Raw genomic sequence first — 57671 nt, 5'->3', positions numbered from 1 at the left:
AGTGAAGCTGTAGTTGAGCTTAAGCGCCATCCGTCTGTTCTTCAGGTGACAGAGCAGGGAACATCCTTGGAATTAGTGCTGCCACATAGGGAAGAGAGCTTACAGGATATTTTGTTTATTTTAAGCAAACATTCTGTTTCTGTTCGCTCCATTGTACGCGAGCAGCCAAGCTTGGAGACGTTGTTCCTTACTCTGACAGGGAGACAGCTACGTGACTAGGGGGAGATACAGATGCGTTGGTTAACGATTGCTCTTCATGAAATTCGAATGAACTTTTCTCAAAAAAGCATTATATTCGTTATTTTCATTATGCCGCTAATCTTAATATTTGTACTTGGTTCCTCCTTGTCGGGGATGAATATGTTCAAACAATCGGATGTTGAAGTAGAGCAAGTAAGCGCTGGTGTTGTAGTGGGGGGGAACAGTCCGTTGCAGCAAGCATTTGATGAGTGGACAGAGCATGAAAAAGTGAAAGAGTATGCAGCTTTTAAGCGATATGAGACGGAAGAGGAACTGCGTCGCGATGTGAAAAATCAGATCATTGAGTATGGCGTTATCGTGCCATCCCCCTCGCAGGGGTCTGAGCAAATCTCGATTACAGGTATTCAAGGCACGCTTACGATCACCAACCTAACGATGGAAACGCTGATCGGTTCCTTTAACGCTGAGGTAGGAAAAACAATAGCAGCCATGAAACGCGGGGTTGATCCCGCCAAACTGGAAGAGCTTAGCGCAGTAGAAGCGGCTGCTTCTCCAGTTGCGGAGGCAGTGATCGTCAAGGTGAATTCATCTAATACAAAAATGGTATCTGCCATTCAATATTATGCTGTAGCGATGCTAGTCATGTTCTCATTGTATACAGGGCGAGGACTTGCAGAGTCCTTGTATCATGATCGTCTTAATCAAACCCTGCACCGCACATTGGCATCACCTATACGTATGGTTGATTTCGTAGGCGGTAGAATGTTGGGGCATTTCCTTTTTGGCATGCTTCAATCTGCATTTATTATTGGATTTTCATCATTTGTATATAGTGTGGATTGGGGTTATTCCACACTAGTGACGCTCGTAGTATGCGCGCTCGTGTTAACTTGTTCCTTGAGCTTAGGATTGATCGCGGCAACTTGGTTCAAATCCCAGCAGGCAATGAAAACGTTTCTTGAAACGGTCATCGTATTTATGACGGCAGTTAGTGGAGGTTTTTTCGTCATAACGGCTATACATGAAAGTGTAGGCCGATTCACGCTATCGTATTGGGCGATGGAGTTATTGACTAGCGTAATGAAAGGCGAGAGTTGGAGTGAAATGTTGTTCGGATTAAGTGTACTAGCAGGAATTGCCTGTGTGCTGCTTACATTTTCTCTTATTTTCGTACGAAAGGCGGTAGTACGATGAACGCGCTCAAAATTGCACAGTTTTATATCCATCGGATATTATTGAACAAACGCGCATGGTGGCTCACCTTCGTTCTGCCGACGGTGGTCGTGGTCTTTATGATGATTACAACGATAAGGAGTATTATCCCTGTCGTTGTCTGGTACGACGAAGATCAATCCGCATGGTCTAAACAATTAAAAATCCAATTGGATGAGCGCTTTGACGTTATTCAAGCAGTTGATCATAGCGAGATGCAGCAAAGTGCCGAAGAATCAGGCTTTGGAATATTTATTCCTGCTTCCTACAGTGAATCTTTGATGGGTGGAGGAACTCCACAAGTCGATATGTACCAAAAAAGTTTGAGTGAGCAGTCCGCACTTGTAAAGCTGGCTGTAGAACAGTTTGTGCAAGAGCAGCAGCTTTTCCTGTCGGATATGGAACGGTTTGAACATGGTAAGAAGCCTTCTTCAGAACATATGGAGAAGCTATATGAACAATACTTGCAGGAAAGGCCTGTATTAGAAATTGAATCGGGCAAATCAGCTTCTTCCGTCTCGATGCGAATGGCTATGGGCATCTTCCTTATGTTTATTTTTATGAATGCACTACAGGCGGTTAGCGTCATGATCGAAGATCGGCACAATCGCACCATGCTTCGTACCTATGCAGCACCTGTAAGAAATACAGAAATATCTTTTGGTTATTTCATGGGGGCATTTGTAAACGGAACGATACAAATATCAATTGTATTGGGGATCGTCCATCTTGTTCTAGGATCTCGTATCTCTACTTCGATTGGAGCACAATTTCTATTATTGGAATTGTATTTGTTAGCGATACTAGGAGCGCTTTGTATGGTTAGCGCCTTCTTAACGGATATGAAGCGATTCACACAGGTTGGGTATGGAATTATTGTTCCTACATGTATGATTGGAGGATGCTTCTGGCCTGTCTATATTATGGAGCCGTATATGCAGCGCATATCCTATTACGTTCCTCAACGTTGGGTGTTGGATGCCATTGATAAGCTGGAGGCGGGAGCTGCATTTGAGGCGGTTCTGCTGCCTATAGGTATTTTACTTTTATTCACGATTATTTTCCTCGGGGTGGGAGTATCTACGTTCCGTCCAGCTGTAAGAGAGGGCTAGCTGTGCAACCAGCAAGCGAAGGAAGAAATCAACTGCAAAGTGTTATATATTGTAAATTTGATGGAAAGGTCTTCTATACATTTTTGTCGAATTACCGATATATATAGTATGGGCATCTATGGAAACTACTAATCGGAGACAAAGGGGTAAGGGCCTTGAAACTCAATCTACGCACATGGACAATTGGCAACTCACTTAAGAAGAAAGTTTCAGTAGTTATTTTCACACTTATTTTACTACCTACTATTGGCCTTATCTGGATGCTTACGAACAGCGCCACAAATGAATTGTCTAAATCTCAGAAGTCGCAAGTTACAAAAATGTCTCGAACGATGACAGAATCCATTAACGCGATGTTCGATGACTACGTATTTGCTTTTCAAGCCTTGGAGAAATCATTGCCGGATATCCGAACGAATGATGCTCAATTGCAATTTAGATTGACCACGATGGATAAAGACACTGATAAAATTCTTGCCTCCTATGTAGTGCTCGATGGCAGACTGCATCATAGTGATGGTGTGCAAGGAGCAGAAGACTATAATAAACAGCCGTGGTATACCGAAGCGTTAGCCCAGCCGGGCAAGATTATTACTTCCAAAGTCCGTAAGGATAGTGAAGGTAGGATGGTCATTACGTTCTCACGCACATTGAGCGATGGCAGCGGTGTAATGGGGCTGGATGTAAATACACTACGATTGGCAGAGATGGCTTCGAGCTTTAAGATTGGCGAAAATGGATATATTGCACTTTTGGATGAATTTAATCAAGTTATTGTACATCCAGATCATCCACCAGGTTCAATCCTGGAAGGAGAAGCGTATGCTGCTCTAATGGCGTCCCCGCAAGGAGAGCTGATGGTGGACGATGAGCAGACTGAAATGTTTGTCTCCTTTAACCGCGAAAATAAGTTGAAGCTTAATGTCGTTGGTGTTATGGATGAAGGGGAGATTAAACAAGTACAGAATCAACTGTATCGAGAAGCGCTTCTCTATTTGGGACTTATTTTACTGTTTATATCTATCGGCGTAATTGCCTTTATTCAATCGATTCTACTGCCTGTTATTCGTCTTCAGCAAATGTCGAAGCGAATTGCGGATGGTGAGTTGGATGTGAAGGTAAACACGAGCCAGCGTAATGATGAGATTGGGATGTTGGAGAGCCAATTCAATACAATGGCATTGTCACTAGCAAATGTAATGCGAGAGCTTCGGGATACAGCGAATACATTAGCCGCTTCCTCGGAACAGTTGTCAGCTAATTCAGAGGAGAACGTAGCATCGCTTCAACAAGTAGCTGCTTCTTATGAAGAGATTAACAACCGTTCGGATAGTATGAAAAGGGAGCTGTCAGGTGTAAATGAGATGGCCGCTCAAGCCGACGGTAAACTGCGGAGTGTCGTCCAACTTGTACAAAATTCTGCTGTGAATGCGAATCAGATTCGATCTTGGGCAGTGGAAGGGGAGCATTCCTTACGTGGCGTGAATGAACAGATGTCAACGATTATGGATAACACACATCAGGTTCAGACGGAAACGGATGCTTTACAGGAGAAATCCAAGGATATACAAACGATCGTCGGATTTATACAGAACTTGTCTCAGCAAATTCACCTGCTTGCGTTGAATGCAGCCATTGAAGCTGCACATGCCGGTGAGCAAGGTAGAGGCTTTGCAGTTGTAGCGAACGAAGTTCGCAAATTAGCGGGACAAGCCCAGCAGGCGACGGAACAAATTACGGCAATAATCGAAGAGATTGGCATTCGGACAGATGCAGTTGCACAAGCGATGGTCGAAGGATCAGAGTCGGTTAACAGTGGCAAACAGCTCACGAATTCACTTACAGAGCGTTTGACAGAAATGTTTGAAGTGATTCAGGCGGTTAGCGAGCAGTTGACTAATGCAGCTGCGGTGAGTGAGGATCTGGCACACACGAATCGTGAAATGATACATTCATTCGACGAGTCGCTTGAAGTGACGGAAAAAGTAGCCGCAGAGATTGAGACGTTGGCTGCGGTAAGTGAGCAGCAAAATGCGGCGATGCAGGATATTGCTGCTTCTGCTAATCATTTGGCTTCTATTGCGGATGACTTGCAGCAGGTGACAAGTCGCTATAAGTTGGAGTCATAAGGATATTTAGTAGGTGTTTTAAAAGAACAGGTGGTAACCTGTCGAAGAGCTTATTAAGTAAGTGGTGTGCACCCTTAGGTATGGATATAGGGTTATCCTATGTTAATCCATGACACAAATTAAGGGTGCTTTTTTGATTTTATGCTGTAGTAAATGGAAATGATATGGGTGCTCGACAGAATGATGTTTATGATGGTCAGTGTGACGGAGCCATCGTTGTTAATGGCACGAATGAGTTGATATATACCTAGAATAAGTCCTGAAAATCCACATATAAATACAAGCCAAACATTGAATCTAGGCATTTTTTCACCTCATTTTTATTAGGTTGTAACGACTGAAAAGATAGTTGGCATTGAAAAAAAGCTGACGTCGGTTGAGTATCGTCGTCAGCTTCGTTCTTTCATGATTGGGTATGTTATTTACGTTTTCTACTTACGTAGAAACTTGAAAAGTCAGATTAATCGCGAGCGCGCGTCATTTGCTGCCAAACGGTACCCGCTGCTTCTTCGCCAGATTGGATTCGTTCCAACGCCATCCGTGATTGCAAGGCAACCTCGAACTCAGCATCTTCCTGAGCGTCCGTTAACGCTTGTACAGCACGCTCATCCCCGAGATCATACAGGTAACGGGCAGCACGCCAACGTACAAGCTTGTTCTTATCTTTCAACGCGATAATCATCGGTTCCATCGCTTGAATATCACCGATATCAGATAGTGTATCTCCGGCTGTTCGTCTTACACTCACAGAAGCATCCTTTAAAGCGTGGATCAACAGTGGCATAACCTCGTCTGTCTTAATCTCCCCAAGATATACGACAACTTGGCGGCGAACTTGGCTGTGCTCATCTTCGATCAGCTTCTCCAACAGCGGCAAATTAGCTTCCTCTGGCTCCAACTGTTCCAATGCAGCATAGCGTTTGCGCCAATCGCTATCTTGAAGTCCAGCTTCGATTGCAGCTTGATCCCAAGCGATGCGCTCCTCAACGAATGGTTCGTTGGATTGCTTCGACTCGATTGCTTGCTTGATGACAGACTGAAGTCTCTCATCCGTGTATGTTGCCTCGAGTTCTTGCTCAACTTCACGTGCAATCGTCGGAAGATCACCGTAGCGAGTGCCATATTCGCTAAGCTTGCGCTCTTTGATCAAGGTCGCACTGGCAACTTCTTGCACAGCCTTCACAAACCGTTCGCTAAGGCCAATACGCTCTTCTTGCCCGCCTGCTTGGACACGAATTTGCATCGGGATTCCACGGAAATATTGCACATATACATGTGCCTCTCCGAAGCTATAGTTTCCAGGCTCTTCTTCAGATGCAGAACCTTGTTCATGAGACCAGCCAAATATATCTTGAACTTGACGTAAGATGACAGCCCAATCGTGACTTGGCTTGCGATCGAGCGCAATAAAGTCAGCAGTATGGAACAGGCTCTTTACGCCGTCAATTTCTAATAATTGTTGAATCAAACGAGGCGCATTTTGTTTGTGCTCGGGCGTATACGTACGTCTAACGCCTTCTTCCAGTCGCTCGTCCAAGTCAAGCTTCATACTATTTGGACTTGGTGTAGGTTCGATACGAATGAGTTTCATCTATGATCCTCCTTACTTGATGCGAGTACATTTATTGTACATGAATGAGCGTGAGGCTACAATGAATCAAGTAAACGAAGTAGGGGTATAACGTACTTAACAAGCATATTGGGATGTCGTTGGAAATGACGTTCCTCACATGATACGATAGTACAACGATGAGTGTCAGTGATAATGCCTATTGTGTATCGAATTCGCGAGCTGTTTGTACTCGTATAAATTTGATTGATTAATCGGTTCGTTATTTTATAATGAGTTTACTCATTTTTAGATGAAAATATAGAACGTTAGTGCGTGTAAGGAAAATATGGTTAACATAAAGAACGGAGAGGTGAAGGCATGTTACGCTCTAGAACAACTCGGAAGTATCACAATATGGATAACGTTATGACCGAGAAGACGTGGAAGCAGTTCAAGCGTTGGCGTTCGGAGCGACGTTTGCGTCTCCGCAAGAAGGACTATTCCTACGTCATTCCTCATGTGGAGCCTAATTTGGCTGCATTGAACGACAATCGGTCGAATACGACGATTACTTGGATTGGTCATTCTACTTTTTTATTGCAAATCGGTGGACTGAATATCGTTACTGATCCGGTATGGGCGATGAAAATGGCATTAGAGAAAAGGCTAAGCCCTCCAGGTATTCCGATACAGGACATGCCGAAACTGGATGTTGTACTGATTTCTCATTCCCATTATGACCATTTGCATGTTGCGTCTCTTCGTCAGGTCGTTACAGAGCAAACGATTATTATTGTTCCTGCTGGACTAAAAGGGAAATTGGCCCGTAAAGGATTCCGTAACATTGTGGAGCTGAAGTGGTGGGAATCGATCCAAGTTGATCAAGTTTCCATAACATTCGTGCCTGCTCAACACTGGACTAGGCGCTCTTTGACCGATATGAATCGCTCGCACTGGGGTGGATATGTGCTGGAACGCGGGGGGCATGTGAATGAGAACGAACCGCTCGCAAATCTAGAAGGATCCCAGGAAACAGAGGAGAAGCGAAATAACTATAAAACAGATGCTGTGAAGCATGTAGATGATGTAAGCACGCTCTACTTTGCTGGGGACAGTGGATACTTCCGCGGGTTCAAAGAAATTGGAGAGCGGTTCGATATTGATGTAGCCTTGATACCGATTGGCGCTTATGAGCCAGAATGGTTTATGAATGCGCAGCATGTTAATCCAGAAGAAGCGGTGCAAGCATTTCTAGATGTACGTGCTAAGCTGATGATACCGATGCATTACGGCGCTTTCAAATTGGCGGATGATACGCCAAAAGAAGCGATCGACCGCTTAATGGCAGAGCGAGAGCGTCTAGGTATCGAGCCTGAACGTGTACGCTTACTTATGTTAGGTGATCTGTGGGAGGGAACGCAGCTGCCTATAATATCGGAATCGGATAGTGAAGCGTAATACAGTTGCCTGTGGAATCGGGTAATGAACCATTTTGCCGAAGTATTGGCAGTATATAAAAGCAACAAGTTAGAAGTTGGGCTTGAAGGGTTAGCAGGCCATAAACTGTATGCTGAGAGCAACATGGACGGACCTGTGGGCAACGTACTGAAAGTTAAGTGTTGAGTACAATCTAAAAGCTTCTAGTTGTATACTGAACTTTAAATAATAGGGCTATCCTACAGCAGCTTGATCGATCCAGTTGCTTAGGATAGCCCTATTTGTTAGTGTTTGAAGCTAGTGATTGTGTACAATTGTTATAGCATCACTTACATAGTGAGCTACGAATTACATAAGAACACTAACGGGTTCTTAGCAATAGCAATATTTGAATTACCGCTTCGTTTTATGGCGCTGCGCAGCTTTCACATGTTTAGAGAGCTTTTTAGCCCCTTCATTCATAACCCGTCTAGCCTGTGAGTTTTCGCGGCGCTCTGCATAAGCCAGTTCACGTTGGAGCTTGCGATAAGCCTGCAAGCGACTTGGCTCCAATTCACCTGTTTCGATAGCAGTGTTTACTGCACAGCCGGGCTCCTGTTCATGACAGCAGTCGCGATAGCGGCAATGTTCAGCGAACGATTCAACATCTTGAAACGTTTGCGTAATGCCAAGACCTGAATCCTCATCGGTTCCTGTGGTGAGTCCAACCTCGCGCATACCAGGCGTATCAATGAGCCACGACCCGTTAGGAAGTGCCATTAGTTCGCGATGTGTCGTCGTATGGCGGCCTCGATTGTCGTCTTCACGTACAGCTTGCGTTGCCATCCTCGTGGAGCCTGTTAGGGCGTTCGCGAGTGTGGATTTGCCCACTCCGGAAGAACCGACGAGTACGACGGTGGAGCCGGGGGCGATATAGGCAAGCAGGCGATCCATGCCTATGCCGTTCTGTGCCGACACGGTGAACACTTCGGCACCTGGCACTGCCTGCATCGCCTGCGCGACGAACGCGGATTCTTCCGCAGCGTCAGCGACTGTGTCTGCTTTGGTGAGCACGACAGCTGGCATAGCCCCACTGTCGTATGCAAGCGCGGCATAGCGCTCCAGCCTCCGCGGCTCGAAGTCGCTCGTCATCGATGTGACGAGCAATGCCGTATCGGCATTAGCCGCGACGACCAGTGCGTCGGACCGCGATCCCGCGACTTTGCGCGCGAAGCGCGTGCGCCGCGGCAGCACGCCTGCGAGCACTGCGCGGCCATCGGCCGGCCGTGGGACGACAGCAACCCAGTCGCCCACAGCCGGCCAATCCGCGGGCGTCAGCATGCTCGCCCGCGCTTGGCCTGACGGCTCGGCGAGCCATTCGCCGCCGGCGCCGAACACGCGGTACCGGCGCTTGTGCGATAGCGCCACGCGCGCCGGTACCCATGCGTGCCCGTAGCGGCGATGCACCGCTTCGGGCACGGACTCCTCCCAAGCACGCCATGCTGCGTCCCAGGACTCGTCCCAGCCAAGCGCCGCTAGCGTGTAATTCACTGCTCCTATATCTTCAAATTTTAAAATATTCGTATGGTTATTCTCGTCTGTACGATTTGTTGTCTGTTCATGTGATTCATTCGCATTAAAATTAAATTGGCTCAATGTGATTCTCCCTTTGTGTGTTGGATTAGACATAAGTGACAGAACGACACAAGTAAATGGGAGAATCCCGCTTGGATACACCTTAGCGGTAATGTTGCTTTTCCTTTACGTGCAGCACGTATTCAAACAATTGGGTTTGGTATGACGACGATCCCTGTCTTTCATAGTCAGGCAAGCATCATGATCATACATTCGGTTGCACGAAGTGCTAAGGGGCCAACGGAATCTCCCTCATATTAAAAACGCTTCTCATATAACATCACTCACTTTCTTGTTAGATACTTTATTATAGCTTCTGTAAAATAACATGGAAAGATGTGTATTCCCAAATAGGTTTACAGTAGAGCTACTTAAGTGGGGCATCGTACTATTTGAATATATGAATCGTTCTGATCGAGTTGATGGACCGAACTGACAAAAATGCAGTTATTTTAACTGGAAATGTCCGTATTTGAGGTCTTTTGGACAAAAGTGCATTTATTTTAGCGACTTTTCCCGTTGATAGCGCCTAATCGATAAAAATAACTGCATATTTGTCTTCATTTATGGGTAAATGACGTTTTCTGCATCATATAACTGCACTTTTGTCCATACCATCCTAAATTTGTACTTAAAAGTGAAACTACTCGCCCATCTGACGTAGTTCCACGCTGAATTAGCTATTTGATAATGATTGACTTGCATCATGATAAGCTCCCTTGCATTTATTTTTTCTCCAAAATGCTAACAATAATAATCAATATTTGGCATTCATTTTGTTTCTATTTGGTTTCATGCTTTTTTCAATGAAATGTGTTATAATGTTCGCTTAAGACTATTAAGAATAGGGGACGGTTTAACGATGATTAATACGACAGGCGTTACGCTTCGTTACGGCAAGCGCGCATTGTTCGAAGATGTGAATATTAAGTTCACGCCGGGCAACTGCTACGGGCTTATCGGTGCTAACGGTGCTGGAAAATCGACCTTTTTAAAAATATTATCTGGTGAAATCGAGCCAAACAGCGGCGATGTACACATTGCGTCAAGCGACCGCTTATCTGTATTGAAACAGGACCATTATGCATATGACGAGTTCAAAGTACTTGATACAGTCATGATGGGACACGAGCGCCTCTACTCGATCATGAAAGAGAAAGACGCTTTGTATGCAAAGACAGACTTTACTGAAGAAGACGGTATGCGTGCGGGTGAGTTGGAAGGCGAATTCGCAGAGCTTAACGGTTGGGAAGCTGAGTCTGATGCAGCAGAGATGTTGATCGGTCTAGGCATTCATAGAGATTGGCACGACAAGCTTATGTCCGAAATCGATGGCAGCGAGAAAGTTCGCGTTCTCTTGGCGCAAGCTTTGTTCGGACGTCCGAACATCTTGCTTCTCGATGAGCCGACGAACCACTTGGATCTAGAATCCATTAAGTGGTTGGAGAGCTTCTTGATGGATTATGAAGGAACCGTTGTTGTGGTATCTCATGACCGTCACTTCTTGAACAAAGTATGTACGCATATTGCTGATATTGACTTCGGTAAGATCCAACTTTATTCGGGTAACTATGACTTCTGGTACGAGTCCAGCCAATTGGCACAAACGATGATGCGTGACCAGAACAAGAAGAAGGAAGAGAAGATTAAGGAATTGCAGGCGTTCATCCAGCGCTTTAGCGCGAATGCATCCAAGTCCAAGCAAGCAACTTCTCGTAAGAAAATGCTCGACAAGATTACACTTGACGACATTCGTCCTTCGAACCGTAAATATCCGTTCATCAACTTCAAGTCTGACCGTGAAGCTGGTAAACAGCTATTGACGATCGAAGGCTTGTCCAAGACAGTTGAGGGCGAGAAGCTGTTCGAGAACTTGCACCTTATTGTTAATAAAGGCGACAAGATCGCACTTGTTGGACCAAATGGTCTAATCAAAACAACATTGATGCAAATTTTGATGGGTGAAGTAGAACCTGATGCTGGTACATTCAGCTGGGGAATTACAACATCGCAAGCTTATTTCCCTAAAGACAACTCGGTATACTTCGATGGCGTCAACGATTCCTTGGTAGACTGGCTTCGTCAGTATTCCAAAGACCAAGACGAAACATTCTTGCGTGGATTCCTAGGACGCATGCTATTCTCAGGCGAAGAAGCGTTGAAGAAAGCAAGCGTATTGTCCGGGGGAGAGAAAGTTCGTTGTATGTTGTCCAAAATGATGATGACAGGTGCAAACGTGCTTCTGTTGGATGAGCCAACGAACCACTTGGATTTGGAATCCATTACAGCGCTCAACAATGGACTTATCGACTTTGATGGTACGATGTTGTTCACGTCTCATGACCATCAGTTCATGCAAACGATCGCGAACCGTATCATTGAGATTACGCCGAACGGTGTTATCGACCGTGTAATGTCTTATGACGAATACCTTGAGAGCGATGAGATCAAAGAACTTCGCAAGAAGTTGTACGCAGAATAGAAGTACGTAGCAGTTCATAAATTTCTACTCTGTATCTCGAAGCTAACTAATATATAGCTTAACGGTAACGGTAATGGTATTGCAGCAGTAAGCGGCAATACATGCAGTGCAGTGACTCAAGCAAGTGTAGCAGATTAATTTCTTAGGGAAGACGCTCCGCTTCAAGGCAAGTCGAAGCAGGGGCGTCTTTTTTTTGTTGCTTCATTTCAAATGAGTTACCGGTAACTCAAAGAATTGGCACCGACGATTAACATGTTGCTGCATAAAGTCCGCTACATAAACAATAAGGCAGCCCTTCTCAATATGTTAACTCGATGCTCATGTTTTGTTTCATGATTTTCGGCAGGATCAACTGTGTCGGATGATTATAAATGCTGGGCGATGTTTACACTATCCTTAAGGATGATGTGGCTGTTATTTTGTGTATTTGCTTTATTTATAGCTGAGAAATGATGTTTGCTTTCTTTTTTTGCTTTATACAAATAAATAATGATCAGTTCGTGTTAGCGATAGAAGGGAATATAAGATATGGATATTTTATTGGCTCTTGTCCCCGCGTTATTCTGGGGAACGTTATTGCTTGTCAGCTCCAAACTTGGAGGTAAAGCACATCATCAACTCGTCGGTATGACATTTGGTGCTCTATTGTTTGCGATTGGAATTTATCTATTTAAGCAGCCTGAATTATCTACAACGATATGGATTGCTGGTATTATTTCTGGTGTATGCTGGGCACTTGGTCAGTACAATCAGTTCTCTGCGGTTCAATATTTAGGGGTATCTCGTACTGTCCCTATCTCGACAGGTATGCAATTGGTCGTAACGACATTGTTCGGAGTTATCGTGTTCGGTGAATGGTCTACGACAACTTCCGTCATACTAGGAATTATTGCGATTGTCCTTCTTATTATCGGAGTTGTATTTACCGTTGTGGAAGACAAGCAAGCGAATGCACAAGGAACGCAGATTAGTGGCGGCAGTCAGATGAAAAAAGGAATTGTGCATCTGGTTATCTCCACAGTCGGTTTTGTTGGATATGTTATTATACTTCGCTGGTTTGAAGTGGACGGCTGGGCAGCTATTCTGCCGCAAGCAATCGGTATGGTGCTCGGTGGACTGTTATTAACGTTGAAACATAAGCCATTTAACAAATACACATTCCGCAACATCCTGACAGGTGCTTGGTGGGGAGCTGGTAACCTTGCCTTGCTTCTATCGATCCCGCTTATCGGCGTAGCAACAAGCTTCTCCTTGTCACAAACGGGTACGATTATTTCTACGCTGGGTGGTATCTTCCTACTAAATGAGAGGAAGTCCAAGCGTCAAATGGTATTCGTTATTATTGGCTGTTTGCTTATCGTAGTAGGCGGCGTAATGATCGGATTTACAAAGGAATAGCAACATCAATATAGAACAGAGAGGTTCTCTTTCGTCTTACCGGACAAAGGGGAACCTCTTTTTTTGCTTTCTACTATTAAAATAACAGATTAGGAGCAATAGAAACGTCATTTGGCATGGCGTCTACGACAATTGTGGCTAGGAATGTATTTGTCTTCAGATCGAAAACGTGCACGATATTTTCTGAAAACGTAGTGATATAGGCTTTTGTACCATCTGGTGTGATGGCAATCGAGCGTGGGCCGTTGCCAAGGGGGATCGTTGCATTGTTCATAAGCGCATTTGTGATTGTGTTAATGACTCGAATTTCGTTTGTTGTAGATGCAGATACATACGCCTTCGTACCATCTGGTGTAATCGCAATATCAAATACCCCCGTACTAGGGGACAAATTTATTGTAGTAATGATAGAGTCAGTAGCTGTGTCAATGACGACGACATTATTGGTATTCAGGCAGACGAATACTTTGCTGCCATCTGGCGTGGCAGCGATGTTGAATGGACTAGCGACAAGCGGTATTGTCGTGATGACAGACAGCGTATTGGTATTGATGACGGTAATGCTGGGACCGCTGAAGTCAGTCACGTAAGCCTTGCTGACAGGTAAGGAAAAAGCTACTGCAAATGGGTTGAGTCCAGTAGGTATAGGAGCGCCTATCGTCATATTCGTATCGACATCAATCACGACCACATTGTTTGTCATCGCATTCGTTGCATAGACTTGGAGACCATCAGGTCTCATTACTACACTTTGTGGGAGGCCTCCGGTTGGGATCGATATGATCAACGCGCTGGTCGTCGTATCAAATACATCGATCACATTTGAACCTTGAACAGCTACATACAGACGTGTTCCATCTGGTGTTGAGGTAGAGACAGAAGCTATAGCTGGATCAGTCGTTAAGGATTCTACTACTTGATTCGTAGAGGTATCAATAACCGTGACCCTAGTTGAACTAGTGGAAACGTAAGCAAACAAGGGAGTAGGAGCGATAGTAGGGACGCTAAGTGTACGAATGATGTTGTTATCTGCATCATATAGCGTGACATGCACAGCGATATCATCTTCACCAGGTCCGCTGCTAATGACCCTTACCCCAAAGGCACTGCCTAACTCAACGAGCCCAGAAGATAAAGTGTTATTTGGGTTTCCTCTAGGCTGGAGTTGATATAAGTTTGTAAAAAATAGATTGTTATTCTGCGTGCCGAACACGAGTGGAGGTAGTTCATACAGCTGCATACTTACATTTGTTGTAAATAGACCTGTGTTCGCGGCACTGACTTCTGCGAATGCGGCGCGCCCCGTCTGGTTATTGTTGAGCGGTCCTGAATCATATATTGGCATTATTCCACCTTCCTTATGATGAGCAGAAATTAGAATAATAAATTTGGTGAGATGGCGATATCATTTGGTCCGTCATCGACAGGAATGACACCTATAATGGCATTCGTTTTCAAATCGATAGTTTTAACGGTGCTTGTAACGGTAGTCGTAATGTATGCCCTTGTACCATCTGGTGTAATAGCAATCGAACGAGGGCCATCACCCAGCACGATAGTTGCGTTCGGAATGGTGTTATTTGTAACGGTGTTTATGACCCTAATGTCTCCTGTTACGGTTGTCGTCACATACGCTTTTGTACCATCAGGGGTTATTGCGATATCAAATACGCCTACGCTCGGCGATAAACTGATCGTTGTGATAACGGCATCCGTCAACGTGCTAATAACGACGACATCGTCTGATTGCAGACAAGCGTATACTCGACTTCCATCTGGCGTAGCGGCTATACCAAATGGGTTATCGGTGAGCAAGATCGTTGTAATGACAGCGAGCGTATTTGTGTCAATAACGGTAATGCTCGCATTGCTAGAGTTCGTGACATAAGCTTTGCCTGCACTTAAAGCAAACGCTACTGCCAACGGAGCAGCTCCTGTTGGTGGGGCGCCTATCAGAGTGTTTGTAGCAACATCTATTACGTCGACGTTATTCGTAACGCTATAAGTAATATACATGTGGAGACCGTCGGGTCTCATGAACACACCGGTAGGAGTTCCAGCTGCCAAAATCGAATCAATGACCGTATTGGTGGTCGTGTCATATACATTTACAACATTTGATCCCGCAACAGACACGTAGAAGTGGGTGCCATCTGGTGTAGAGGTTGAACCAGTAGCTATGTCTGGAACCGTTGGTATCGTTGTCACTACTTGATCGGTGGAGATGTCTATAATCGAAACACTAGGTCTACTCGTGGCAACATAGGCGAGCAAAGGGGTAGGTGCTGTAGCTGGAACGTTTATGTTGCGTATAATACGGCTGTCTGCATCGTAGAACGTTACATGAACCGCGACATCATCTTCACCTGTTCCACTGCTAAGGACGCGAACACCAAAGGCACTGCCCAAGGCAACAAGTCCGGAGGATACCGTATCATTCGGGTTGCCTCGTGGTTGGAGGTAGAACAAACTTGTAAACAGAGGGTTGTTCGTCTGTGTGCCAAAGGCGAGCGGAGGCAGTTCGTATAGCTGAATGCTCACGTTGGTAGGAAGGCGGCCAGCATTAGCCGCACTGACTTCTGCGAACGCAGCTCTTCCTGTTTGACTATTATCGATTGGCCCTGAATCGTAAATAGGCATACGCTCATCCTTTCATTTTGTTATAGGACTAGGGAGATCGGTGAAACAAGTGCTCAGTACAGCAGATTAGGCGTCAACGCTATTGATGTAGGGAGTACACCTGCTGCGATGAGCTGTTGACGTGTGTTTGTACGCAGATCAACAACTGCAACATAATCTTCGAGCGTAGCCGTAACAAAGGCTTTGTTGCCGTCAGGGGTAATAGCTATACTTCTCGCACCCATTCCAATAATGACTGATTCTGAGGGAACTTCCGTATCCGTTTTGGTGTTGACCATAAATAGCTGCCCTGCAACACTGCCTGTTACATAAGCTCGTGATCCATCAGGAGTGATGGCGACATGAGATACGCCAGATCCAACAGGAAGCGCAACGGAGGGGAGTAACGTATCTGTAGAAGTATCGATAACGCCAAGGGTATCCAATTGTACGCATACGTAGGCTTTCGTATTATCCGGTGTTGTGGCAATCCCAACTGGATTGGCAGGTAAAAGGATTGTATCGATTACTGCTAACGTATTGGTATCTATAACGGTGACACTAGAGCCGTTCGAATTCGTGACGTATGCTTTAGATAAGGAAAGAGCGAAAGCGACAGCGAAAGGTTGCGAGCCCGTGAGAATGGGTGCGCCAACAACGGTATTTGTTGCTACATCAATGACCGTTACGGAGTCACCACCAATATTGGTGACGTAGGCTTGCAGACTGTCTGGTCGGACAAATACACCAACTGGATTAAGCCCAACTAGTATGGAAGTAATAAGCGTATTAGTAGCCGTATCATATATATTGACAGAATCGGTGCCTTGGACAGTTACGTAGCATTTAGTGCCGTCTGGCGTTAAGGCAACGCCGGTAGGATCAGAAGACGTAGCAGGAATGAATTGAACAACTTGTTCGGTATCGGCTTCAATGACTCCGATATGATCCGAGCCGTTGTTGACCTCATACACGAGCAAAGGGGTGGGAGCAGTAGCTGGCACGTTTATGGTACGGATAATACGATTGTCCGCATCGTACAGCGTAACATGTACTGCGATGTCATCTTCGCCGGTCCCGCTGCTTGCAACTCGAACGCCGAAGGCACTTCCTAAGGCTACAAGTCCGCTTGATAAAGTATCGTCGGGATTCCCTCTCGGTTGGAGGTAGAACAAGCTCGTAAACATAGGATTATTCGTTTGTGTGCCGAATGCGAGTGGAGGCAATTCGTACAATTGAATGCTTACATTTGTCGGAAGACGGCCAGCATTAGCGGCACTTACTTCCGCAAAGGCTGCTCTTCCTGTTTGGCTATTATCGATCGGTCCTGAATCGTAAATAGGCATGCGCTCACCTGCTTATTTTTGTTATTGCTAGCATATGCAAACGAAAATGATTCGGACGTGCAGGTACCTATACTTCGTTTATATGGGCAACTTTTACATGGAATTGTTGAAAATAATTTCCTGTTATGATACGTTTGTAACGTATATGAATGAGAAGGGGAAATGTTGATGTTGGTTCAAGTTCTTAACTAATCAAATTGTATAGTTGATTGAAAAGGGTCAAGAGTGGCTCTAGCGTTCATTTTCATGTTTAGCCGTATCCTATTTTTTGTGGAGCATGAATTTGAAGTTTATTTGCTGTACCTCTATTCAATCATCTGATTTGTTAAGAACGATTACGGACATCTAATTTGCACCTTCGTGCTGTTATTAGGGATGCAACCGTGCTGGTTCAGCACGGTTTTTTTGATGCCTATTAGCAGCTAACTGTTATAAAAGAAGGGGGAAGTGCGCGTATGTAAGTACGTGTACGTTCTTTATCTTTTACGCGGGGCAAAGAATGACGACGTTCATTCTTTGCCTCTTTTTTATGCCAAATTTAAGAGGAGGATGTTACAAATGACTTCTATTCAGGAACGATCTTACACACGTTTAGGCTATGATAAAGTGAAGGAAAATGTAATGGAACATACCTTGTCCTACATCGGTAGACGGTATGTTGAACAACTATCCCCATCTACGAAGCTGCTTGAAGTGGAACAAGCACTGGATGAGAGTGCAGAAGCAAAAACACTATTGGAAACAAGATTGAGTATTCCATTGGCTACGATGGACGGAATGGAGAGCATATTGGATCTCGTTGGGACAGGGTATATGTTTTCGGCACAGGACTTTAGTTGTCTCGGTACTTTTTTGCACAGCTGTGAGCAGCTAAGAAGCTATATGTCTAGCAAAGCGGCTACCGCACCTCGCATTCATGCTTATGTCACCTCGATGAAAGATACGGGTAACTTGAAAAAAGAGATCGAACGCTGTATTCATCATGGACATGTAGTAGACGCTGCGAGTAAGGAGCTGGAGAGAGTACGCAGAAAAATAGCGGTTACGAAACAAAAAATTCAAACGAAGCTGGATAGCTTGGTTGCACGCAACCGCTCCATTATGCAAGCAGGCATCGTCAGCATGCGGAATGGGCGCTATGTAATCCCGATTAAGCGATCTCATCGCAATCATATGGCGGGTGTTGTGCACGATGAGTCTGGCAGTGGTCAAACCATCTTTATCGAGCCGAAGGAAGTAGCGGCTTTGCAGTCCGAGCTGAACATGCTGTACGCAGATGAAGCATGCGAGGAAGGAAAAGTACTCAGTTATTTGACAGGCCTAGTTGATGAGGTAGAGGAGCAGTTAAAAAAGAATGCAGAGATGATCGGTAAATGTGACTTTATTTTCGCAAAGGGCAAGTATGCAAGAACATTTGATGGCAACCGGGTGCAAATTAATGAGCAAGGGATTATAGATTTACGTGAGGCGAAGCACCCGCTCATTTATGAGAAGATGGTGGCGTTAAATATTGCTGCTGGCAGCACCTATCGTTCCCTGATCGTTACAGGGCCGAATACAGGCGGTAAGACTGTTACGTTGAGAACGTTGGGACTATTGACACTAATGGTACAGTCTGGACTCCTTATTCCGGCTCATCCAAGCAGCAGATGTGCACTGTTCTCTCATGTCATGATCGTCGTAGGCGATGATCAAAGTATGGAGCAATCATTAAGTACGTTTTCCGCCCATATGAATGGCATCATTGATATTTTGCGAGTAGCCGATGAATCTACCCTTGTGTTAATCGATGAAATGGCTGCTGGAACCGATCCAGGAGAAGGAATTGCGCTGTCGATAGCGATTATGGAAGAACTACATCGTCGAGGAGCCGTATCGCTTGTTACGACGCATTTCAATGAGTTGAAGACATTTGCTTCACAGACAGAAGGATTTGAAAACGCAAGGATGGAATTTGATGCAGAAACGCTGCACCCTTTATATAAATTGACTATTGGTGAAGCGGGCAGTAGTTACGCGCTCGCGATAGCCAAACGATTAGGTATTGAAGAGCATCTAATAGAACGCTCTGAGCAGCTTATCCACAATCGTTATAAAACGCGTTAACGCTTAAAAGCCTTTACATGTTGGTGCAATGGTGTTATATTGGCCCTTGTCTAGATACACAATTATATGTCTTTATTGATATATTGGATGTTTATAGGAGGAGCCTATACGTGGTTGAACTGAATCAAATAGTATCTTTTTTAGCCGTTGCCATTGCACTAACGTTAATGCCTGGTCCAGATATTTTATTTGTTACGGCACAGAGTATGAGCCGTTCTTGGCGCAGCGGCATTACCGTTGCACTTGGTTTATGTACAGGACTAATCGTTCATGTTGCATTGGCTGCGGCAGGTGTATCTGCGCTTATTCTGTCTTCACCAGCGGCATTTTTCATCATTAAGCTCCTAGGTGCGATATATTTGTTATATTTAGCATGGAAAGTATGGATGGGTATTCGTAAAATGAAAGCGGAAGGCGAGTTTGCTGCAACTGCAGAAATATCATCAGCAGCGGAAGCGCACCCTGTGGGTAATGTGAATGCATTATCGGACAATGCGAATGCAGGCATAGGCTTGTATCGTCAAGGGATAGTGATGAGTATGCTCAATCCGAAGTTATCTTTGTTTTTCCTAGCCCTCTTCCCGCAGTTTGTACGCCAAGAAAATGGTATGGTACCACTCCAGATGTTACAGCTGGGATTGTTGTTTATGATGCAGGCGTTCGTAATATTTTCGGTTGTTTCAGTACTTGCCAGCAGCTTGGGCGGACGACTTATGAACCAATCTGGTAGTTGGAAAATACGATTGGCTGTTATTGAGATGTTGATCTATATCTTGCTAAGCTTCAACTTGTTTTTCTTATAATTGAGCTTTGAGCTAGCTAATTAGTAAGCCCGTTCTACCGAATCTCCTATCACTCGTGTTCTCGTAGTTGTTATTACGAGATAAGAGAGAAGGAGTTGGGAACGGGCTTTTTTTGTTGGGCGATATGCTATTACTTATATTGTGGGTTAGCCAACACAATTTTCACAATATGAGTCAAATCGACGTCTTGAACTGGGCCTCGGTCTCCCAAAATGCTCTTCACATTGTTAGACAAGTTGGCTTTATCCTCGTTATAGAAGAAAGCAACCTCGCCAAGATGCTTCAAGCTGTATTCCGTACTTGGAAGCACCTGAAACGTGCGCTCGCCGATGTTTTCTGGTGCAAGTGTAAGTTCTGTTTTTCCATTGTCAGCAATTTTAGCTTTAACAGCATCTACTGTACCGGCGCCTACACCGATAGCTTTAAACTTCAAGTTAACAAGTACACTGCTGCCGTTAATTCCATTGTAGCGGCCTTTGCTTGCTGTAATAAAACGTAATGTATCTGTATTTTCTTGATGTACGATCGTTAGCTTGCTGTCTGCCGTAGCACTTACGAATTGGAAGCGTGATTTGTCATAGTTAATGCTGAAATCTTCAGCATAAATATTGTTCACGTTGTCCAGTCGAAGCTGAACGTCAAACGTTTCGTTTAGATAAACCGAATATGTAACAGACGTTACGGATAGTTTCGGCGTGGAAATGTTAGGATTGTACGGCTTCAAAGAGCTTTGTTGAGGTACATCGATAGCCGAAAACGCTAAAACACTACCATATGGATTACCACTATTATTATTGTTAATAAGCTCAACAGAATGTTCTCCCTGCGACAATCCTGTTACTTCGTAAGCTAAACGCGATGGGACAGGTTGAGTATAGGGGCCCTCACCGTCGATTACTTGTAAATTCATTTTACCGTAGTATTTTCCATCAATGATAACGGAAACATTGTCAGATAAGTAGCTAAAAACGTCCTTACTCAATACTCGGAAAGAAGTGCCTACGACATTAAATTTTACAGATGAACCTGCATTGTAGTTGTAATGCATAGAATAAGTATCGTAGTAATTCCAACTGTGTCCGCCATAAGAAAGTTCATGTGAGTTGCTGAAATATCGCTTCCAGCCCTGCTCGGGATACCACATATCAGTCCCTAATTTGGATGCACCAAAAGCAGGCATGATCGAAAACACTAAACTAAATACGAGTGCTAGTATAAAGCTAGGCATAAATTTTTTACGCATATGTACCTCCATAATATGTATGTTGTTGTGCGCACAAGAGCCATTGTAATGAATATAATCAAGAGATGCTAAACATAATTATCTATTTAAGCATTTTATGGAAGGAAATCGTAAATATTTTATAGAGGGTCAGCCAATCTCGAAATAGGGTCATAGAAAATCTCAATTAATTGTATTTCAGAATTAATAGTCAAGGACTAGCATGTTATCTATTTTCAGAGCCAATAAAATTGCTAGGGTAGGTGTAGTAAAGAGTAGGTAACTGGTAACTTATATGAACGTAACGGTTGTCACAGAGGATATATAGCCAACAGCAGCGTATTTTGAAATGTAACGGGTGTCAGTGAGCTTATTTTGCAACTGAGACGCTTTCACTCGCGAATATGACTACATTAGGCGATCATACAACCGTTATAACTTTATAACAGTTATTTTTGCGTGAATAGCCTCAATGGCGTTCGTTAGAGAAAGTTGAAGTTGTGTAGCTTAATACGGCTAAAAGTAAAAGGAATTTGATGTGATTTCGTATATTAGTGATTAGTCGAAACATGATCCTAATAATAAAAGAACCCCTATTTTCATGATTGAAAATAAGGGTTCTTTGTGCTGAACATAACTATGACTATATTAGCCTACCTTAGCAAATTGCGCTCTACTGCGCTGCCAACCGGCAAGCATAAGAGAGCCTATAATAAGAACAACCCCACCAAGCCAGTAAGGATAGCTCATATTCACATCGAACAGAATGCCAGCAAGGAATGGCCCGCTAATATTGCCAAGACTCATAAATGCGTTATTCAATCCCGCTACATAGCCTTGTTCATTACCTGCCATCTTCGATAGCAGCGTATTGGCTGCTGGACGGATAAGAGAAGTAGCGATAAAAAATAATAATGTTGTTACGAATATAGCAGCGTGTTGGCTAATAACTGTCATACTGAACATACAAATTGCTGCCAGCATTAATGAGCCATGGATAATGCGCTGTTCTCCAAATTTAGCAACAAGCTTGCCAAATACGACCGCTTGAATAATAACCCCAGCCAATGCTCCGAATGTAAATACGACGGATATATCTTGAGGTGTGAATCCATGTTTCATATCAACAAACATTCCGAACACTGTTTCGAAATTCATAAGTCCGAATGTTAGGACAAATACGAGCAATAGTAATACAAAGTAAGGTGCTTTGAATGATCGAATGATTAGTTCAAATATATTTTCCCGCTTCTGTTTCGTAGCCAATGCAGCAATTTTTGCTTCTTGGGTTAATGTTTCTGGCAAAATCATGAGTGAGATAAGCGTTGACAAGCCAGCTAATGCTGCAGCTGTATAGAATGGTACACGCATTCCAAAGCCAGCAAGGTAACCACCGATACCAGGACCGATAACAATACCTAGGGACATCGCTGCTCCCAACCATCCAAGACCTTTTGCGCGCTGATCTTCTGTCGTTACGTCAGCGATAAATGCCGTCATAGGTGGGGACATCAGACCTACACCCGCACCACCGAGTAGACGAGATAGGTAAAGAACCCATAAATCCGTTGTTACTGCGAATAGAACTTGTGAAACCGTGAAAAATGCCATACCGATCACTATCATTTTTTTGCGGCCATATTTATCTGACCAGTCTCCACCAAGTGGGGAGAAAATAAATTGAGTAAGTCCGAAAGCGGCCATAAGATAGCCCATATCTTTACCGGTAGCTCCGAATTCTGTAATAAACATGGGCATAAGTGGAATAATCATACCCATGCCGACCATGGCGATGAACATATTGATCATCAAAATGAACAAGGGGCCGTTTTTTGTTTTCTTTGCGTTCACGTGTGTTTCTCCTTATAGTTTTAATTTTGAGCTTAGCTGGCATATATGAATATCTAACTGAGGAATACTTCTCAAATTGTGCAGCATTCCTTTAATAAGGAATCGGCGTGGTTGAATTTCAGTAAGTTCCTTTTCAATAAGAGCTAAAGATTGCTTGGCTTCGACTTTGAGATCTTCATCAGCTTGGGAATCTGCAATCGTATCAGCCATTCGTTTTGTAATATGCAATGGATGTACTGCTTCTTCTACGGGGCATGTAACTTTGAATTCTTCCAATAGCAATTTAATCCCGAGTGGTTCGGGCTGCTCTTGCATAAGCTTTTCTGCCATATAGTCCAAATGTCGAATGAGATAGCGACTGATGTGAGAGATATCTAACGTGCTTTTCTCGAATAATAAGTAGTTAGTGAAAATATGAATCATACCGCATAGGGTAAACGTGGTATCAAAAGCATAGGGTTCAAAGTCAGGACCGTATATTTGAATAAGTCGTTTCTCTATCCAGCTCAGAAATTCGGCTCGAAAACCTTTGAGGTAAGCAACGAGATCATCATTTATGACGTCAGAACTTTCTTTGAACTGAAAAATAATTATTTCTCGATACTCCACACTGTAATTCATATGCAGTTCCAACTGATGAATAAAGCGCTCTTTCTCGGAGTTGTAAGGCTCCCGGTCCGATTTACAGAGCATATTCATATGAGATTGTGAGAATGTCTGAAATATGCTGTATAGCAAGTCTTCCTTGGATTTGAAATGAGAATACAAACTTCCCTTGGCTATTTGGCAAGTTTCCGCTATTTCTTGCATGGTCGTATTGCGATAGCCTTTATGAGCAAATAGCTTCATCGCTGTCTTGATGATATTGCACTTCTTATCTGCGATTACATCGACTGACACCTCAATACCTCCAAGTTCTGACTCGCTAGTTCTTATAATGACTTTATGGTCGATGCTCATTGTATAGAATCTAATCCGTCTTGTCAAATGGTAGATCATTGGGTCTACAGCACGTGGAAATGGAACATTTTGCAGGAAAAAATAAAGTTCCAACGGGTCGGAAATTGCTCGATCCATCGGAACTTGAACGGCTCGTTGTCGTAGAGCGCAGTGCTTCGTATCATTTGATGAATAACGTTAATTCATGAGCTGCTGAATAGTTCCTTGAGGAGGGAACACATATTGAAATGCGTATACGAGCTTCTCAAAGGCGCGCTTGCGAATCTGTCCATAAGCTACGGCAGTAATAGGAGGATCATAGATAAAGCTGTACACTTTCATATCCGTTACCTTTGCAGCTTTCATATATCGTTCACGGATGAGTAACTGCTCATCTGGCTCAAGTTCCGCGACAATCGTCTCAATTAATGTGCAAAATGCTAAGCATTCATTCGTCTTATCAATGTTATATACAGCTACAGCAGCTGTTGGATCGCCAACCCGATTAGTTGCACCGTGGGCTCTCGCTTCGTATTGGGCCGTGATTTTCGTTTCACGTACAGCAAATTTCATCACTTTACACATTCTATATTTGCTAAATACGTTCTCCATCATTGACTTCTTGTCCTTCGTTCCGAGCTTGTCCCATGCTTCAAGAGAGGGGATATCCCATTTCATCATCCGCGTAAAATCCTCCTTCAAATATCCGTTCTGATCTATGGAACACCGTGGGCAGGTATAACTATTATAACACAAAAAACAGAACAAGTGTTCTTATTTTTGTGTTTTTTTGTGTAAGGTACTTCTAATGAAGATAGCTAGGGGATTTGTCGATATGCAGTTTGATGAAGAGGGTACATCCGTTTTACCGCAGGCCTAATTGCTCTATTAACTAGGCTGCGTTACAGTGTGGGACAACTTATAGGGTATCCTCTAACGAGCGCCATTGATGTTATTTACGTAAAAATGCCCATTATTGAAATGTAACGGTTGTAGGCGAGCTTATTTTAGAAAAATAGTGATAAAACTCGTTCGGTCTGACAAATAAGCTCTGTGACAACCATTACAATTCGAAATACATCTATTTTCATCAAATAGGCTCTGCTGCAACCGTTAGCGCGAATTCCCCTTGTTAGACGTCTGGGTTGAAACTTACTTTTGAAATATGAACCTATAGTTGGTTTGAATAACTTACAAATATATAGTATTTCCATTAGTATGCTTATGAAGCTTATTAAGGTAGGACTTTAATGTAGTTGTATTGTGTAGACGACATCTGCGGGATTCATTTTAGGTAGTTCCGTATTTTGTTCTGCACACTTTTAACTCCCCTCTATGTAAAAAATCGCAATAAAAAACAATCAAAAATGAATAAAAAACAATTCAAAAATTAATAAACCAAACATATGTTCGGTGTTTTAAACTAGTAACGTGGACATAGTGAGTCGAACGGGGACAAACAAGCTCCTAAGAGCGATGGAAGCTTGTAGCAAGCCTAGTTCTGTTATCGATATCTACATGTTCAATTTTCAACCGAAAGAGGGGATGAGCTTGATTGTGTATCGGGACATCGTTCTGAAGTTGCTGGAACCAATGGCACGGGCTTTGCAGTTACCTCTGCTGGATGTTACCCAAGTGAAGCCGGACAGTCCAACGCCATGTATCGCTTATGAAGTACCGAAGCCTTATGAAGATATGACGCCGCATACGGATCGGACAAAGATGATGGTGGAAAAGGTTGTTGAGATGGAATGGCAGCTGCTGCTCATTGGACAAGATCGTTTGGATCTCATGCAGCGGTGCCGAGAGCTGATGAGATGGCTCTGGTCAGAGGGGGAAGAGCAAGCGAAGCATGTACCGACCACCATCGTCAAGATGATGCCCCCCGAATGGAAGAAGGAGCCGATCCCGAGTTTAGCTGTAACGGTTAGACTCCGCATGAAAGACAGTTGGCAGCAAGCCAACTCCGAAAAGATTGAAAAAATTACATTCAAATGAAGGAGTGACTGAAACATGACATTACAAGACGTTCAAATTACGATTGACCTGCAAAAGCCGACAGGACGCCTGTCCTTTGCAACACCATTGATTCTTGGTAAAAAAGCTGGCGGTGCTGCTTATAAAGAATACGCGCATTTAGATGCAGTAAAAGCTGACTATGCAGACACAACGAAAGAATACGCAATGGCAAAAGTGTTGTTCGATCAAGGTGAACATGCACCGACGCAAATCGCAATCGCAGCTCGCGATGAGTTGGAAGATGCGGTTACTCGCTTGCGTACGCTATTGGATGGCGGTTGGTATTACCTCTTGTCCACAGAAAACGATGCTGCAACAGTAGAAGCGCTAGCGAAGGAACTAGAAAAGGAAGATTATCGTCTCTTCGTGACTCGCATTTCAGACAAAGCGAAGCTTCAAGCGTTGAAGACAGCGGGCTACACACGTACAGTCGTATTCTATCATACAGATGCTGCGGCTTACCCAGATGCGGCGTTAGTCGGGGCAGTAGGTTCCGCTGACGTTGGTTCTGTGACGTGGAAGTTCAAGCAATGCCAAGGAATCGCTCCATTGAAAATGACAAGCAATGAATTGCTCGATATTCATCTTGGCGGTGCAATTACCTATGTGAACAAACAAGGCCAGCCACGTACATCGGAAGGCAAAACCGTGTCAGGTGAGTACATCGATGTCATCATGGCGCGTGATTACGTGCGTGCTCGTATGGAAGAACAAATTCAGAAGCTGTTGAATGAATCGGACAAAGTTCCATATACGAACAGCGGTATTGCGCAAATTGAGAGTACGGTTGTTAACGTACTGCTAGAGGCATTTGATATGGGCATTATTGCAGAAGATGAGAGCGGTGAGGGGCTGTTCGGAACGAAGTTCTTGCTTCGTGATGAAGTTGATCCGTTGGATCGTGCAAGCCGTGAATACAAAGGTGGTTCGTTCTGGTTCGAGGTGGCAGGAGCAGTTCATCAAGTACGCGTGAGCGGTGTAATTCGCTTCTAGTGATGGAAGCAGCTGAGCCATTCGGGCTTATCGCTTGATCGTTGCTTACTATGTCATATTCATATTCATTTTCATGTTCAACATAAAGCTACAACTCTATTACTTACAAAATTTCAAACTAAAGGATAAAAAGGATGGTGCAAATCTATGTCTATTGGATTTTATGATGCGAAATCGGTAAACGTCATTATTAATGGTACTTATATTACAGGTTTTGGTGAAAATACATTCGTGTCTTGTGAAAAAGACGAAGAGCAGGCTGTTGCGCATGTTGGTGCACGTGGTGAGGTAGCCTTGGCTCATAAAAATAATCCGCTTGGTTCCGTGAAGTTGACGTTGATGTCTACTTCTCCGCAAATTGGTATGCTTACGCGTCTAGCTCGCGACAAAAAAATATTCACAATCTGGGTAGTATCTCATAACCAACCGCGTGAGCGAATTGGCGGCACGAAGGCGGTAATTAAGAAATTGCCTGCGGCTGCATTTGCGGCTGAGCTGGAAGACCGCGAATTTGAAATTCAAGTATTGGATTACACACATATCGTATCTTAATTCATTTTAACTAACGAGAGGAGCATGGAACGATGAGTAAACAAAAGACAATTACGGTTCAAGAAGAAGAGTATGTACTTCAGCATCCGGGCGCTCGCGCCTTGATGCGCCTTTATGACACAGCATTGAAGCCTGATGGAGGCTGGAAGCTGGAGTCCTCGATGGACTTTTTCCTGAACCATGTGATTGTATCTCCGCGTTTGTCTTGGGACGGCCTTGAGGACAAGGTTGATCTGATGACACCGCTGTGGTTGGAATGTGCACGCTTCCTGGGGCTGGTCGAAACACCCTTGGAATCCGCAGCATCCGACGTATAAACGAGCCATCTCCGATAATCCGCTCCGTCAACTGCTATGGCAAGTCGTCATCGGCAGTCGGGGCGGTATTTCCTATGAGCAGGCGAGCGGCATGACGATTGAAGAACTATGCGAAGCTGCTGCCGCGCTCGAATGGATGTTGGGGAAAGGAGGGGGATAAGTTGCTTGAACTAATAGCTGCGCAGAAAAATATTTATCGTGAATTAAGGCTAGCGAATGAGAAGAAAGATAAGGATCTTAATCTATCTTCTATTTTAGTTAACACGTTGCAAGATTTAGAGCTTCAATTGCGAAAGCTTAATGTCGCATTATCAAAAAATTCTTCCCTAGTATCAACTGGTAACAGTAAAACGGGAGGTTCTTCAACTCCTGCGAAGGCTGCTGCAGCGGCAACAGCTCCTGCTGCTGCAACTCCGCCGGCGATAACGACGGAGATAAAGAGCGATACTCATACATGGACCACTTCGACTCAACCTGATTTTGGCGTATTCGCTAACCAGTTACAACTGCAAAATGTGTCTTTTGAAAGCACATTAAGTCTGATTAAGGCGAGATACGGTTTCAATGAGCAGCAATCGAGTGACCTGCGCAAGTTCCTTTATGAGGAAAGCAGAAGGTCACCGCATACAACTGTAGAATCGATGGCAAAATCGTTGTATGGATTGGCTATGAATAATAATGGCTATGAAGAAGCCAAAACCATGTTAACGGTTGGAAATGATATAGCTACGGCCAATCAATTGGATTCAGCGGTTTCAAGCAACCTACTTGATCACCTTAGTTTTGCCTATAAAGTAGATCCAGCGACATTAGGTGGGATGGTTACTAAGGCAAATATAATGTCCAAAAAAGGTGCTCAAGAGCTAAATGGTTACCTGTACAATGTAGGGACAAAAGCCAAAGACGCCGGCTTTACTTATCAAGAAGTGGCGGGAGCATTTATTAGTGCTGAAGGTAAACTCTCTGAGCGGGAAGTATCTAACGCATTGCAGGTAATGATGACAGAAGTAGCTTCCGCGGGAAGTAAAACAAAAGCAGAGTATAAAGACCTTGGCGGTCTATCTGATCTTTTACTTCGAATGGATGACGACTTCAAGGGCAAAGACAAAAAACAACAGCTTGCTCACATTGAATCACTTTTTGGAACAGATAAAGCTACTAACGAGACCATCCGTAAAATGGTTTTGGATTCACAGGCAATGCTCAAGACAAGTTCTGATATTGCAATGAATAAAGTAACGACAACTAATATGGCACAAGCTCCATTTCAAGGCGTGACAGGATCAGCTTTGAAATTTGGGAATGAAATGGATCTTACTAAAAAGGAGCTTGCTTTATCTCTTGCTTCGCCGATGGAGATGTTCTATAACCTTGCAACGCAAGGGTTACAAGGATTCCAACAACAAAAACAACCGGATGGGCTTTTTACAACGGTGAGTGCTGCAATTTTAGGGGACTCCATTTTTACTGCCGGTAAAAATATGTGGGATTTTGCAAAAGGGAAATTCGATGCTTACACATCCATTATACCTGGTTTTAATGATACGAATGAAAATAGTGGCACTGGGGAAGGGAATAGTGGTGGGGAAGATGGCGGCGCTGGAGCAGGCAAAGATGGCGGTGGAGGAGACTGCAATGACAAAGAGAAAGGAAAAGATTGTTGCTGCTGTTGTTGCAAGGATAGAGATAAACCTGGAGACGTAGATAAAAAAGATAAAAATAATTGGTGGCAGGGACCTCATACGAAGCCATTGTTAACGGCATCGATGGCATTTATAGGTGCCGCCTTGTATGCGGGTAGTCAAAGCCAAATTGATCCTAAGCCAAGCCCAGTTATTGATCAACCAAGTAATGGTTATGATGGAATGACTCAGCCAGAACCCGAAAAAAAATCTCTGTGGGATATAGCTCAGGGGAACCTTAATACTGTGAAGATCTGGGCCACAGATGTAGGCAATTCAGCTATTGAAAGTGTTTCGGGGAAATGGAATGAATTGAGTGCTGCTGCATCCAATTTCGGAGCATCAGTGGCGAATAAAGCTTCTGAAACTTGGGATGGAGTTAGTACCTGGACAAAAGAAAAGTGGAATGGATTCACAAGCGCATATAGTGACAGCATGGTGCAGTATCATGAAGCTATGTTGATAAACAATCAAGGAAAAATTGCTTTAGGGCAGAAAATACGCGACGTACTTTTAGGACCAGCGGCTTTAACAGCTGTGGCAGTAGGTGGTAACCAATTAGCTAAGTCTCTAGCTAAATCTCCCAATCCATATGCCCTTGCGGGAGCATTGGCTCTGTTCGGACTTTCAGCCGGAGCTGCAGCTTTAATGCCCGAAGAAGCTTCAGCTCAATCTATGTCGGAGTCTCAGTCACCATCTGTGTCTCAATCAACACAACCTCCGATATCAGATGATTTAATAAAAAGACATTCACTATGGAACTTATTTTCTCCTAACTTAGGTACAGGCATAACAAATACGGGTTTTGCACGTCAAGGGATTGGTCCTGTGTCTACCACACCTTTATCAAGTTCCAGTCCGATTCATTCACCAATCCAAACGACAAGTAACGCGACGATTAACTTGAATGTGAATGGGTATGTTGATCATGACATGATCAATTTAATCAAGGACAATGTGCGACAGCAATTCGATGCATCCTTTAACTCATTTACAAGATATTTTGATGAAAAGGTTCCTAAGCAAGGTGTGAAGCCACCAGCACCGCCGATTCAAGGACAAGGAGGGATGATGCCTTATTAAACAGCAATGGAGTAAATTAGGCGGCGTATCCCTTTTCGTTACATCGGAGGAACCATCTTATTCGGTACAAGTAAGTACTCACAATGTAGAAAAGGGCGGTACGATAACCGACCATATTCAACGAGAAGGCGTAACTTTGAACCTACAGGGCCTTCTCCTTGGGGATCAAGCACCGCAATCGCGTTATCAAATCGTAAAGGCAATGGAAAAAGGTCAACTGCTGCAGTATTTTGGTAGAACGATGTTGACTAACTGTATTATCACGAGTTTCAGTACTTCCCATGATAACTCAATTAGCAACGGAATGAGCTTTTCTCTTACGTTGAAGCAGATTCATATCGCAACAAAAAAGCGAATGAAGAATTCGAAGAAGTCCACTAATAACCCCTCTACGCAAAAGAAGGGAGACGGTGGCAGCAAGCAAGTTACGCATCCACATAGTCCTTTTAACCATCTCGTGCGTAGGGGGCAGACGTGGGAGACGATTGCCCAATATTATGGGTACAAACCGGATCAATTGAGAGAGTGGAATAAGCAGTATGCTCAAGTCCAAGAATGGGATAAGAAGTACAAGCAAGTGGAAGAAGGAATGGTGCTATCAATAGGAGCCCCAGTGCCTAAGCCACCTTCGAAGAAGTATAAGGGACCGAATCCGACAGTTGTTGGTGTCCTTACTCATGAAGTAAAGCGCGGCGAAACTTGGGACACGATAGCGGCTATGTATGGGATCTCATCCACAGTTCTGAAAGCTCGCAATCGATATTACTCTGAATATCGTTCTTTACAGCCAGGGATGATTCTGGGCATCGCGTAATGCGAAAGCTAGGTCATCTTTTTTGTTGCACGCCGCATGTAAGAAAGGAGGTCCATGATGGCAATATTGACTATCGACAAAGAGCGAGTACCCTATTCCTTCGACATGGATATGGGGATGAGGACGTACACATTCGATGTGCGATATAACAACAAGCATGACTACTTTACAATGGATATTTCTCAAGGAGGCACTCCGCTTGCATTGGGCGTTAAGCTCGTGTGGGGAGTGCCTTTGTTCGAGAGTATGGAAACGACTGATTTCCCGCTGGAAAGCATCGTACCGTATGGCAGCAATCCAGAAGAGTTGGTGAGTTGGGAGACACTGGGCAACTCTGTATTCCTGAATGTGGGGGATGAACATGCAGTTATTGTATAAACGAAAGTTGGAAGTCGTCATTGGCGGCAAAAAATTTACAAGTGAAGATTTGACGATTCGCGTTCGAGCAGAATTTGATGATGATGCTGAGCCTAATGAATCGACCATTGAAATTTACAATTTGACGAAGCAAACGATTTCTAGCTTTCGCAATGAGATGCCTATTGTGGTACGTGCGGGGTACGGCAACGATATAGGTACGATTTTGCAGGGGACAATTGTGGAAATTCGTACAACTCGTGAGCAGACTGATCGGCTTACAACGCTTCAAGTGAAAGATGTTGTAAAACGCAAAAAGCAGCCGGTTAAGCAGACATACCGCCCAGGGACGAAAGCGAGTGTCATTTTACAGGATTTAATGGATAAAGATCATATTTTGCGCGGTCAAATGGTGTTGAGTGACGATTATACGTTTGCTAAAGGCTTTGTTGCTAATGGAGATGTGATGGAGTCGATACGCCGAGTTGCTGCGGCCTGTGGGTCAACTACGTATTCCAGTCAGGGGAAATTGCATTTCAAGGCAGCAGGCAAGAAGAAAGCAGAAGCTCCTATTCTTATTGCACCGGATACAGGTTTGATTGGCAGTCCCGAACGCTTCGAAGATGGAGAAAAAAAGAAGGGAATCAAAATTACCTCTTTGCTGAATCACCGTCTTCGTGCAGGTGTAAAAGTGAAATTGGAAAGCGAAGATTACAAGGGCATTTATGAAGTGAAACAAGGAATGCATCAGGCTTCGAATGATCAGTTCGTTACGGAGGTTGATTTGGTGACATGAGTGGAATTGAGAGGAGGGAAAGCATATGGGGGCTAATCGAACAGTTGGCGCTTTGGAAGCTTGGCTCGATCACCGTTTGGGCGGCATGTCTCCTGCCCAGCTCGGATCGATTGTACAAATGAATGGTTCGACAGCTGATGTGGAATTGGAAGATGAAGAAGGACTTATTCGATATGATCTGCCGTTTGTGGAGGTTCCTGGCTTGGTATATGAAGCAGGTCAGAGAGTGTTGGTAGTTTTTACAGAGTCTAATCGTGGTGGTGGAGTCGTAGCAGGGAAGGTGAGCAGCGGATGAAAACGTGGCTGCTGCAAGAAGGCGACATTGTATTGGAACAAGGCAATGTGAAATGGGTGGAAGGGCGAGAAGAGCTTGCGCAAGCGGTTCGTGTGCGACTGGGAACAAGGCTGGGAGAATCGTTTTTTACACCGGAGATGGGCATTGATCATGAGCTGCTGATAGGCCAGCCATTCGATGAGGATCAAATGCGGGAAATTGTATTGGAAGCGTTAGCTGATGAAGAGCGTATCTCGTCTGTCGATGAAATTAATATTCAGTATGACAAGGCAAGTCGAACAGCTGACATACATGTCGCCATGACAAGTATAGAAGGAGAGGAGGTCGAGGTCGATGTTAACAGCAGCGGGTTTGAAGCGTAAGACGTACAACGATATTTATGAAGAAATGGTAGGTGAGCTGACAGCTCGGCTTGGTGAGGATGTTAATACCTCGGAAACGTCGCCGATCGGAATGATGATGCAAATCTTTGCTTGGCATTTATCTGTACTATGGGAAGATGTTGAGCAGGTGTATCACGAGTCCTACATTCAATATGCGACGGGCGTGCAGTTGGATGCGCTAGCCGTATTCTACGGATTACAGCGCAAGCTTGAGACACCAGCGACAGGTGTTGTTACATTTAAAGGAACACCAACCTATACGATTCCAGCGGGATTCAATGTGGGAACGAAGTCAGAAGTGTGGTTTACAACAACAGCTCCATGTACACTCGATGCTCTAGGTAAAGGGACAGTGCCTATTGTTTCAGTAGGATTAGGAACCTCCGGCAATGTACTAGCAGCTTCGATTACGGAGATGTTGAATCCGGTGAAGGAAGTTACTTCGGTAACAAATGAAGTGGGTACAACAGATGGCCGTGAGCGGGAGAATGATATCGAATTCCGTGATCGATTACGGGCAGCACGTGACGGAAGCCATGCGGCAACGATCGATGCAATCGTATCTTCGCTATTGCAGCTGCCAGATGTTCGTTCAGCGTCGGTACGTGTCAATGATACGATGCAGGCAGATACGGAAGGGATTCCAGCGAAGTCGATTCGCGCTTATGTGTACGGAGGTCAATCTGAACAGATTGCAAAGACGATTTTTGATAAGAAGGCTGCTGGTATTGGTACGGATGGTGATGAGCTTGTCAAAGTAAAAGACGTCAGTGGTGGCGAGCATTCGATTCGCTTTAGCCGCATGCAAATGTTGGATGTTCACGTAGAAGTGAACGTATCTGTCAATGCACAATTTTCTGTACAAGGTGCGGATGCGATTCGTACAGCAATTGCTCAGTATATAGGTGGGGTTGGTTCAGACCAACAGGATTATTCCGGCTTGCCACAAGGTTCTCGTATCGTATACAGCCGATTGTTGTCAGCTGTTCAGCAGGTGACAGGGGTTGAAGAGGTGGCGGATTTGAAAATTAAGCGTGGTGTAGACCCGTTTGTATCTGGAAATGTTGATATCCCACTTTATCATGTAGCGCGTGTAGCGCCGGAGCGCATGAAGGTGGCGGTGACTTATGTTTAAGCTGCCTGACGTTATGTCGCTGCTGCCAGAAGTCATTGCGAAGGAAGGTAGTAGTCGGTTTGGGGCTCTCGTTGAGGTGTGGTTGAAGCAAATGAATGATATCGCCGAGACGGTGCGTGTGATGTCGGAATGGAAGGCGATTGATAAGGCGGAAGGTGTGACATTGGACGATATCGGCGGTAATGTTGGTCAGCCGCGCGGACAAGCGACCGATGAAGTATATCGGATGTTACTGCGTTCTAAGCTTGCGCGTATGAACGCAAACGGAAGCTTGGACTCGGTTATTCAAGTGCTTGCGCTTGCCTTGCAAGCTAAGCCGCATGAGTTCAGGTTGACCGAGCAGCATAGCGATCCGGTGGAGCCGGAGCCAGCGGCTGTGCATGTATCGTCTGTTCCGTATGAGAAGCTGAACAGCGCGGGTTTAAGTCCAGCGCAATTTGTAGCTCTTGTAGAAAGGCTTGTTGCTGCAGGCGTCCGTGTCAGTAGAGTTGAGTTAACAGGTACATTCTCGCTCGCGACCATTGTGGATCAACTAGAGGTTAATGAGCATGGTCTTGGAGATGAAGCGATGATACAAGGTGGTACGCTTGGAGATATGTACGTGCCGGGTAATGACTATGATCTACCAATTTAAAAAAGTGGGTGCTAGTAAGCACTCATTCTTTTATATATTTACATTTTTAAGATTATCAAGGAGATTCCTTGGAAAATATGAATTGAAAATAGATTTGTACATTTTCATGAAATAATAACAAGAGGTGAGTATTCATGGCTTATGAAAAACAGCTTCCTGAGTGGAAAGCAAAAGGAATCAAGCCTCCACAGAGTAAGTTGGATGAAGGCTGGAAAGTGCAAGACAAACCACCGGCTGCTTGGCTAAACTGGCAGATGAATTCAACTTATGAAGTGTTGCAAGAACTGCAACAGAAGTCAGCAGAAAAAACAGATGTGACCATAGCCGAAAAAAGAGCCAAAGAATACGTCGATCAAAAAGTTGCGGGTATTGATTTGAACTCAATTACACCTGCATCAATAGGGGCTGAAACACCAGCTGGTGCACAATCTAAAGCTAATCAAGCGGAGACAAATGCCAAAAATGCCAGCTTGTCCAAAAGTACGATCAACGCCCAATTAATACTGGGGATTAACAATGTTAATAATTTAACTACGACAGGTTTCTATGATGGACATGGTTTGGCAAATGCTCCGAGTGAGGATTGGTACTACTATGAAGTTATTAATCATTCTAATGACCTTGGTGCTAACTGGGTCACACAAATAGCGCATAATTTTAATAGCAATTTTGTATTTAAGCGTACAAAATCTAACGGGCAGTGGTCATCGTGGACTCGAATGCTTGATACAAATGGAGGTGATTTAAGTGGTGCCCTGCATACTAAAGGGCAAATATGGGCTGGTAAGCAAACTCAATTTGGAAACGGATCAAATCTTACACTAGCAATTGGTGACAGTGATACAGGATTTAAATGGAATGGAGAGGGTAACTTTGATATTGTTGCTAACGATGCCGCTGTTGCTAATGTAACTAACAATCAAATAACACTAAATACTCCACTTATTGTACAAGGTGTGAATATAAATCAAATTGTACGAGTCAATAATGGGATACTTGAATACTTTGACGGAAGCGGGTGGAGAGAAGTGGGAGGAAGGAAGATGACAACTATTCATGGAGAAGCCTTTTTAGCGTCTGGGGTCACGACGTATAAAACGCTATTAGATGTTAAAGGTTCTGGAACTTTTAACTGGGCATGGTATCACCATCCTGGAGGAGGAAATTTCCCAAATAGTAATTCTTCTATTGAAATAATGATTGATGGAAGAACTGACGTTGGTATGAAGGAAGTGTGGAGCTCCTACAATAATTTGCTGGTCTCAGGTGGGGGAGGTCTTCATTTATTCCCATTTTCATCTTCATTAGTAATAAGAGGCGTTCATAGTCGAGCCGAAGAGCGTCTTTATGGCACCTTATATTATGGTTATTCACTACACGTTTAAAGAAAGGAGGAGATTAATCGTGATTAAATATGAGAATTTAAATGGCACTATTTACAGAACGGAAACGATTGGACCCAATACCGTTAGCACATTAATTAACAAAATGAAAATGTCTGTATCTAAAACAAAGGATAACATAAAAGCAGATGGAATAGATGAAACTATTATTACTATTAAAGTGCTTAATTACGAAGATGCTTTACTTGATAATTATTCGGGGACTTTGTTTGTTCAAATATCTAATACTGATATAAAACATGAAATATTCATGGTAAACGGGACTTTATCTTTTCCATTCTCTTCTCAGAAACCAGGGGAATTCGAGATTGAGTTAGTATCACCTAGTATGCCTGCAGAAAAAATAAAAATTATGGTGGTTGATATCAAGTGAATAATTTTATATTAAAAGTTAATCAGACAACGGAAATTAATAATGGAAACGGTAAAGATTCATTGGTCGAATTTAAAACTCTAAAAAAGCAATTTGATGTATTAGAACTGACTATTTTATCAATGTTAGATTATGCTAATAAAACCCAAGATGACTCTTTAGTTGAAACAGTTGATATGAAATATTTCTTGGTGAACCTGTGGACTTCGCATAAGATTAGTAAAGAAAAAGTAAGTTCATATGTGCCTAAATTTATTACACAAGTTGATTGCGAGACTATACTAGCAACACCACAAGATTAAAGCGCCATGCACATCGTATGAGCGCTATTTTTTTGCCCTTGGAAAATGAAATCGGAACAAAGTGAGTGGGACTGGGGATTACCAAAAAAGTCGCACACCCGTCACGCTGTCCGAATCTTACCCGAGGGCATTTTCACTAAAAGGGGGCAGCAAGTCTATGAATGACTATACTAAATTTTTAGCCGACCTCGTCGGCATTAAGACTACAGAGCAAGTTGCAGCAACGGCAACCTTCGGGATGTTCGGAACATTTACAGTATTTATGTTCGGCGGCTGGCCGACATTGATGCAGGTGCTGCTTATGATGATCATCATTGATTATGTTACGGGAATAATCGCAGCAGGAGTAACGGGAACTTTGCGCAGTCGAGTTGGGCTGGTTGGGATTTCTCGCAAAATTTTTATTTTCCTTATTATCGCCATCGCTCATCAAGTGGATCTGGTGCTGGGGGATCAGCACATGCTGCGTGATGCGACGATTTTCTTCTACATGGCGAATGAGTTGCTCTCTATTATCGAAAATGCAGGTCGGATGGGGGTTCCAATCCCATCAACCATTAAAAAAGCAATTGAAATTTTGCACGAAAAGGGCGGAGATGACGATGACGTACAGCGTTAAACAGCGGCTGCTGCCGCAAGGGGCAGCAAATAAGCCACAACGAGCGATGAAGCCGCTCTATATTACGATTCACAACACAGATAACACAGATCGCGGTGCAACTGCCGATGCACATGCCCGTTATTTACTAAATGGCAGCGGTGGAGCGAAAAAAAGCTGGCATTATACAGTCGATGACCATGATATTATTCAGCATTTGGAAGACAATGAGCAGGGCTGGCATGCGGGAGATGGAAAAGGTCTGGGCAACACCATGTCCATCGGGATTGAAATTTGCATGTACGAGGGCATGAACGAAATGCTGGCTTGGCGGCAGGCATCATGGATAGTCGCTCATTTAATGATAAAGCACGGCATTCCACTTAGTCGCATCGTACCGCATCGTCACTGGAGCGGAAAGGGCTGTCCATCCAGACTGCTGCCGCATTGGCAAACGTTTACCCGTATGATTGAGCGCGTATTGGTCGATATGAAGGGCAAAGACAATGCCTCAAAGGGAACCGGGGACAAGCACTCCCAGACAAGCCAAGTTTCTGTAAATGTGAAGCTGTCCAAAGGGGAGACATCAGCTTTAGAAGGACATTTATTGAATGGACACGTCTATGTTCCACTGCGTGATATCGCAGAGGCTTTGCAGCTTAAACTACTGTGGGATAACACGAATAAGCGGGCGACTTTATCTGAATAAAGGCCGTCCCGCGGCTAACCTCTTCTTATAACTCGGCGTAAGAATCGCGCTAACGGTTGCTGTAGAGCCTATTTTGTGTAAATGGATGTATTTTGAATGGTAAAGGGCGCCACAGCGCTTATTTTTCAAATAAAGCGCGTTTATAGACCACAAATGCTGAAATAAGCTCGCCCACAACCGTTACATTTTTATACAGGGCAATCTCGCGTAAATAACGTCCACGGCGCCTGTTAGCGGAGCCGAGCCACATATGAGCCGCGTACGAGCCACATAAAGATGAAGCTACACTTCATCAAATCCCACTTCCCCTACGTTAAAAAATGCAATCTGTGATTACATCGGAAGATCATTTGTATATACAGACTTTAATAGTAGGGATGTATTCATTTGTGCATGGAAACATTCACCCCATCTCTTTTACCTCTGCATATATTTTCCCTCCTTTCTTTCAGTTCTACATGTTTATTCCTTCCTAACTTCTACATTTATATGGCGCTGTTGCTCGCTTTCTTGTAATATGGGTAAAATGAACGCATAACCACCAGCAAGCAGATAGGAGCATTAGAAAAATGACCGTCAATGGACAAGCGAACGGGCAACAGCGTCAGCATATCCGTGCAGGACTAGATGTCGATATCGTTCTGAAACAAGATCAGCGTACAGGCAAGACGACGCGCGGAATCGTCAAGGATATATTAACGAACTCGCCGTTCCACCCTCACGGCATTAAAGTGAGATTGCACAGCGGTCAGGTGGGACGGGTGAAGCATATACATGTTTCTCCTTAAGACAGCGGCCATACCTAAAAATGAACCGACAACATAAGGGAGATGAACGAGCTGAAAGGTTTCGAAGCTTATAACTTAGACCCAGCAATATTGCAATATTTGAAACTGAGCGGTATTGACACGCCTACACCTGTTCAACAGCAGGCAATTCCAGTCATGATGAAAGGCCAAGATGTCATGGCAGAAGCGGAAACAGGAACGGGTAAGACATTGGCATTTCTATTGCCGATTGTACAAAAGGCGAAGCCAGATCAAGCACGCGTACAAGCACTAATCGTTGCACCTACACGCGAGCTGGCACTTCAAATTACAGACGAAGCACGCAAATTGGCGGCTACTCGCGGAATTTCCGTATTAGCGGTTTATGGCGGCCAAGATGTAATGAAGCAAATTCATAAGCTAAGCGGTCGCTCACCACAGTTGATCGTTGCGACACCGGGTCGTCTTAACGATCATATTCGTCGTGGTACGATTGATTTGTCTCGGATCGACACGCTTGTACTTGATGAAGCGGATCAAATGCTTCATATGGGCTTCTTGCCTGAAGTAGAGGAAATCATGGAGCAATTGCCATACAAGCGCCAGACACTCATGTTGTCTGCAACGATGGCGGATTCAGTAAGACGTTTGGGTAATCGCTACTTGAAAGATCCAGTTAACGTGCGTATTGAATCACGCAAAGTAATGGTGGATCACATTAAGCAAATGATTATCGAGACGACGGATCGTGCAAAGCAGGATGATTTGTTCCAACAGCTTGAGGAACAGAATCCGTTCCAAGCGGTTATTTTCTGTCGTACGAAGCGTCGTGCAGCTGCTCTAAATGAAGCGTTGTTGGAGGCTGGCTACAATTCGGACGAGCTGCATGGCGACTTGTCCCAATTGAAGCGTGAGCAGGTCATGAAACGTTTCCGTGATACGAAGCTGCAATTGCTCGTTGCAACAGATGTTGCGGCACGTGGCTTGGATGTAGAAGGCGTCACGCACGTATTCAACTACGATATTCCGCAAGATGCGGAAAGCTATGTTCACCGTATTGGCCGTACAGGCCGTGCAGGTGCGAAAGGTGTTGCGATCACATTCGTTGCTGCGAAGGATCGTCCGTACTTGCTGCAAATTCAGAAAGTACCTGGCTTCCGTATTGATAACGCGCCAGGAGCTGGAAAGTCCAAAGGCGGGAAATCTGACCGCTATCAGGAGTCATCTTCATCTGGCAAGCGTCCAGCAAGACGCGGCGCAGGTAGAAATGAGTCCGGGGCAGAGCGGAAATTCACTTCCCGTACTGAAGACGCAGGTCGCAAGCGCAGCGGTCGCGGTGCAGGAACTGCAAGACGTGCGGAGCGCACTGGCAGCAGAACGGAATCTGCAGGCAGAGAAGAGCGTTTTGGTCGCGGAGCAGCGCCTGCGCGTGATGAGAAGCGTAATAGTTCTCGCGGAGAAGCATCTCGTGGAGAACAACGTAACAGCCGTGGTGGACAAGCGGATAGCGGATTCGGCAATCGCGGACGCGGTGGCAAGCCAGCTAATGCGGACAACCGTACATCTGGCAGAAGCAGTGACTCCAGTAGTCGTCGCGGCGGCGGGCGTACATCTGGTGGTGCAGGAGCATCTCGTCAAGGTCAAGGTGGTAAGCAGCGTTCAGGCGGAGCTGGAGCTGGTCGTTCCGGTGGGAGAGGCAGACGTTAAGTTAAGCTGGGAAGTACACTATGCGGCTAACGATCTTAGCATCGCTGTGTAAATTGCAAGCAGCCCTATGGGATAAATAAAATCCGATTTAGCTTAGGGGAACCAAGGAACCGATTGTTATAAAGCTTGAATTAACTAATAACTATTTATAGCGCTGTCGTTTATGGGGAATGAGCCCATAGGCGATGGCGCTTTTTTGCGTGGAACATAAGATTGAAAATCAGTCGTCGCTAAGGAGAACATACGGTAATGTAAACATCCTTGTGTGTTCGCTTATGAACTTCTCTTCGACCGAGCATACTATAGAATCGATGCATCTTTTAGGGGGTTGAGCTAGGTACATAATTGGATAAGTTGTATCTAAGCAACTTTTTCACGTTTAACCAACTTTACAGAACTAATGCAACACCTTTTTGCGAGGGAAACAGAACGGTTGCAGGTCAACACTGTTTCTCTAGACCCACAGCAATTGTATTTGTTACCATGAAATACGAAAGAGCAATACTAACATGATTAACGGATAAAGAACCAACTTTTTATCATACTGATATCATTTGCTCTAATGATGATTAGCTGGGAGGAAGTTGCATTGAAAGAATATGCAGATATGAAAAAAGGTGAACGAGGGGCATGGGTTAGCATCTTCGTATATATTGTGCTGTCCATGACGAAGCTTGGCTTTGGCTTCGCCTATCATTCTGCTGCATTGCAGGCAGACGGCTGGAACAACTTAACGGATATTGTTGCGTCTGTAGCAGTGCTTATTGGACTGCGAATTTCGCAAAAGCCGCCAGATCGTGATCATCCGTATGGACATTTTCGTGCAGAGACGATATCTGCCTTAGTGGCTTCCTTTATTATGGCAACGGTAGGATTACAGGTTATTGTGTCGACGGTTCGGACGATCTGGTCCTCAGATACGCATGTCCCAGATGTTTTGACAGGCTGGGTTGCTCTATTGTGTGCGGCCGTTATGCTAGTGGTCTACCTTTATAACAGCAGGCTTGCTAAACGAATTCAAAATAAAGCGCTTATGGCAGCAGCTCACGACAACCGCTCTGATGCGTTAGTAAGTATAGGGGCAGCAGTTGGTATTTTCGGTTCCCAATGGGGTTTGCCGTGGTTGGATCCTTTGGCAGCTTTGACCGTCGGCATCGTCATACTTAAGACGGCGTGGGATATTTTTTATGATGCGAGTCATGCGTTGACAGATGGCTTTGATGAAAAGAAATTGGAGACGCTGCGCAAGACGATAGCCAACACAAATGGTGTTCGCGCGATCCGGGACGTGAAGGCACGCCTTCATGGCAATCGTGTACTTGTCGATGTCATTGTACTCGTGGATCCCAAGTTGACCTTGATTGAGAGTCATCGCATATGCGATGAGGTAGAGCATCGAATGAGGCATTCGCATAATATTACCGAGGTTCAAGTACATGTGGAGCCCTTAATAAAAGGGGAGCAATAGAATAAATTTTCGTGTAAGTTTCGTGTGAGTTCAACAGGATGCAAAGATTCGCATAGGCAGTTACTCACTGCATTTTATGTGTAATCCAAGGTATAAGGTTGGACTCTTTTTTATATGGAATTCTCACAACAAGAACCAATTTTATATGCAACTACTTTCACGATTAATGTGCTGCTCAGCTCGTAAATGTACATAAGAAAAGGCAAAGTTATCGTACAAACAACTTTGCCTATCAGTAATATGCTGCATCAAGCCTTCTGAAAGAATAGATGTGGCGCGCTAACGGTTGTGACAGAGGCTATTTCTCTTACATTCACTTATTTTGAAGTCTAATGAGCGCCAGCGAGCTTATTTGCCGAATAAAGCGGTTTTAATAGCTATAATCGTTGAAATAAGCTCACACACGATCGTTAAAATTCTACACTCGACGATATCCTTAAAATAACGTCTATAGCGAACGTTAGAGCATACAACTACACTTGCTTGTCGAGCAAGTTGACCTTAATGCTGACTGAGTCAATAGCTTCACTTAGGCTGCCCCGCGGCGAATTGCCTCAAGATGTAACGTGCATGATGTAAGGCGCCTTCACGCAATTATTCTATTCTTCCTATATCGCCTCTGCTTCGCTTGCTTGAGCGGTCTCAAACTTTGCACGCTTCATCTTAATTAACACGAGCAACAATGCAAATGCTGCAATGGCAAACAACGCGCAGGCGAAAAAGACACTTCGATAGCCAAAGCCATCAGCAATAAAGCCAAATAAAACAAATCCAAACATCGATCCGACCTTATTGGAATTGGAGTACAAATTAGTAGCCGTGCCTGGCATTTGTGGTAAAAAGTCTTGGAAATAAGTAATGGCCACTCCACTCGTAATGGAAATGTAGGCAGCGCTCAATATTTGGATGATGAAAATATGCCATGTTTCTACTGCAAATGAAAGAATAATAAAGTAAATACAGGCGATAAATACACCAAGCCGAATTAATTTATCATTTACAATTTTGGTAGCTAAGTAGCCAAAGCCGAGCATGAACGGAATTTCAAATACAGGTGGAATGCTAAAAATGATGCCGATATCTTTTTCGGTACCACCAAGTTCTTTGGTGACGAATTGAGCCATATTCATCGTGCTAAGTGTATTTGCCACAGAAATGAAGGTGAATGCAAGCAAGTTAAGGAAAATAAACGGTTGAAACACGATTTTGGTGAGCGGAATGTTGGCTTGCGATATGGAGGCCGTTTGCTGCTCTTGTTTACTCTTTAAAAATAAAAGTGAAATAATCGCTACGATAACATTGCAAGTAGCGGCTACAACAAACAATCCTGTAAATCCCAAATAAAGCAGCACAAACGCTGCAATAGCAGGACCAAGCGTCCAAGAAAGGGCGAAAATCGTTCGCAGTATGTTCATATAGAGTGGAAGCTGTGTCGAAGGTAAGGTTGACCTTCCTAATATTTCACGCCCTATGGCAAACACTTGAGAAAACGTCGATGAAGCGATACCTAGAAACAGGGAAGAGACAAAGAGAAGTACATAAAAATTTCTGGAAAAGGCGAACCCCAAATAACCGACTGCCCCTGCGACTGCACACATGGCTAATATAAAGCTGCGATTCGGTACGCGATCAGATAGCTTAGCGATATACGTACTGAATACAATGCCGCAAATGGACGATACAAGCATAAATATACCAAAGGTTTTGTTGCTCATTCCAACTTCATCAATGGCAAATAGCGAGTTATACGGCAATACAAAGGCAAACGATATGCCGAGAAACACATTGACGATCATAACAATCGGAAACTGTTGAATGGATAACGTCGTTTTCGTATGCTGCTTAATAGCTTGTACAAATGAATTCATTCTCTACCCCTATCCTCTCTCTTATTTTCTACTTATTTAACTTTATAGCCGCCCCCACAATGCTGTCTTGTAGGTGAAGTTTACCACATTAGTTAACAATAACAAGAGTAGTTTTTTAGCTAACTCAATAAATATGTCGATAATGGTTCTGTACATCGTACATGATGGATTCTGGATATTGTCCATGTTCGGACAGAAGCCCCTCCTCTATAATCTAAATGAGAATAATTATCAATCCGATGGGGTTGAACAATAGAGAGGTAGGCAAAGAAAACAATGAAACAGCGTTTTTGGCAATTTGCACTTATTTCCGTGATGGTATTCCTATTAGCTGCATGCGGCAGCTCGAAGCAAGAGGGAGCGGCAGATAATAAGACCGCATCACAACCGGAGTCAGGTCAGACTCAACCAGCATCGACAGAGACTACAAAAACAACGAAAGAGATTACATATTTAGGCAAGACGTATACCGTTCCTGAAAAAACGGAAAACATTGTCGTTGCCGGTAGTATCGAGTCGATGGAAGATGCATTAGTGCTAGGAACTAGTCTTACTGGAGCAAGTTCAGTTGGCGGAAGTTTCCCGCAAATGTTTGCAGAAATTACAAAGACGGCGACTGATATCGGTCAAAAGCAGCAGCCGAACTTTGAAACGATATTGAAGCTTAAGCCGGATGTTATTTTAAGCACAACGAAATTCCCAGCAGATAAGGCAGAGAAATTGAATAAGATCGGTACAACCATTCCAGTTTCCCACAAAGCAGTGGATTGGGAAGCGAACTTGATGCTGTTAGCGGAACTAACGGGCAAACAAGATAAGGCTAAGGAAGCACTGCAGCAATATAAGACAGATTTAGAAGCTGCGAAGACGAAAATAGGGGAGCAGTATAAGGACAAAAAGGTTATTGCCCTACGTTTACGTGGACTAGAGCTTTGCTTATATGCTGAAACGTTGTTCTTCAATCCAACTTTGTATGAAGAGCTCGGCTTACCCGTTCCAGCAGAGATTAAAGCTACGAAGAAACAAGAAATTATTTCAATTGAGAAGTTTAGCGAAATCAATCCTGACGTCATCTTCTTGCAATTTGCGGAGTCCGAGAATAAGAAGAACGTAAAAATTCTTGAAGAACTGCAAAACAATCCAATCTGGAAAAACCTTGATGCTGTTAAAAACAACAAAGTGTTTATCAATGTTGTTGATCCAGACGCACAAGGTGGAACGTTCTGGAGTAAACAGCAATTCCTCAAAGCTGCTGTTGAGAAGCTTGGATCGCAATGATTTCAGCTGAGCAGATGAAGAGGCAAATATCACATCGTATACCTATAGCCATTCTTGCGCTGTCGCCTTTTGTAATGGTGGCATTAGCGGTTTGTTCTATTTTTTACGGCTCTAAGTCAATCAGCTTGAGCACGATATGGGATGCGTTCGTTCGGTTCGATCCGAATCATATCGACCATCAGATTGTGATACACTCCCGTCTGCCACGAGCAATAGGAGCGCTCCTAGTAGGAGCGTTCCTTGCTATATCTGGCGCATTAATGCAGGGAGTAACGCGCAATTATTTAGCTTCACCTTCTATTTTAGGTGTGTCGGACGGTTCAGCCTTTGCCATCACACTTTGTATGATCTTTATGCCTAATGCATCATCGATGGAAATGATTTTGTTCTCGTTGGTTGGATCAGCGTTAGGTGTTGGATTCGTATATGGCATAGCATCCATTATTCCAGGAGGGCTGTCACCGGTGAAGTTAGCCATATTCGGGACGATTGTCGGAACCTTTTTAAGCAGTGTCTCGATGGCTCTGTCTACGTATTTTCAAATTTCACAAGATATTAGCTTTTGGTACAATGCGAGACTTCATCAAGTGAATCCTGAGCATGTGAAGCTAGCGATACCGTTTGCTGTTGTAGGTATTGTGTTAGCATTGCTTATTGCCAGCAAAATTAGCGTTATGGCGCTCGGTGAGGAAGTAGCTCGTGGATTAGGACAGCGAACAAAAGTGGTCAGAGGCATTGCCAGTTTATCGGTCATTATTTTGACAGGGATATCGGTTGCGCTAGTAGGTAAGATTGGCTTTGTCGGCTTAATGATTCCTCATATTGCGCGCTTTTTAGTCGGTATGGATTATCGTTGGGTTGTACCTTGTGCAGGTGTCATTGGAGCCATGTTTCTTTCCTTTAGCGATATTATAAGCCGCTTCTTGAACATGCCGTTCGAGACGCCGATAGGTGTAGTTACTGCGCTGTTTGGTGTTCCATTCTTCCTCTACTTGATTCGTACCAGAGGAGGGGGCAAGCATGCATAAAACTACTTCATTACGCACGTTCTGGTTCGTCTTTATATCGCTCGTGTCTCTTATTTCGGTTAGCTTGTATTTACATATAACGTCTGGTGATTTTGATATCACAGTTATGGAGATACTGCGGACCATATTACAGATTGATTCCAAGCCAGAAAATGAACTGGTTCTATTCGAGTTTCGTATGCCGCGAATGATTGTTGCTGCTTTAGTCGGCTTTGGACTTGGTATTGCGGGAGCCATTATTCAAGGTGTTTCTAGAAATGGCTTAGCTGATCCAGGTATTTTAGGGATTAATGCGGGAGCGGGCTTTGCCATCGTCATCTTTATGTTTTTGTTTCAGGGTGAGTTATTTACAGATGGCTGGCTTGGTACGATGATTATGCCTATTTTCGGCTTAGTCGGAGGCTTGCTTGCAGCACTAGTTATTTTTGCATTGGCTTGGCATCGAGGCACATTGGATCCGCAGCGGCTTTTGTTAGTTGGTATCGCCATTTCTTCCGGATTTGGTGCACTGACTTTATTTATCTCTTTAAAAATGAATCCGAGTGACTTCGAAGCGGCTACGATCTGGTTAACCGGTAGTATTTACAATGCGAATTGGTTGTATATCGTAGCTATGCTACCATGGCTCATTATCCTTGTTCCTATATTAATGTTGAAGGCATCTGTGCTCGATTTGCTGCAAATGAAAGATGAGAGTGCATCTAGCTTAGGTATTGCGATTAACCGTGAACGAATCATTTTATTGATTTGCAGCATTGGTCTTGTGAGTGCCTGTGTGTCCGTATCAGGGAGTATCGGTTTTGTTGGCTTGCTTGCGCCACATATTGCTAGAAGGCTCGTCGGTGTGACCCATACTAGATTGATTCCGATTTGCGGATTGATCGGTATGCTGATCGTTGTCTTTTCTGATTATGTTGGCAAAACGCTCGTAGCACCTGCCGAGCTACCCGTTGGCATTGTCATTTCACTTGTTGGTGTGCCGTATTTTGTGTATCTAATGATTCGGACAAAAGGAAAATAATGATCTTGAAATAGCTCTTAAGAACTATTAAAATGGTTACAAATCGTAATAATTAAGTCTATAGTCCCATAGATGTCAAAATTGTAACTTGTTATAGTATAGACAAATGGAATCTAGTTACATTGTTAGGATTCATTGAGTTAATATTATAAAAGATTACAATGTGTACATACACACATGTGATCATTATTGTTGTAGGCCAGCAACGAAGAATCAACATCTTAGGGAGGCAGAACGATAATGAACAACAAAGTGAACAAATTAATCAATATGAAGACATTTAGCAAATCTTTGCTAGCACTAACGACAATTACACTCTCGGCTCAAATGTTAGCAGCACCTGTATCCGCAGCTCCTCGCAGTGTAGATAATGGGACAAGCTATTCATACAATATGAATGCTGCTACTGCAGCACAAACTGCAACGATTCAAAGCAGTGTGAACATGCGTGACGCAGCATCTACATCTGGACAAGTGATTCGCAAGCTAGCGCAGGGTGAAGCGGTTTCCATACTAGAAAAGACAAATGCCAACTGGTACAAAGTGAAAGATTCACAAGGAAACGTTGGATTTGTTAGTGCGAACAGCAGCTATATTAAAGTTAACGGTGCAAGTAATCCATCTACAGGTTCGAGTAACTCGATCAACGCGAATAATTCGAACAAAGATGATAAGCAGCCGATTAGCTCTTCGGTGGAAGACGTAATTAAGACAGGCATGACATATCTCGGCACGCCGTATGAGTTCGGTTCCAATCGCAGCAATACACAGACATTCGACTGCTCTGATTTCGTTCGTCATATTTTCAAGCAGTCCGCAGGAGTTACGCTTCCAGCAGATTCCCGTCAACAAGGTGCCTATGTGAAGGATAAAGGGACAGCTAAAAATAGCATTTCCCAATTGAAGCGTGGCGACTTGATGTTCTTTATGAGCTATAAAGGTTCCAAAGCTTCCAGCTATGCTGGGGTAAATAAAAATACAGAGCGCATTACTCATGTGGGCGTATATTTAGGAAATGGCCAAGTACTGCATACGTACTCCGTTGATTCGGGTGGCGTTCGTGTAGATACGATTACGGGCAAAGCTTGGGAGCATCGCTTCTTGTACGGTGGAAGTGTACTCTAGTAAATGAATAAATTCAATATTTCCAAGTAATCGAGGGGTTGTCCGAAGGAGAGATATGTTCTTCTAAAGGGCGGCCCTTCTGTTGTATGTGACAAGAGTGTATGCAACAAACAAAATACAAAATAAATAACTCCCTCCAAGAGAATCCTTGGAAGGAGCTATTGCTGTATATCAAGTTATGTTATTGTTCAATGATATCGAAGATATTTGATTACTGACGGTAATGCTGATGAGGATGATGCTCCTTCTTAGTACCAGGCGTTTCTGGAATAAGATCCTCAATTTTGCGCAAGCTGCGGAAGCGCGGCCTACGAGCTAGACGGTTAGCATACCAGCCGCTAATCGCACTGAGTGGAATAATAGCTGACAGCAGCCATACCGCTAGATTCTGCTGTTCACGTACAACAATGTAGATGAGACCAAGTAGGAATAGTGGTGCATAATCTACATATTTGACCAGCCAATGTCGTTTGCCTGCTCTATTTTCTTCAATACCAAGACTGACGAGTCCGGCAATGGCGATGATACAGGAAAGGGTGAAGGAAGTCCAATCAAGTGCTAGTGTTAGCATACCAGCAACAACTAAGACATATCCAATGGCACCGAATGTACGATATAGCAATCTGGTTCTCTCCTTATCTCTTGTTCAAATACATATTTCCATATACTTGCTTAACCAAACATTTGGTTGTTGATAAGTTCTAATACTTCACGTGGGCACTTTTCCAGCAGCTGTGCAGGGAATTCCCGCTGTTGTCGTGTGCTTCTTACATCATTCAGCTCGTGTTGCAACCTTTTGAACCATCCGATAAGTGTATCGTGTGAAGTAAGCATTTCTCCGTAACCATGGTCAATAAAATAGTCGCAATTCTCTTCTTCTTGCCCAGGAATAGGAGAATAAAACAGCATCGGAATTCCTTTAATCATTCCTTCTGTGCAGGTCATTCCGCCAGGCTTAGTTACTAATAGATCAGACGCGTCCATCATAAGCGGGATATCATGAGTATATCCGTAAATATGAATGTTAGGATGCTGAAATAATGGATCTTGCTTCATACGTTGAATGGTTTTGCTGTTGCTGCCCATACAGAATAGAAACTGTATATGCTCCCGCCATTCGGCTATGTATGATAGTGCTTCCTCGTTAATGGACAGTCCCCATCCGCCTCCCATAAACATGACGGTTGGCATTGCCTTCAGCCCTAACGATGCTTGCGCTTCCTGCTGAGTTTGACGACTCCAGAACTTCGGATGAACAGGTAGGCCTGTAACGACGATACGATTCGATTCGATGCCGCGAGCGAGCAGTTTGTCACGTACTTCATCAGCGGATACAAGGTATTTGCTTACTTCATCGTCTATCCAAGTCCCATGAGCATCATAATCGGTAATTAAAGTATATAACGGAACATGTAGTCCTGAACGCTTCAATCGAGAGATGACGATGTTCGGGAATGGATGCGTACAGACGATTGCATCAGGACGCAAATGATTAACGACTTGTGAAGTCTGTGTATAAAAAATACGGTGCAGAGCTAATTGAGTAAAGCGATGAAGTGACTTTTTGTATTTCTTACGGTACAGAAGACCGACCAACTTCGGTTGTGTGCTGACCGTCTTGCGATAAGCTGCAAATATAAGCGGTCCGACGGTAGGATTTAGAAACCTGCCGAGCTCGATTACACGGGCTTGGACGTCTGGGGCTATATGTTTGAGCCCGACAGCTAATGAGTATGCAGCTTGTGTATGCCCTGTACCGAAACCTTCGGATAGAAGAAGGATCCTCTTTTTACGCATGTTTCTCACCCTTCATTATTATACCCCACAATCGAATTGGAAGCATCAAGGAATCTTTAGATATTGTTCCAAAAAAACATTGAAGTTGCAAGATGAAAAACAATGTGGTAAAGTGAAAAACGAGAAAAATGACTAAAATAACAATTTGGTCATTCGGTCGAATGGTCATAAGCAGAGAGGGGTGATCGTATGTCTTTGGATCGACGTAAACAAATTATTGATGCTGCTGCCAAATCATTTGCTTTGTTTGGGTACAAGGCAACGACGATGGATCAGATCGCTAAGATTGCTCAAGTCGGCAAAGGGACGATCTATACGTTCTTTGCGAATAAAGAAGAGCTTTTCAATGAGATTTTGCAACAAGTCATACTTGAAATGAAGCATATCGCAGATAGGGAATCTGCTGAACAGCGTCCATTTCATGAGAAGGTTTTTCGTATTCTCGATCAAGCGCTAGAGTTCCGCAGTCGTCATGAGCTGGCAATGAAGCTTTCTCAAGAGCTTCGTGATGTAGGTACACCTATGGCTAAGGAAGCACTGAACCGACTTGAAAGTGAATTGCTTACTTACATCGAAGCTCAGCTCCAATCAGCTATGGATCGTGGTGAGCTGGCACAAGGCGATCCGCGTATTATGAGCTTTATTATGTATCAATTGTATCGATCTTTAACAACGGAATGGAATAAGATTTATGATCCATTGGATAAAGATACGATAAAGGAAACCTTCTATAAATACTTTATGAAGGGGATTCTGCGAGTAACACCGTATGAATCGAAGGATGAGTAACCTTAGTATGGTTAAACAGGTTAATCATTTTATTATGAGTTAGCAGCTTGCCTATTAAGGGGCAAGATATGTTATAGGTTTATTGCGTCGCGTCCAATTGCAACTAGATATACAGCCGTTTTATACGCTGTACATTTCATTGCAGAGCGGGCGAGGCGTTTCTTTTGACCTGAAATGACCAAATGAACTATTTGGTCAGGAAGTTTTAATGAGTTTATGAAATGATATTTAGCACAAAGGTGAGTGAAACGTGTGAAAGGTTTGCGATTATTTTTTGCTGAGTGGGGGAACATACTGCGCAACCCCAAGGTTTTGGTTCCGGTTATTGCAGTGATGATGATTCCAGTTATGTACAGTGCACTTTTTCTAGGTACGTTCTGGGATCCATATGGAAAAATGAAGGATCTGCCCGTTGCGATTGTAAATGAGGACAAGGGTGCTGAGTTGGAAGGCGAAAAGCTTACTATAGGTAAAGAGCTAGTAGATGAGCTGAAGGAAAGTAAAGAACTTGATTTTCACTTCGTATCTTCACAGGAAGCACTAGCGGGACTTAAGGAAGATCGTTTCTACATGACGATTACGATACCAGAGGACTTCTCGAAGCGTGCAGCAAGCTTAATGGATGACGAGCCGAAGCAAGCAGAGTTGTTGTTCCAAACGAATGAAGGGCATAACTTCTTGGCAGCACAAATTGGGGGAACTGCCATTCATAAAGTTAATTCCGAAATATCTCGTACGATTACGGAATCGTATACAAAGCTGATGTTCGAGCAGGTTGAGAAAGTATCGGAAGGATTAGGTGAAGCTGGTGACGGTGCAACCAAGATCCACGATGGTACAAAGACATTGGCGAATGGTACAGCTGAGCTGAAAACGAACATGGCGAAGCTTTCCGACGGAGCATTGAAGTTGAAGCAGGGCACAACTCCACTGGCAGATGGTGCGCAAAAGCTTAACCTAGGCGCAGCTGAGTTGAACAAAGGTGCAGCTTCCATGAATCAAGGTTTGAAGCAGCTTGCTCAAGCTCATGATCAACTAGAGCAAGGAGCTCGCAAGAGTGAGCAAGGGGCTACTCAACTACAAGCAGGCTTGAAAAGCTCCGCAGCTGGCAGTAAAGAGCTGGCTGAAGGGACAAAGGCGCTCGCAGGTGGTCTAGAGCAGCTAGTGAAAGCAAGTCCTGAATTAGCAAATCACCCAGCTATGAAGCAGATTATGCAAGCGAGCCGTGATGTCCAAGTAGGTGCGAGCAAGCTAAATGAAGGCCAGACGAAGCTAGTAGCGGGTGCATCCGCTTTGAAAGATGGTCAGACTCAGCTTGTTGGCGGTATGAAGCAATTTGGGCAGAAGCTTGATGAGGCTGCTGCGGGCAGCGGCAAGTTGACAGTCGGTGCGAAGCAGCTTGCTGATGGCGCTGCTCAGCTTAAAGGTGGAGTTACAGAAGCAACGAAAGCGATCACGACGATTGCAGATGGCAGCAGCAAGTTAAATGATGGTGCAGGCAAACTGCAAAATGGAGTACGTGAACTGAAGGATGGTTCTGGTGAACTAGCGAGTAAGCTAAATGAAGCAGCTGATGAAGCTTCAAGTGTGCAGGGTTCAGAGAAACGAATCGAAATGTATGCGAAGCCTGTAACAGTTGTGGAATCCAGCATCAATAAAGTACCGAACTATGGTACAGGATTTGCTCCTTACTTCTTGTCACTAGGATTGTTTGTAGGTGCACTTATTCTTACGATTGTACTTCCGCTCGTACAATCTCCGGATCCGTTAGCTTCTGGGTGGAGTCGATTTGTGAGCAAAACGTTATTGTTTGTATCCGTTGGTGTCGTGCAGGCACTAGTGGCAGATGCTATTCTTATATTCGGCCTTGGGCTGGAAGTACAAAATACAGCTCAATTTATCGGTTTTAGTATTTTATCCAGTATGACGTACATGTTTATTATTCAATCCCTCGTTACCGTACTTGGTGACCCAGGAAGATTTGTTGCCATCATTATTCTTATTCTTCAGCTCGTATCTTGTGGAGGAACGTTCCCAATAGAGCTGACGCCTACATCTATGCAAGTGATTGGTGACTGGCTACCAATGACGTATACCGTTAATGGATTTAAAGCAGTCATTTCAAGCGGGGATACAAGTATGTTGCTCAGCCAGTCAGGTATTCTTGCGATTTACATTGTTGCATTCGGTGCATTGACACTTGGTTACTTCGTTATGAAGGCGCGTGAAGCACGCAGTGATCAAGGTGCTTTGACTGCAAAGTAAGCTAGCGAAGTAAGAACAGGATACACCTTCTTCTCGTCGTCCCATTTTAAAACGGGAATAATTGAAAGTCAGAGAAACCCTCAAGTGCTGAACCAGCATTTGAGGGTTTTTTCCATGTTCAGCAGGAAATAGGAATGAAAGCTCGAATTGGTTGTAAGACTTCATTAGATTCGTTGCAACAAGTATACACTTACCGGAGGGCGGCAAATCGTAAGGAGGTACGAATGTGACAAGTGTAAATCGGCGATGGGAACTCGAAGCGATGCGTGGCGTCGCGATAATGGGTGTCGTTCTCATTCACGTTATTTCAATGGGAATTGCAGTACAGTATCCTGATCATGCTGGATGGGGAGGACAGATGGAAGCAGGAGTGCTGCCCTTGGTATGGGCAAGCGCATGGGGCAGGTTTTCGGTACCTATGTTTCTATTTGTGTCGGGACTGCTCATAACGTATCGGCTTAAGGATAAGCCCATTTCTTATCCAAGTTTAATCCTAAAGCGTGGAAGCGATCTGCTGCTGCCATACTTGCTGTGGACTGTTATCGGCTTATTGTTCACCTGGTTTATGATCAACCCGTGGGGGTTGCAGCATCTCGTCGTTGCCCTTGTGTTGGGTAAAGGATATTTTCATCAATTGTATTTCATTCCTCTTTTGTTGCAATGCATCATTCTTCTGCCTCTTTGGATCAAAGGACTAAGATGGAACGTCGGAGGCTTTCTTCTCATCATAGGCAGCATTCAACTTCTGTACACGGCTGCGTATCAACTTCTATTCCTTTCTTCATTTGATTACATACCTGCGTCGCTCGGGAAAGCATGGGAAATCTTAATTGCACCAACGTTATTTGGTATGATGGGCTATTTCGTATTAGGACTAGCAGTTGGCTTGCATTTCGAAAAATGCTTGCAGTACGTAAAGAACAAGTCACTCGCCTTTTGTACAAGTGTGTATCTTGCTTCTCTTATTATTCAGCTCGCAGACGTCCATTTATCGTTTAGCATTTCATCAGACCTTGGCAATTCGATTCATTTTTATCGTGTAACGGTGTTTGTATATGTATGTTGTACGATTTTGCTTGTATGGAAATGTGCCCTTGTATTCGCAGAATCGCGTTGGATGAAAGGGATTATGAATCTGGGGCAATACGCTTTTTTCATATTCCTTGCCCATGTGCTTATACTGGAAAGCCTAGAATTTCATAGTTCAGCATGGTACGGGTCATATTGGTCGGTACTCGTGACAACGGTGCTTACAATGCTGCTTTGTATAGGCGTGCAGTACATTGGCAATAAGTTGGCCCCACGACGGTCAGTGCGAAGCCCAGTTGGGATGTTTTTTGGAAAATAAGAGCAGTTGTTCGAGGGTACATTTGCAGCAAAACTAGTTAAAAAGTCTTAATTTTCACATTCATGTAGCGTACATTCGGATTATCATAAAAAAAACCTTTCCAACTGCCGATATATCAATATATACATGACTTTGCGACATACTTTGGTATGAAGTAGGGAAAGGGGAATATAGCTTGAGCAATTTAAAGGTAAGCAAACGCTCTTTCGGGCGCAAAATGACAACATGGCTGGCAAGCTTGCTTGTTGTTACATTAATAATGAGTATATCTCCGTGGCAATCCGTTGCTAGTGCATCAACTACAGCGAAGACAACGACTGCTGAAACGGTAACGGGACTTCAATTTGAATCATCGGTAACTCCTGTACATGTTATCGTGGATGGTTCATCTGTACAGATGAAAGTGTTGGCATCAATTAAGGGAGAAACGAGTTTGAGGGATGTTACGGGAGCAGCGACATGGACTTCTTCCAACCCGTCTGCCGTAACGGTAGAGAACGGTTGGGTCAAAGGTGCTGGCAAAGGTACATCTGAAATTACAGTTAAATATCAAGGCTTTACGTTGAAGAAGACAGTAGTATCTGAATTTATGTACGACAAGCTTATCGTTCGTAATGCAGATAGTGGACAAGAAGTAGATGCTTCTATGACTACGATGCTTGGCGCCAAGCACAAATGGAAAGTATTTGCCAACGATAAATCGTCCACCACAGAAAATGATGTAACAGCAGAAGCGTTATGGTCCTCTGCTGATGCGAATATCGTGGACGTGGATAAAGGCGTACTCGATATTAAGTCTGCAGGTACAACAAAAATTACTGTGAAACACAAAGGGATCACAAAGACGATCGAAGTCAAGGTAGAGTATGCTTACGATGAGTTGAAGCTGTCTCCGAACAAGTTGATTGAATTCCAGTATGGTGGTGCGGAATATGCGCTTACTGCAACAACGGAGAAGAAGGGCAGCCCAACGGAAGATGTAACATTGAAAGCAACTTGGACGACAAGTGATTCCAATATCGTGCAAGTAAAAGATGGTAAAGTGAAGCCGATCAATGTGGGCACAGCTACGGTAACGGTTACTTACCTCGGTCGCTCGAAGAGTGTAACGGCGGTTGTGCGTCCTTCCCATCATGCAATTCGGATTACGCCAGATGAAGACCAGCATGTTATGCTCGGTGACACAAAAGGGATTAAACTAGAGCTATTTGCTCAGAAAGATCTAGCTGCTCCTGATAATGTAACTGCACTTGCTGAGTGGCGTTCCGATAATGTCATGGCTGTGACGGTTGAGAACGGTGTTGTGCAAGCGAAAGCCGCAGGAACGGCTAAAGTTACAGCTAGTTATAATGGGTTATCTAAATCGGTTAATGTGACGGTATATCCGATGATCGAGAAACTGATTTGGACGGATGCGAAAGAAAACGCTAAAGAGCCGTTTAAACAAGAATTGTACGTAGAAGATGTGAAGCCACTTCCGAAAGTACAAGGCATTACGTTTAGCGGAGACAAAGTTGACTTGAGCAACGTGGTTACGTATATGTCCAGCAACCCTGCTGTACTAGAAGTAGAAGATGATAAAATGAAAGCTATAAGCAGCGGAGATGCTCAATTGTTGGTGACGTCAAACGGTCTAGCATTGAGCACAGACGTGAAAGTATTGCGCAAGGCGTTAATGCTGCGTACAGACCAAACGGACATGTCCATCGTGACGGGTCGTGAGGTTGCGCTGCCTAAGACAACAGTTGTATTTACAAATGGTGAAGAACTTGATGTAACGCAAGAAATAAAATGGGAAACAAGTAACAATAACTTGCTTATCCGTGACGGTAAGATGAAGGGGCTTGTGCCGAGCAGAGTAACTTTGAACGGTACGTATTCAAATGTAAAGATTAGCATTAAGATCTCAATTGAGCAGGAAGTTGTTCGTTTTGTTATCGAACCGAATCCTGTCTATGTGAATATCAATAAGTCCAAGAGCTTCAAAGTAACGGGTGTATACCGCGATGGCAAGAAGGCTACGCTGACAAGTCGTATTGACTGGAAAGTTGAAAATGAAAGCATTGCGAGCTTGCGTGGTTCTAGTGTTAAAGGTCTTGCTCTAGGAAGCACGAGAGTTATTGGCGAGTACCAAGGCAATCAACTTGTCATTCCTGTTCATGTAAAACCGCGTCTTTTGAAGCTGGAGACAAATGCTTCTTCACTGAAGATGACAGTAGGTCAAACAGCTGACTGGAAGGTGAGTGCAATTTACGATACGGGGGAAGTGGTTGATGTCACTTCTCAAGTGAAGTATGTACCTTCAAGCTCCAAAGTAAAAGCAGAGCGCGGAAAAGTAACAGCAGTGACAAAAGGAAGCGCATCTATCAAATTCACATTTGAAGGCAAATCTGCCTCCATGCGAGTTTCGGTCAAATAGTGCAGCTCACTGATTGGTCATTAACCGTATAAAAAGTAAATAAGTACAGTCGGTCGCAGTCCCTATGTTATAGGGGCTGCGATTTGTATATAGTCATCTGGTTGATGGAGATCTCTGAGGAGGATTTGTGTTTGTTATACAATAGTTTGTATAAAAATACACAATGCTTGTCTTGTTTATGCATTTGAGAATTATGGTGAGCGTCATCTGCATGATAGAAAGGAGCGGATTAAGTTCCGATTTTGACGTGCTTTAAAGCAACGAGCCGTCGTTTTCAGTGTGAAATCGGCGCAGTACTGCAAGTAATCAGCTTAAAAACCCCG

General features: G+C 43.9%; 51 protein-coding genes (1 of these 51 only partly in view). 39 read left to right on the top strand and 12 right to left on the bottom strand.

Annotated features, from left to right (window positions below; all coding sequences use genetic code 11):
* From IFO66_RS08710 to IFO66_RS08695, 4 genes are all read left to right on the top strand, one after another.
* Positions 1–219, top strand: the end of a protein-coding gene (locus tag IFO66_RS08710) for an ABC transporter ATP-binding protein (RefSeq protein ID WP_192024779.1). Its footprint begins 729 nt before the window's first position; only the last 219 of its 948 coding nucleotides appear in the window; its start codon lies beyond the left edge, outside the window; its stop codon occupies positions 217–219.
* Positions 220–231: 12 nt separating this feature from the next.
* Positions 232–1395 (top strand): ABC transporter permease, encoded by a 1164-nt coding sequence (locus IFO66_RS08705; RefSeq protein WP_192024778.1) that lies wholly within the window; start codon positions 232–234, stop codon positions 1393–1395.
* On the top strand, positions 1392–2525 hold the full coding sequence (locus IFO66_RS08700; protein WP_192024777.1) for an ABC transporter permease: 1134 nt from the start codon (positions 1392–1394) through the stop codon (positions 2523–2525). Before IFO66_RS08705 ends, IFO66_RS08700 begins: the two co-directional genes overlap by 4 nt.
* A 155-nt stretch (positions 2526–2680) precedes the next feature.
* The gene (locus tag IFO66_RS08695) at positions 2681–4654 is read left to right on the top strand and encodes a methyl-accepting chemotaxis protein (protein ID WP_192024776.1); all 1974 of its coding nucleotides are present in this window, start codon (positions 2681–2683) and stop codon (positions 4652–4654) included.
* Between the two features lie 460 nt (positions 4655–5114).
* On the opposite strand, the gene IFO66_RS08690 is transcribed toward IFO66_RS08695, so the two are convergent.
* On the bottom strand, positions 5115–6245 hold the full coding sequence (locus IFO66_RS08690; protein WP_192024775.1) for a virulence factor: 1131 nt from the start codon (positions 6243–6245) through the stop codon (positions 5115–5117).
* Positions 6246–6584: 339 nt separating this feature from the next.
* Here IFO66_RS08690 and IFO66_RS08685 point away from each other — a divergent pair, with 339 nt between their 5' ends.
* The gene (locus tag IFO66_RS08685; RefSeq protein WP_192024774.1) at positions 6585–7664 is read left to right on the top strand and encodes an MBL fold metallo-hydrolase; all 1080 of its coding nucleotides are present in this window, start codon (positions 6585–6587) and stop codon (positions 7662–7664) included.
* A 372-nt stretch (positions 7665–8036) separates the two neighbouring features.
* Here the strand turns inward: IFO66_RS08685 and rsgA are convergent, their stop codons facing one another.
* Complete coding sequence (gene rsgA / locus IFO66_RS08680) at positions 8037–8963, bottom strand: ribosome small subunit-dependent GTPase A (protein WP_225445632.1); 927 nt, start codon at positions 8961–8963, stop codon at positions 8037–8039.
* Positions 8964–10119: 1156 nt separating this feature from the next.
* Between rsgA and IFO66_RS08675 the strand changes: the two genes are divergently transcribed.
* Together IFO66_RS08675 and IFO66_RS08670 are read left to right on the top strand one after the other, a co-directional pair.
* Entirely contained in the window at positions 10120–11739 is a 1620-nt protein-coding gene (locus IFO66_RS08675; RefSeq protein WP_192024772.1) for an ABC-F family ATP-binding cassette domain-containing protein, read from the top strand.
* A 528-nt stretch (positions 11740–12267) separates the two neighbouring features.
* Positions 12268–13137: a GRP family sugar transporter gene (locus tag IFO66_RS08670; RefSeq protein ID WP_192024771.1), complete on the top strand. Its 870-nt coding sequence runs from the start codon at positions 12268–12270 to the stop codon at positions 13135–13137.
* Between the two features lie 76 nt (positions 13138–13213).
* Here the strand turns inward: IFO66_RS08670 and IFO66_RS08665 are convergent, their stop codons facing one another.
* The 3 genes from IFO66_RS08665 to IFO66_RS08655 are packed head-to-tail and all read right to left on the bottom strand — an operon-like array spanning position 13214 to position 17102.
* Complete coding sequence (locus IFO66_RS08665) at positions 13214–14482, bottom strand: beta-propeller fold lactonase family protein (RefSeq protein ID WP_192024770.1); 1269 nt, start codon at positions 14480–14482, stop codon at positions 13214–13216.
* A 29-nt stretch (positions 14483–14511) separates the two neighbouring features.
* A complete protein-coding gene (locus IFO66_RS08660) occupies positions 14512–15777 on the bottom strand; it encodes a beta-propeller fold lactonase family protein (protein ID WP_192024769.1) in 1266 nt (421 codons plus the stop codon).
* A gap of 53 nt (positions 15778–15830) precedes the next feature.
* A complete protein-coding gene (locus IFO66_RS08655) occupies positions 15831–17102 on the bottom strand; it encodes a YncE family protein (protein WP_192024768.1) in 1272 nt (423 codons plus the stop codon).
* A gap of 558 nt (positions 17103–17660) precedes the next feature.
* Between IFO66_RS08655 and IFO66_RS08650 the strand changes: the two genes are divergently transcribed.
* Positions 17661–19208, top strand: coding sequence for an endonuclease MutS2 (locus tag IFO66_RS08650; RefSeq protein ID WP_192024767.1), 1548 nt, complete (start codon positions 17661–17663; stop codon positions 19206–19208).
* A 110-nt stretch (positions 19209–19318) separates the two neighbouring features.
* Positions 19319–20011, top strand: coding sequence for a LysE family translocator (locus IFO66_RS08645; protein ID WP_337912742.1), 693 nt, complete (start codon positions 19319–19321; stop codon positions 20009–20011).
* A 130-nt stretch (positions 20012–20141) separates the two neighbouring features.
* On the opposite strand, the gene IFO66_RS08640 is transcribed toward IFO66_RS08645, so the two are convergent.
* The 3 genes from IFO66_RS08640 to IFO66_RS08630 form a co-directional block, all read right to left on the bottom strand.
* Positions 20142–21254, bottom strand: a complete 1113-nt coding sequence (locus tag IFO66_RS08640) for a cohesin domain-containing protein (protein WP_192024765.1) — start codon at positions 21252–21254, stop codon at positions 20142–20144.
* Positions 21255–21881: 627 nt separating this feature from the next.
* A complete protein-coding gene (locus IFO66_RS08635) occupies positions 21882–23084 on the bottom strand; it encodes an MFS transporter (protein WP_192024764.1) in 1203 nt (400 codons plus the stop codon).
* 12 nt (positions 23085–23096) lie between these two features.
* Positions 23097–23984, bottom strand: a complete 888-nt coding sequence (locus IFO66_RS08630; protein WP_192024763.1) for a TetR family transcriptional regulator — start codon at positions 23982–23984, stop codon at positions 23097–23099.
* Positions 23985–24097: 113 nt separating this feature from the next.
* Here IFO66_RS08630 and IFO66_RS24075 point away from each other — a divergent pair, with 113 nt between their 5' ends.
* Positions 24098–24232, top strand: a complete 135-nt coding sequence (locus IFO66_RS24075) for a hypothetical protein (protein WP_273015224.1) — start codon at positions 24098–24100, stop codon at positions 24230–24232.
* Here the strand turns inward: IFO66_RS24075 and IFO66_RS08625 are convergent.
* Positions 24222–24704: an ArpU family transcriptional regulator gene (locus IFO66_RS08625; protein WP_192024762.1), complete on the bottom strand. Its 483-nt coding sequence runs from the start codon at positions 24702–24704 to the stop codon at positions 24222–24224. The genes IFO66_RS24075 and IFO66_RS08625 overlap by 11 nt on opposite strands.
* A 759-nt stretch (positions 24705–25463) precedes the next feature.
* Between IFO66_RS08625 and IFO66_RS08620 the strand changes: the two genes are divergently transcribed.
* From IFO66_RS08620 to IFO66_RS08520, 21 genes are all read left to right on the top strand, one after another.
* Complete coding sequence (locus IFO66_RS08620; protein ID WP_192024761.1) at positions 25464–26021, top strand: phage neck terminator protein; 558 nt, start codon at positions 25464–25466, stop codon at positions 26019–26021.
* A gap of 15 nt (positions 26022–26036) precedes the next feature.
* On the top strand, positions 26037–27035 hold the full coding sequence (locus IFO66_RS08615) for a DUF3383 family protein (protein ID WP_192024760.1): 999 nt from the start codon (positions 26037–26039) through the stop codon (positions 27033–27035).
* 147 nt (positions 27036–27182) lie between these two features.
* A complete protein-coding gene (locus tag IFO66_RS08610) occupies positions 27183–27587 on the top strand; it encodes a phage structural protein (RefSeq protein WP_192024759.1) in 405 nt (134 codons plus the stop codon).
* 32 nt (positions 27588–27619) lie between these two features.
* Positions 27620–27904 carry a hypothetical protein gene (locus IFO66_RS08605; protein ID WP_144986580.1) on the top strand — a complete coding sequence of 95 codons (285 nt, stop codon included), beginning with the start codon at positions 27620–27622 and terminating at the stop codon, positions 27902–27904.
* Positions 27846–28064 carry a hypothetical protein gene (locus IFO66_RS08600; RefSeq protein WP_192024758.1) on the top strand — a complete coding sequence of 73 codons (219 nt, stop codon included), beginning with the start codon at positions 27846–27848 and terminating at the stop codon, positions 28062–28064. Before IFO66_RS08605 ends, IFO66_RS08600 begins: the two co-directional genes overlap by 59 nt.
* Before the next feature lies 1 nt (position 28065).
* A complete protein-coding gene (locus IFO66_RS08595) occupies positions 28066–30669 on the top strand; it encodes a phage tail tape measure protein (RefSeq protein WP_192024757.1) in 2604 nt (867 codons plus the stop codon).
* Complete coding sequence (locus tag IFO66_RS08590; RefSeq protein ID WP_337912793.1) at positions 30665–31483, top strand: LysM peptidoglycan-binding domain-containing protein; 819 nt, start codon at positions 30665–30667, stop codon at positions 31481–31483. The genes IFO66_RS08595 and IFO66_RS08590 overlap by 5 nt, the downstream gene beginning before the upstream one ends.
* Before the next feature lie 54 nt (positions 31484–31537).
* The gene (locus tag IFO66_RS08585) at positions 31538–31861 is read left to right on the top strand and encodes a phage baseplate plug family protein (protein WP_225445612.1); all 324 of its coding nucleotides are present in this window, start codon (positions 31538–31540) and stop codon (positions 31859–31861) included.
* Positions 31845–32636, top strand: a complete 792-nt coding sequence (locus IFO66_RS08580; RefSeq protein WP_192024755.1) for a phage protein — start codon at positions 31845–31847, stop codon at positions 32634–32636. Before IFO66_RS08585 ends, IFO66_RS08580 begins: the two co-directional genes overlap by 17 nt.
* A gap of 25 nt (positions 32637–32661) precedes the next feature.
* Positions 32662–32931 carry a hypothetical protein gene (locus IFO66_RS08575; protein WP_192024754.1) on the top strand — a complete coding sequence of 90 codons (270 nt, stop codon included), beginning with the start codon at positions 32662–32664 and terminating at the stop codon, positions 32929–32931.
* Entirely contained in the window at positions 32928–33293 is a 366-nt protein-coding gene (locus tag IFO66_RS08570; RefSeq protein ID WP_192024753.1) for a DUF2634 domain-containing protein, read from the top strand. The genes IFO66_RS08575 and IFO66_RS08570 overlap by 4 nt, the downstream gene beginning before the upstream one ends.
* Positions 33265–34449 (top strand): baseplate J/gp47 family protein, encoded by a 1185-nt coding sequence (locus IFO66_RS08565; protein WP_192024752.1) that lies wholly within the window; start codon positions 33265–33267, stop codon positions 34447–34449. The genes IFO66_RS08570 and IFO66_RS08565 overlap by 29 nt, the downstream gene beginning before the upstream one ends.
* A complete protein-coding gene (locus IFO66_RS08560; RefSeq protein ID WP_192024751.1) occupies positions 34442–35083 on the top strand; it encodes a hypothetical protein in 642 nt (213 codons plus the stop codon). Before IFO66_RS08565 ends, IFO66_RS08560 begins: the two co-directional genes overlap by 8 nt.
* A gap of 134 nt (positions 35084–35217) precedes the next feature.
* Positions 35218–36468, top strand: coding sequence for a pyocin knob domain-containing protein (locus IFO66_RS08555; RefSeq protein ID WP_192024750.1), 1251 nt, complete (start codon positions 35218–35220; stop codon positions 36466–36468).
* Positions 36469–36487: 19 nt separating this feature from the next.
* Positions 36488–36859 carry a hypothetical protein gene (locus tag IFO66_RS08550; protein WP_192024749.1) on the top strand — a complete coding sequence of 124 codons (372 nt, stop codon included), beginning with the start codon at positions 36488–36490 and terminating at the stop codon, positions 36857–36859.
* Entirely contained in the window at positions 36856–37161 is a 306-nt protein-coding gene (locus IFO66_RS08545; protein ID WP_192024748.1) for a hypothetical protein, read from the top strand. The genes IFO66_RS08550 and IFO66_RS08545 overlap by 4 nt, the downstream gene beginning before the upstream one ends.
* 238 nt (positions 37162–37399) lie before the next feature.
* Positions 37400–37780 carry a phage holin family protein gene (locus tag IFO66_RS08540; RefSeq protein WP_225445628.1) on the top strand — a complete coding sequence of 127 codons (381 nt, stop codon included), beginning with the start codon at positions 37400–37402 and terminating at the stop codon, positions 37778–37780.
* On the top strand, positions 37764–38468 hold the full coding sequence (locus IFO66_RS08535; RefSeq protein ID WP_192024746.1) for an N-acetylmuramoyl-L-alanine amidase: 705 nt from the start codon (positions 37764–37766) through the stop codon (positions 38466–38468). The genes IFO66_RS08540 and IFO66_RS08535 overlap by 17 nt, the downstream gene beginning before the upstream one ends.
* Before the next feature lie 569 nt (positions 38469–39037).
* On the top strand, positions 39038–39256 hold the full coding sequence (locus tag IFO66_RS08530) for a YwbE family protein (RefSeq protein ID WP_192024745.1): 219 nt from the start codon (positions 39038–39040) through the stop codon (positions 39254–39256).
* Positions 39257–39298: 42 nt separating this feature from the next.
* A complete protein-coding gene (locus IFO66_RS08525; protein ID WP_192024744.1) occupies positions 39299–40942 on the top strand; it encodes a DEAD/DEAH box helicase in 1644 nt (547 codons plus the stop codon).
* A 607-nt stretch (positions 40943–41549) separates the two neighbouring features.
* A complete protein-coding gene (locus IFO66_RS08520; RefSeq protein WP_420488659.1) occupies positions 41550–42410 on the top strand; it encodes a cation diffusion facilitator family transporter in 861 nt (286 codons plus the stop codon).
* 608 nt (positions 42411–43018) lie between these two features.
* Here the strand turns inward: IFO66_RS08520 and IFO66_RS08515 are convergent.
* The gene (locus tag IFO66_RS08515) at positions 43019–44278 is read right to left on the bottom strand and encodes a sugar efflux transporter (RefSeq protein ID WP_192024742.1); all 1260 of its coding nucleotides are present in this window, start codon (positions 44276–44278) and stop codon (positions 43019–43021) included.
* Between the two features lie 276 nt (positions 44279–44554).
* Between IFO66_RS08515 and IFO66_RS08510 the strand changes: the two genes are divergently transcribed.
* The 4 genes from IFO66_RS08510 (at position 44555) to IFO66_RS08495 (ending at position 48730) form a co-directional block, all read left to right on the top strand.
* Positions 44555–45556, top strand: a complete 1002-nt coding sequence (locus IFO66_RS08510) for an ABC transporter substrate-binding protein (protein WP_192024741.1) — start codon at positions 44555–44557, stop codon at positions 45554–45556.
* Positions 45557–45570: 14 nt separating this feature from the next.
* The gene (locus IFO66_RS08505; protein WP_192024915.1) at positions 45571–46584 is read left to right on the top strand and encodes a FecCD family ABC transporter permease; all 1014 of its coding nucleotides are present in this window, start codon (positions 45571–45573) and stop codon (positions 46582–46584) included.
* Positions 46577–47605, top strand: coding sequence for a FecCD family ABC transporter permease (locus IFO66_RS08500; protein ID WP_192024740.1), 1029 nt, complete (start codon positions 46577–46579; stop codon positions 47603–47605). Before IFO66_RS08505 ends, IFO66_RS08500 begins: the two co-directional genes overlap by 8 nt.
* A gap of 240 nt (positions 47606–47845) precedes the next feature.
* The gene (locus IFO66_RS08495; RefSeq protein ID WP_225445611.1) at positions 47846–48730 is read left to right on the top strand and encodes a C40 family peptidase; all 885 of its coding nucleotides are present in this window, start codon (positions 47846–47848) and stop codon (positions 48728–48730) included.
* A 211-nt stretch (positions 48731–48941) separates the two neighbouring features.
* On the opposite strand, the gene IFO66_RS08490 is transcribed toward IFO66_RS08495, so the two are convergent.
* Positions 48942–49352 carry a permease gene (locus IFO66_RS08490; RefSeq protein ID WP_192024739.1) on the bottom strand — a complete coding sequence of 137 codons (411 nt, stop codon included), beginning with the start codon at positions 49350–49352 and terminating at the stop codon, positions 48942–48944.
* A gap of 50 nt (positions 49353–49402) precedes the next feature.
* Positions 49403–50527 carry an MGDG synthase family glycosyltransferase gene (locus tag IFO66_RS08485; protein WP_192024738.1) on the bottom strand — a complete coding sequence of 375 codons (1125 nt, stop codon included), beginning with the start codon at positions 50525–50527 and terminating at the stop codon, positions 49403–49405.
* Between the two features lie 189 nt (positions 50528–50716).
* Between IFO66_RS08485 and IFO66_RS08480 the strand changes: the two genes are divergently transcribed.
* The 4 genes from IFO66_RS08480 (at position 50717) to IFO66_RS08465 (ending at position 57348) form a co-directional block, all read left to right on the top strand.
* Complete coding sequence (locus IFO66_RS08480) at positions 50717–51316, top strand: TetR/AcrR family transcriptional regulator (RefSeq protein ID WP_192024737.1); 600 nt, start codon at positions 50717–50719, stop codon at positions 51314–51316.
* A 252-nt stretch (positions 51317–51568) separates the two neighbouring features.
* Positions 51569–53581, top strand: a complete 2013-nt coding sequence (locus tag IFO66_RS08475) for a YhgE/Pip family protein (RefSeq protein WP_192024736.1) — start codon at positions 51569–51571, stop codon at positions 53579–53581.
* A gap of 226 nt (positions 53582–53807) precedes the next feature.
* Complete coding sequence (locus IFO66_RS08470; protein WP_192024735.1) at positions 53808–54929, top strand: acyltransferase family protein; 1122 nt, start codon at positions 53808–53810, stop codon at positions 54927–54929.
* Between the two features lie 175 nt (positions 54930–55104).
* Entirely contained in the window at positions 55105–57348 is a 2244-nt protein-coding gene (locus IFO66_RS08465; RefSeq protein WP_225445610.1) for a bacterial surface protein, read from the top strand.
* The last annotated feature ends 323 nt before the right edge of the window (positions 57349–57671 follow it).

It is taken from the genome of Paenibacillus arenosi, assembly GCF_014841135.1.
Lineage (GTDB): Bacteria > Bacillota > Bacilli > Paenibacillales > Paenibacillaceae > Paenibacillus_B > Paenibacillus_B arenosi.
The sequence above is the reverse complement of the archived record's forward strand: the minus strand, read 5'-3'. Positions and strand labels throughout refer to the sequence as shown.

Excerpts from the sequence above, each read along its gene's own strand:
- IFO66_RS08530 (WP_192024745.1), top strand. The coding sequence starts at position 39,038 with ATGACCGTCAATGGACAAGCGAACGGGCAACAGCGTCAGCATATCCGT.
- IFO66_RS08565 (WP_192024752.1), top strand. The coding sequence starts at position 33,265 with ATGTTAACAGCAGCGGGTTTGAAGCGTAAGACGTACAACGATATTTAT.
- IFO66_RS08495 (WP_225445611.1), top strand. The coding sequence starts at position 47,846 with ATGAACAACAAAGTGAACAAATTAATCAATATGAAGACATTTAGCAAA.
- IFO66_RS08610 (WP_192024759.1), top strand. The coding sequence starts at position 27,183 with ATGTCTATTGGATTTTATGATGCGAAATCGGTAAACGTCATTATTAAT.
- IFO66_RS08690 (WP_192024775.1), bottom strand. The coding sequence starts at position 6,245 with ATGAAACTCATTCGTATCGAACCTACACCAAGTCCAAATAGTATGAAG.
- IFO66_RS08700 (WP_192024777.1), top strand. The coding sequence starts at position 1,392 with ATGAACGCGCTCAAAATTGCACAGTTTTATATCCATCGGATATTATTG.
- IFO66_RS08705 (WP_192024778.1), top strand. The coding sequence starts at position 232 with ATGCGTTGGTTAACGATTGCTCTTCATGAAATTCGAATGAACTTTTCT.
- IFO66_RS08575 (WP_192024754.1), top strand. The coding sequence starts at position 32,662 with ATGGGGGCTAATCGAACAGTTGGCGCTTTGGAAGCTTGGCTCGATCAC.
- IFO66_RS08570 (WP_192024753.1), top strand. The coding sequence starts at position 32,928 with ATGAAAACGTGGCTGCTGCAAGAAGGCGACATTGTATTGGAACAAGGC.
- IFO66_RS08510 (WP_192024741.1), top strand. The coding sequence starts at position 44,555 with ATGAAACAGCGTTTTTGGCAATTTGCACTTATTTCCGTGATGGTATTC.
- IFO66_RS08500 (WP_192024740.1), top strand. The coding sequence starts at position 46,577 with ATGCATAAAACTACTTCATTACGCACGTTCTGGTTCGTCTTTATATCG.
- IFO66_RS08670 (WP_192024771.1), top strand. The coding sequence starts at position 12,268 with ATGGATATTTTATTGGCTCTTGTCCCCGCGTTATTCTGGGGAACGTTA.
- IFO66_RS08555 (WP_192024750.1), top strand. The coding sequence starts at position 35,218 with ATGGCTTATGAAAAACAGCTTCCTGAGTGGAAAGCAAAAGGAATCAAG.
- IFO66_RS08660 (WP_192024769.1), bottom strand. The coding sequence starts at position 15,777 with ATGCCTATTTACGATTCAGGGCCAATCGATAATAGTCAAACAGGAAGA.
- IFO66_RS08605 (WP_144986580.1), top strand. The coding sequence starts at position 27,620 with ATGAGTAAACAAAAGACAATTACGGTTCAAGAAGAAGAGTATGTACTT.
- IFO66_RS08585 (WP_225445612.1), top strand. The coding sequence starts at position 31,538 with ATGATGGCAATATTGACTATCGACAAAGAGCGAGTACCCTATTCCTTC.
- IFO66_RS08520 (WP_420488659.1), top strand. The coding sequence starts at position 41,550 with ATGAAAAAAGGTGAACGAGGGGCATGGGTTAGCATCTTCGTATATATT.
- IFO66_RS08535 (WP_192024746.1), top strand. The coding sequence starts at position 37,764 with ATGACGTACAGCGTTAAACAGCGGCTGCTGCCGCAAGGGGCAGCAAAT.
- IFO66_RS08615 (WP_192024760.1), top strand. The coding sequence starts at position 26,037 with ATGACATTACAAGACGTTCAAATTACGATTGACCTGCAAAAGCCGACA.
- IFO66_RS08685 (WP_192024774.1), top strand. The coding sequence starts at position 6,585 with ATGTTACGCTCTAGAACAACTCGGAAGTATCACAATATGGATAACGTT.
- IFO66_RS08540 (WP_225445628.1), top strand. The coding sequence starts at position 37,400 with ATGTTCGGAACATTTACAGTATTTATGTTCGGCGGCTGGCCGACATTG.
- IFO66_RS08515 (WP_192024742.1), bottom strand. The coding sequence starts at position 44,278 with ATGAATTCATTTGTACAAGCTATTAAGCAGCATACGAAAACGACGTTA.
- IFO66_RS08480 (WP_192024737.1), top strand. The coding sequence starts at position 50,717 with ATGTCTTTGGATCGACGTAAACAAATTATTGATGCTGCTGCCAAATCA.
- IFO66_RS08625 (WP_192024762.1), bottom strand. The coding sequence starts at position 24,704 with ATGATGAAATGGGATATCCCCTCTCTTGAAGCATGGGACAAGCTCGGA.
- IFO66_RS08675 (WP_192024772.1), top strand. The coding sequence starts at position 10,120 with ATGATTAATACGACAGGCGTTACGCTTCGTTACGGCAAGCGCGCATTG.
- IFO66_RS08665 (WP_192024770.1), bottom strand. The coding sequence starts at position 14,482 with ATGCCAATATATGATTCAGGACCGCTCAACAATAACCAGACGGGGCGC.
- IFO66_RS08505 (WP_192024915.1), top strand. The coding sequence starts at position 45,571 with ATGAAGAGGCAAATATCACATCGTATACCTATAGCCATTCTTGCGCTG.
- IFO66_RS08560 (WP_192024751.1), top strand. The coding sequence starts at position 34,442 with ATGTTTAAGCTGCCTGACGTTATGTCGCTGCTGCCAGAAGTCATTGCG.
- IFO66_RS08580 (WP_192024755.1), top strand. The coding sequence starts at position 31,845 with ATGCAGTTATTGTATAAACGAAAGTTGGAAGTCGTCATTGGCGGCAAA.
- rsgA (WP_225445632.1), bottom strand. The coding sequence starts at position 8,963 with ATGCTGACGCCCGCGGATTGGCCGGCTGTGGGCGACTGGGTTGCTGTC.
- IFO66_RS08640 (WP_192024765.1), bottom strand. The coding sequence starts at position 21,254 with ATGCGTAAAAAATTTATGCCTAGCTTTATACTAGCACTCGTATTTAGT.
- IFO66_RS08485 (WP_192024738.1), bottom strand. The coding sequence starts at position 50,527 with ATGCGTAAAAAGAGGATCCTTCTTCTATCCGAAGGTTTCGGTACAGGG.
- IFO66_RS08655 (WP_192024768.1), bottom strand. The coding sequence starts at position 17,102 with ATGCCTATTTACGATTCAGGACCGATCGATAATAGCCAAACAGGAAGA.
- IFO66_RS08525 (WP_192024744.1), top strand. The coding sequence starts at position 39,299 with ATGAACGAGCTGAAAGGTTTCGAAGCTTATAACTTAGACCCAGCAATA.
- IFO66_RS08650 (WP_192024767.1), top strand. The coding sequence starts at position 17,661 with ATGACTTCTATTCAGGAACGATCTTACACACGTTTAGGCTATGATAAA.